The 50,394-nt window shown below is 64.2% G+C and carries 46 protein-coding genes; 12 read left to right on the top strand and 34 right to left on the bottom strand.

Going from position 1 to position 50,394, the window contains the following annotated elements; all coding sequences use genetic code 11:
- Nucleotides 1–185 precede the first annotated feature (185 nt).
- Nucleotides 186–455: a 30S ribosomal protein S15 gene (gene rpsO / locus ACW5CM_RS05115; RefSeq protein ID WP_439254758.1), complete on the bottom strand. Its 270-nt coding sequence runs from the start codon at nt 453–455 to the stop codon at nt 186–188.
- A 210-nt stretch (nt 456–665) separates the two neighbouring features.
- Between rpsO and ACW5CM_RS05110 the strand changes: the two genes are divergently transcribed.
- Nucleotides 666–1,892: an MFS transporter gene (locus tag ACW5CM_RS05110; RefSeq protein WP_439255041.1), complete on the top strand. Its 1,227-nt coding sequence runs from the start codon at nt 666–668 to the stop codon at nt 1,890–1,892.
- 26 nt (nt 1,893–1,918) lie between these two features.
- Here ACW5CM_RS05110 and ACW5CM_RS05105 read toward each other — a convergent pair whose 3' ends face one another.
- From ACW5CM_RS05105 to ACW5CM_RS05095, 3 genes are all read right to left on the bottom strand, one after another.
- Nucleotides 1,919–2,473, bottom strand: a complete 555-nt coding sequence (locus tag ACW5CM_RS05105; protein WP_438253683.1) for a YceI family protein — start codon at nt 2,471–2,473, stop codon at nt 1,919–1,921.
- 141 nt (nt 2,474–2,614) lie between these two features.
- Nucleotides 2,615–2,983 (bottom strand): FKBP-type peptidyl-prolyl cis-trans isomerase, encoded by a 369-nt coding sequence (locus ACW5CM_RS05100; protein WP_438253682.1) that lies wholly within the window; start codon nt 2,981–2,983, stop codon nt 2,615–2,617.
- A 230-nt stretch (nt 2,984–3,213) separates the two neighbouring features.
- Nucleotides 3,214–4,425 carry a PrsW family intramembrane metalloprotease gene (locus ACW5CM_RS05095; RefSeq protein ID WP_438253681.1) on the bottom strand — a complete coding sequence of 404 codons (1,212 nt, stop codon included), beginning with the start codon at nt 4,423–4,425 and terminating at the stop codon, nt 3,214–3,216.
- 61 nt (nt 4,426–4,486) lie between these two features.
- On the opposite strand from ACW5CM_RS05095, the gene ACW5CM_RS05090 reads away from it, so the two are divergent.
- Nucleotides 4,487–5,356, top strand: coding sequence for a fumarylacetoacetate hydrolase family protein (locus ACW5CM_RS05090; RefSeq protein WP_457124350.1), 870 nt, complete (start codon nt 4,487–4,489; stop codon nt 5,354–5,356).
- 42 nt (nt 5,357–5,398) lie between these two features.
- Here ACW5CM_RS05090 and ACW5CM_RS05085 read toward each other — a convergent pair whose 3' ends face one another.
- The 3 genes from ACW5CM_RS05085 to ACW5CM_RS05075 all read right to left on the bottom strand — a co-directional run bounded on the left by ACW5CM_RS05085 (nt 5,399) and on the right by ACW5CM_RS05075 (nt 8,616).
- Entirely contained in the window at nt 5,399–6,859 is a 1,461-nt protein-coding gene (locus ACW5CM_RS05085) for an aspartate ammonia-lyase (RefSeq protein ID WP_457124349.1), read from the bottom strand.
- Between the two features lie 81 nt (nt 6,860–6,940).
- Nucleotides 6,941–7,276, bottom strand: a complete 336-nt coding sequence (locus ACW5CM_RS05080) for a peptidase (RefSeq protein ID WP_457124348.1) — start codon at nt 7,274–7,276, stop codon at nt 6,941–6,943.
- Entirely contained in the window at nt 7,273–8,616 is a 1,344-nt protein-coding gene (locus ACW5CM_RS05075; protein WP_457124347.1) for an inorganic phosphate transporter, read from the bottom strand. Before ACW5CM_RS05075 ends, ACW5CM_RS05080 begins: the two co-directional genes overlap by 4 nt.
- A 152-nt stretch (nt 8,617–8,768) precedes the next feature.
- Here ACW5CM_RS05075 and ACW5CM_RS05070 point away from each other — a divergent pair, with 152 nt between their 5' ends.
- Both ACW5CM_RS05070 and ACW5CM_RS05065 read left to right on the top strand, forming a co-directional pair.
- Nucleotides 8,769–10,865, top strand: a complete 2,097-nt coding sequence (locus ACW5CM_RS05070; protein WP_457124346.1) for a S9 family peptidase — start codon at nt 8,769–8,771, stop codon at nt 10,863–10,865.
- A gap of 242 nt (nt 10,866–11,107) precedes the next feature.
- The gene (locus ACW5CM_RS05065) at nt 11,108–12,076 is read left to right on the top strand and encodes a putative endonuclease domain-containing protein (protein WP_438253675.1); all 969 of its coding nucleotides are present in this window, start codon (nt 11,108–11,110) and stop codon (nt 12,074–12,076) included.
- A gap of 121 nt (nt 12,077–12,197) precedes the next feature.
- Here ACW5CM_RS05065 and ACW5CM_RS05060 read toward each other — a convergent pair whose 3' ends face one another.
- From ACW5CM_RS05060 to ACW5CM_RS05030, 7 genes are all read right to left on the bottom strand, one after another.
- Nucleotides 12,198–13,226: a 6-phosphofructokinase gene (locus ACW5CM_RS05060; RefSeq protein ID WP_438253674.1), complete on the bottom strand. Its 1,029-nt coding sequence runs from the start codon at nt 13,224–13,226 to the stop codon at nt 12,198–12,200.
- Between the two features lie 207 nt (nt 13,227–13,433).
- Nucleotides 13,434–15,575, bottom strand: coding sequence for a DEAD/DEAH box helicase (locus tag ACW5CM_RS05055; RefSeq protein WP_438253673.1), 2,142 nt, complete (start codon nt 15,573–15,575; stop codon nt 13,434–13,436).
- Nucleotides 15,576–15,759: 184 nt separating this feature from the next.
- On the bottom strand, nt 15,760–16,716 hold the full coding sequence (locus ACW5CM_RS05050) for a bifunctional riboflavin kinase/FAD synthetase (protein WP_439254766.1): 957 nt from the start codon (nt 16,714–16,716) through the stop codon (nt 15,760–15,762).
- Nucleotides 16,713–17,105, bottom strand: coding sequence for a hypothetical protein (locus tag ACW5CM_RS05045; protein WP_438253715.1), 393 nt, complete (start codon nt 17,103–17,105; stop codon nt 16,713–16,715). Before ACW5CM_RS05045 ends, ACW5CM_RS05050 begins: the two co-directional genes overlap by 4 nt.
- A 73-nt stretch (nt 17,106–17,178) precedes the next feature.
- The gene (locus tag ACW5CM_RS05040) at nt 17,179–17,547 is read right to left on the bottom strand and encodes a hypothetical protein (protein ID WP_438253671.1); all 369 of its coding nucleotides are present in this window, start codon (nt 17,545–17,547) and stop codon (nt 17,179–17,181) included.
- Nucleotides 17,544–18,437 carry a tRNA pseudouridine(55) synthase TruB gene (gene truB / locus ACW5CM_RS05035; RefSeq protein WP_438253670.1) on the bottom strand — a complete coding sequence of 298 codons (894 nt, stop codon included), beginning with the start codon at nt 18,435–18,437 and terminating at the stop codon, nt 17,544–17,546. The genes ACW5CM_RS05040 and truB overlap by 4 nt, the downstream gene beginning before the upstream one ends.
- 44 nt (nt 18,438–18,481) lie before the next feature.
- Nucleotides 18,482–18,934, bottom strand: coding sequence for a hypothetical protein (locus ACW5CM_RS05030; protein ID WP_457124345.1), 453 nt, complete (start codon nt 18,932–18,934; stop codon nt 18,482–18,484).
- Between ACW5CM_RS05030 and ACW5CM_RS05025 the strand changes: the two genes are divergently transcribed.
- Both ACW5CM_RS05025 and ACW5CM_RS05020 read left to right on the top strand, forming a co-directional pair.
- On the top strand, nt 18,915–19,148 hold the full coding sequence (locus ACW5CM_RS05025; protein ID WP_439254768.1) for a hypothetical protein: 234 nt from the start codon (nt 18,915–18,917) through the stop codon (nt 19,146–19,148). The genes ACW5CM_RS05030 and ACW5CM_RS05025 overlap by 20 nt on opposite strands.
- Before the next feature lie 57 nt (nt 19,149–19,205).
- Complete coding sequence (locus ACW5CM_RS05020; RefSeq protein WP_457124344.1) at nt 19,206–20,105, top strand: HhH-GPD family protein; 900 nt, start codon at nt 19,206–19,208, stop codon at nt 20,103–20,105.
- Between the two features lie 7 nt (nt 20,106–20,112).
- On the opposite strand, the gene ACW5CM_RS05015 is transcribed toward ACW5CM_RS05020, so the two are convergent.
- The 11 genes from ACW5CM_RS05015 to ACW5CM_RS04965 form a co-directional block, all read right to left on the bottom strand.
- Nucleotides 20,113–22,323 carry a helix-turn-helix transcriptional regulator gene (locus ACW5CM_RS05015; protein ID WP_457124343.1) on the bottom strand — a complete coding sequence of 737 codons (2,211 nt, stop codon included), beginning with the start codon at nt 22,321–22,323 and terminating at the stop codon, nt 20,113–20,115.
- Nucleotides 22,324–22,407: 84 nt separating this feature from the next.
- On the bottom strand, nt 22,408–22,836 hold the full coding sequence (rbfA, locus tag ACW5CM_RS05010; protein WP_438253665.1) for a 30S ribosome-binding factor RbfA: 429 nt from the start codon (nt 22,834–22,836) through the stop codon (nt 22,408–22,410).
- A gap of 60 nt (nt 22,837–22,896) precedes the next feature.
- Nucleotides 22,897–25,635, bottom strand: coding sequence for a translation initiation factor IF-2 (gene infB, locus ACW5CM_RS05005; RefSeq protein WP_457124342.1), 2,739 nt, complete (start codon nt 25,633–25,635; stop codon nt 22,897–22,899).
- 59 nt (nt 25,636–25,694) lie between these two features.
- The gene (locus tag ACW5CM_RS05000; RefSeq protein ID WP_438253663.1) at nt 25,695–25,967 is read right to left on the bottom strand and encodes a YlxR family protein; all 273 of its coding nucleotides are present in this window, start codon (nt 25,965–25,967) and stop codon (nt 25,695–25,697) included.
- A 38-nt stretch (nt 25,968–26,005) separates the two neighbouring features.
- On the bottom strand, nt 26,006–26,992 hold the full coding sequence (nusA, locus tag ACW5CM_RS04995) for a transcription termination factor NusA (protein ID WP_438253662.1): 987 nt from the start codon (nt 26,990–26,992) through the stop codon (nt 26,006–26,008).
- Nucleotides 26,993–27,076: 84 nt separating this feature from the next.
- The gene (locus ACW5CM_RS04990) at nt 27,077–28,114 is read right to left on the bottom strand and encodes an LOG family protein (protein ID WP_457124341.1); all 1,038 of its coding nucleotides are present in this window, start codon (nt 28,112–28,114) and stop codon (nt 27,077–27,079) included.
- 2 nt (nt 28,115–28,116) lie between these two features.
- Entirely contained in the window at nt 28,117–29,871 is a 1,755-nt protein-coding gene (locus ACW5CM_RS04985) for a proline--tRNA ligase (protein WP_457124340.1), read from the bottom strand.
- 28 nt (nt 29,872–29,899) lie between these two features.
- Nucleotides 29,900–30,670 carry an isocitrate lyase/PEP mutase family protein gene (locus tag ACW5CM_RS04980; RefSeq protein ID WP_457124339.1) on the bottom strand — a complete coding sequence of 257 codons (771 nt, stop codon included), beginning with the start codon at nt 30,668–30,670 and terminating at the stop codon, nt 29,900–29,902.
- 42 nt (nt 30,671–30,712) lie between these two features.
- Nucleotides 30,713–33,376, bottom strand: coding sequence for a multicopper oxidase domain-containing protein (locus tag ACW5CM_RS04975; protein ID WP_457124338.1), 2,664 nt, complete (start codon nt 33,374–33,376; stop codon nt 30,713–30,715).
- Nucleotides 33,373–34,476 carry a DUF8744 domain-containing protein gene (locus ACW5CM_RS04970; RefSeq protein ID WP_457124337.1) on the bottom strand — a complete coding sequence of 368 codons (1,104 nt, stop codon included), beginning with the start codon at nt 34,474–34,476 and terminating at the stop codon, nt 33,373–33,375. The genes ACW5CM_RS04975 and ACW5CM_RS04970 overlap by 4 nt, the downstream gene beginning before the upstream one ends.
- Complete coding sequence (locus ACW5CM_RS04965; RefSeq protein WP_438253714.1) at nt 34,473–35,135, bottom strand: helix-turn-helix transcriptional regulator; 663 nt, start codon at nt 35,133–35,135, stop codon at nt 34,473–34,475. The genes ACW5CM_RS04970 and ACW5CM_RS04965 overlap by 4 nt, the downstream gene beginning before the upstream one ends.
- 64 nt (nt 35,136–35,199) lie before the next feature.
- Between ACW5CM_RS04965 and ACW5CM_RS04960 the strand changes: the two genes are divergently transcribed.
- Nucleotides 35,200–35,514, top strand: coding sequence for a DUF2249 domain-containing protein (locus tag ACW5CM_RS04960; RefSeq protein ID WP_438253656.1), 315 nt, complete (start codon nt 35,200–35,202; stop codon nt 35,512–35,514).
- Between the two features lie 20 nt (nt 35,515–35,534).
- Here the strand turns inward: ACW5CM_RS04960 and ACW5CM_RS04955 are convergent, their stop codons facing one another.
- Nucleotides 35,535–35,912, bottom strand: coding sequence for a cupredoxin domain-containing protein (locus ACW5CM_RS04955; RefSeq protein WP_438253655.1), 378 nt, complete (start codon nt 35,910–35,912; stop codon nt 35,535–35,537).
- Between the two features lie 74 nt (nt 35,913–35,986).
- Here ACW5CM_RS04955 and ACW5CM_RS04950 point away from each other — a divergent pair, with 74 nt between their 5' ends.
- Nucleotides 35,987–37,414, top strand: a complete 1,428-nt coding sequence (locus tag ACW5CM_RS04950; protein WP_457124336.1) for an RNB domain-containing ribonuclease — start codon at nt 35,987–35,989, stop codon at nt 37,412–37,414.
- Between the two features lie 5 nt (nt 37,415–37,419).
- On the opposite strand, the gene ACW5CM_RS04945 is transcribed toward ACW5CM_RS04950, so the two are convergent.
- From ACW5CM_RS04945 to folE, 4 genes are read right to left on the bottom strand one after another with little or no spacing between them, the layout of a single operon-like run.
- Nucleotides 37,420–38,172: a dihydrofolate reductase family protein gene (locus tag ACW5CM_RS04945; RefSeq protein ID WP_457124335.1), complete on the bottom strand. Its 753-nt coding sequence runs from the start codon at nt 38,170–38,172 to the stop codon at nt 37,420–37,422.
- Entirely contained in the window at nt 38,169–39,080 is a 912-nt protein-coding gene (gene folP / locus ACW5CM_RS04940) for a dihydropteroate synthase (RefSeq protein WP_438253652.1), read from the bottom strand. Before folP ends, ACW5CM_RS04945 begins: the two co-directional genes overlap by 4 nt.
- Nucleotides 39,067–40,296: an NAD(P)/FAD-dependent oxidoreductase gene (locus tag ACW5CM_RS04935; RefSeq protein WP_457124334.1), complete on the bottom strand. Its 1,230-nt coding sequence runs from the start codon at nt 40,294–40,296 to the stop codon at nt 39,067–39,069. Before ACW5CM_RS04935 ends, folP begins: the two co-directional genes overlap by 14 nt.
- Before the next feature lie 29 nt (nt 40,297–40,325).
- Nucleotides 40,326–40,889: a GTP cyclohydrolase I gene (folE, locus tag ACW5CM_RS04930; RefSeq protein ID WP_438253650.1), complete on the bottom strand. Its 564-nt coding sequence runs from the start codon at nt 40,887–40,889 to the stop codon at nt 40,326–40,328.
- A gap of 151 nt (nt 40,890–41,040) precedes the next feature.
- Here folE and ACW5CM_RS04925 point away from each other — a divergent pair, with 151 nt between their 5' ends.
- The gene (locus ACW5CM_RS04925; RefSeq protein WP_457124333.1) at nt 41,041–41,706 is read left to right on the top strand and encodes a helix-turn-helix transcriptional regulator; all 666 of its coding nucleotides are present in this window, start codon (nt 41,041–41,043) and stop codon (nt 41,704–41,706) included.
- Between the two features lie 24 nt (nt 41,707–41,730).
- Here the strand turns inward: ACW5CM_RS04925 and ACW5CM_RS04920 are convergent, their stop codons facing one another.
- The gene (locus ACW5CM_RS04920; RefSeq protein WP_457124332.1) at nt 41,731–42,603 is read right to left on the bottom strand and encodes an alanyl-tRNA editing protein; all 873 of its coding nucleotides are present in this window, start codon (nt 42,601–42,603) and stop codon (nt 41,731–41,733) included.
- A gap of 19 nt (nt 42,604–42,622) precedes the next feature.
- Nucleotides 42,623–43,753: a flavodoxin-dependent (E)-4-hydroxy-3-methylbut-2-enyl-diphosphate synthase gene (gene ispG, locus ACW5CM_RS04915; RefSeq protein WP_457124362.1), complete on the bottom strand. Its 1,131-nt coding sequence runs from the start codon at nt 43,751–43,753 to the stop codon at nt 42,623–42,625.
- 214 nt (nt 43,754–43,967) lie between these two features.
- On the opposite strand from ispG, the gene ACW5CM_RS04910 reads away from it, so the two are divergent.
- A complete protein-coding gene (locus ACW5CM_RS04910; protein WP_457124331.1) occupies nt 43,968–45,857 on the top strand; it encodes an anthranilate synthase family protein in 1,890 nt (629 codons plus the stop codon).
- 25 nt (nt 45,858–45,882) lie between these two features.
- On the opposite strand, the gene ACW5CM_RS04905 is transcribed toward ACW5CM_RS04910, so the two are convergent.
- Both ACW5CM_RS04905 and ACW5CM_RS04900 read right to left on the bottom strand, forming a co-directional pair.
- The gene (locus ACW5CM_RS04905; protein WP_457124330.1) at nt 45,883–47,451 is read right to left on the bottom strand and encodes an HNH endonuclease signature motif containing protein; all 1,569 of its coding nucleotides are present in this window, start codon (nt 47,449–47,451) and stop codon (nt 45,883–45,885) included.
- Nucleotides 47,452–47,593: 142 nt separating this feature from the next.
- Nucleotides 47,594–48,904, bottom strand: a complete 1,311-nt coding sequence (locus ACW5CM_RS04900) for a M50 family metallopeptidase (protein ID WP_439254783.1) — start codon at nt 48,902–48,904, stop codon at nt 47,594–47,596.
- 52 nt (nt 48,905–48,956) lie between these two features.
- Here ACW5CM_RS04900 and ACW5CM_RS04895 point away from each other — a divergent pair, with 52 nt between their 5' ends.
- Together ACW5CM_RS04895 and ACW5CM_RS04890 are read left to right on the top strand one after the other, a co-directional pair.
- Entirely contained in the window at nt 48,957–49,577 is a 621-nt protein-coding gene (locus tag ACW5CM_RS04895; protein ID WP_457124329.1) for a hypothetical protein, read from the top strand.
- A 74-nt stretch (nt 49,578–49,651) separates the two neighbouring features.
- On the top strand, nt 49,652–50,293 hold the full coding sequence (locus ACW5CM_RS04890; RefSeq protein ID WP_457124328.1) for a YcnI family copper-binding membrane protein: 642 nt from the start codon (nt 49,652–49,654) through the stop codon (nt 50,291–50,293).
- The last annotated feature ends 101 nt before the right edge of the window (nt 50,294–50,394 follow it).

The following is a 50,394-nucleotide window of genomic DNA, read 5'->3' as shown; positions in this document are numbered from 1 at the left end:
AGTGTCACCACCAAATCAGCAAGAAGCGTTACCGATGTCCTGAGACACAACCGTCACCAATGTCCTGAGACATCACAACCCAAGTTTCATGCGGCAAGACGTTTCTCGTGGCCCGAGGATGAACGACGAAGGCCGCCCCACACCTGGGGCGGCCTTCGGAAGAAGTGCGATTGAACGCTGGTGCGTTATCGGCGCAGTCCAAGCTTCTCGATCAGCGCACGGTAACGTGCGATTTCGGTGTCCTGGAGATAGCCGAGCAGACGACGGCGCTGACCCACCATAAGGAACAGGCCACGACGCGAGTGGTGGTCGTGCTTGTGGTCCTTGAGGTGTTCGGTGAGGTCCTTGATGCGCTGCGTCAGCATTGCAACCTGCACCTCGGGGGATCCGGTGTCACCGGGGTGCGTCGCGTACTCTTCCATGATCGCCTTCTTAGCGTCAGATTCGAGTGCCATAGATGGGATCCCCTTTCAGTTCACTGCGCGGCGCCCGACGCCTGATGCGTGGGCTCTCTTTATCCGCGGCCGATCAAACGGCAACCTGTACAGCTTACCAGCCCGAAGAACACTCCCCCGACACCGGCGATCATTCCCGGATAGCCTCATCTGGTGCACAACGCCTTGATCGATCTGCGACCGTTTCGCGCAAGCGGCGCCTTTACCAGGATGTGGGCCGGGTCCACCCTTGCCGGGCTCGGCGGCCAGCTCACCCTCGTCACGATCATGCTGCACGTATTCGAGCTCACCGGAAGCACTTTCGCCGTCTCCATGGTCGCGGTGACCGGCCTTGTGCCGATGATCTTTGCGGGGCTGTACGGCGGAATGCTCGCCGACGCATTCGATCGCCGCCGCGTCGCACTGGTCGCAGCCACCATCACGTTCGCCTCCACGGTCCTGCTCGCAGCGTTGACCTGGACGGAACTGGAGACCATCTGGTGGCTGTACGCGCTCAGCGCCATCAACGCGGCAGCAAACTCCGTCGGTATGGCCACTCGGATGGCAATCATCCCGCGCCTGATTCCCCGCGAACTGCTGGCTTCAGCATCCGCACTCAACGGCATCACCATCGGTGTCATGGTGATGGCTGGTCCCGCGCTCGCTGGGGTTCTTGTCGCTACAACCGGCTACGGGTGGACGTACACAATCGACGTGGTTCTCATGCTCGCCATGTTCATGGGCCTGTGGACTCTGCCAGCATTGCGGCCGGAGGGCACGATCGTTCGACCGGGCCTTGCCTCTCTCGTCGACGGATGGCGATTCCTCCAGCGCGCCAAGAACATCCGGATGCAGTACATCCTCGACATCGTTGCGATGACGTTCGGCCAACCCCTCGCGCTGTTCCCCGCCCTCGGAACCCTTCTCCTGGGAGGCGGCCCCGTGACAACCGGCACGTTAACCGCTGCTGTTGCAGCCGGAACGTTCCTGTCGAGTCTGTTCTCCGGCCGCATCGTGCGGTACCGCTGGCACGGCCGCGGCATCCAGCGCGCGATTCAGGCCTACGGAGCTTCCATCCTCGCGTTCGGCGCGGTCCTGCTCATCGGAGTGTGGATGCCCGCGGCCAGTGAGACCACGGTCAACGTCGGGCTGCTCATCGCCGCGTGCATCGCGCTGGCAGCATCCGGCGCCTGCGATAACGTCAGTTCGATCTATCGCAGCACGATGATGCAATCGTCGGTTCCGGACAGCATCCGGGGCCGTCTTCAGGGCATCTTCATCATCGTCGTGGCTGGCGGGCCGCGCGTCGGTGCCCTGTACGCTGGCACGCTCGCAACGCTCACGAGCCTGTGGTTTCCGCCGCTGCTGGGCGGATTCATCGTGATCGTACTGGTGGCGATGCTCGTTCGCCTGGCGCCACGATTCCGCGACTACGACGCAGAGAACCCCGAGCCGTAAATCAGGCCCGGGGTTCTGAATCGTGATCAGTCCTGCTGCAGTGCGCCCTGAAGGTCGAGAGTGATGGTGACGTCCTTGCCGACGAGCACGCCACCCGTTTCAAGAGCGGCGTTCCAGGTCAGGCCGAACTCTTCGCGGTTGATCGTGGTCGTGGCGGATGCGCCGGCCTTGTAGTTGCCGTACGGGTCCTGACCGAAGCCGCCGAAGTCAAACGCGAAGCTGACCGGCCTGGTGACGTTGCGGATCGTCAGGTCACCGTCGATGAAGAAGTCGCCGTTATCGGCCCGGGCACCGGTGGAAACGAACTCCATCGTCGGGTAGGCATCGGTGTCGAAGAAGTCGGCTGAGCGGAGGTGACCATCACGCCCCTCGTCGTTGGTGTCAATCGAGGTGACATCCACGCTCGCGGTGACCTGAGCCTCAAGCGGGTTCTCCGGCGCAACCAGCGTTGCACTCTTCATGCCGAAGCTGCCGCGCACCTTCGAGATCATCATGTGCCGAACGCTGAAGGTGACCTCACTGTGCGAGGGGTCAAGGATCCAGGTGCCTGCGCGGTAGCCGGGGATGTCGATGCTGCTCATGTGGTTCTCCTCAAGAATCGGGTCCGTCTCGTGACGTTCACAAAGCGACAACTCCTATGCAGTCGCATATATTCCGAATCTCTCAAAAAAAGTAATGCCCCCGTCCGGCGAACCAGACGGGGGCATATCTCAGCGGGTGCGTCAGCCGACGGCAACCAGGTCGATGATGAAGATCAGTGTCTTGCCGGCGAGGAAGTGACCGGATCCGGCCGGGCCGTAGGCCAGGTGCGACGGAATGACCAGCTCGCGCCGTCCGCCGACCTTCATACCCGGGATACCGTCCTGCCAGCCCTGGATAAGACCGCGCAGAGGGAACTGGATCGTTTCGCCACGACCCCAGGACGAGTCGAATTCTTCACCGGAGTCGAACTCGACTCCGGCGTAATGGACGGTCACGGTATCGCCGGGCTTCGCCTCGGCACCATCCCCCTCGATCAGGTCACGGATTGCGAGCTCTGCCGGGGCGGGGCCGCTAGGGGCGTCAAACTCGGGCTTTGTGCGATCAGTCATGGTTCCATCAAACCGGAGCGCCCCTGCTCGGTCAACGCGAAGACACCAGCTGAGAGCGAACATCTGGCGACGCCACAGTGTCGAATCGGCGCCCCAGAGTCTCTTGACTTTCCTGAGGGCTCGGCGCATGCTGGTTTCAGATCAACTCAGCGCCCGGGAGACTCGCAGGCATCGCCGCAGCACCGGGCGTTGAGTGTTGCTCGGGGTCAAATTCTCACCCCGTCGATCTCTCAGTACTCCAGTAACGCGGCACGCGTCGCACGCATGCGCATCAGTAGCGCACGCTCATCGTCCGCGGCCAAGGCATCTCGCCCGGTCAGCGCACGCTGACGAACAGCCGCCAGCGCCGTGGAGTCTTTGATGAACCGCTTCATCAACGGACGTCGATCACCATTCAGCGAAGCCGCCCAGTGGAGTCCGACCTTGCGTCCGGCAGGTGTTGCCAGCATCGTCACCTCTTCGGGGGTGAACCAGCCCGCTGCGGCGTATTCGCCGAGTCGTTCCCGTGTCAGACGAGCCTCTTCCTTGCGCAGCGCGACGACAACCAGGATGAAGCCGATGAAAAGCGGTACCTGCAGCAGGATGTACAGCAGGAAGAAGTCTGCGTACATCGCCGAACCGTTCCAGAACGCGTGCAGAACCATGGCCCCGACGATCCCCAGAAGCCCCGCGCTCAGCACCGCCCCCGTCGACGCGTGCCGGCGCGCAGCAAGCCCCATCGCGAAACCGGTCAGAGCGGTGAACATCGCATGCGCGAACGGCGACATCAGCCCCCGCATCACGAACGACACTGTGAGATCCGCTCCACCGCCCTCGATCAGACTGATCGCGAAGTACTGAATGTTCTCGGTGAAGGCGAATCCACCGCCGACCAGCGCCCCGTACACGACACCGTCCACCGGACCGTCGAAAGCCCGCCTGCCGATCACGAACACGAGGAAGACCCCGAGGCCCTTGGCGAGCTCCTCAACAATCGGCGCCTGCACCACCGCAGAGAATCCTGCGGAGTTCAGCCCGAGCAACAGGGTGATACCGATATCGACGAGCAGTGTGATGCCGACGGCCGCGATCGCACCCCAGGCGATGGAAAAGGCGATGAGCGACTTCGGCTCCGGTTCCCACCGATCGATGATGCGAACGCCGAGAAATACGATGGTGAGCGGAATGACAGCGAGGATGAGGCCGACTCCGGATGCCGCCGCCCCCAGCGCCCACACGAAGTAGCCGACCAGCACCACCAGCACGAAGCCGAGCACGCCGAACAACCAGATCGAAACGCTGCGCCCGTGCTTGGTCGGCACAGGCAGCTCTGGCAGCGCCGGTGCTGCCGGTGCCACCGGGGCCGGCGGCGCGTATGCTGTGGGCTGCGCAAGTGCGGAGGCATACGGCGATTGCTGAGCCGGCGGTGTGTACTGCGGCTGTGCCGGTCCTCCGAATGTCATAGCAAAAGCCTAAGGGAACTGTTCAGCCCTGCCCGCATCGCTGACCGGTAGCGTAGTGACCATGCGCTTCGCCCATCTGCGTCGTTCCGACAGCACCGACGTCCAACTCGCAGTCGTTGAGGACTCCGAGGCCATTCTGGTCGCCGATCTTCTCTCCTCCGCCCCTCGCACACTGCAGGAGCTCATCGAGGGCGGAAATGACCTGCTGAGCGAACTTCGCGCAGCGCTCGGCCGCGGCAGCGCCCCACGTCATCCACTCGCCGAGCATTCTTTCGCATCCGCCGTGCTGAATCCGCCCGTGGTGATTGCAATCGGACTGAACTACGCCGCGCACTCCAGCGAACTCGGCTTGAAGACAGACACCGCGCCGACGGTGTTCACGCTGTGGCCGAACTCGCTCACCGGGCACGACGCCACCACCCAGTGGCCACGCAGCCTGAGCGAATCCATCGACTACGAGGCCGAACTCGGCGTGCTGATCGGTCGGCCTGCCAAGAACGTCGACCAGGCAGACGCGCTCGATCATGTCTGGGGGTACACAGTCGTAAACGACATCACCGCCCGTGACATCCAATTTGCCGAGGCCCAGTGGTCGCGATGCAAGTCATTCGACGGCTTCACCCCGACCGGCCCGTACGCCGTGACCGCGGATGAGGTCCCTGACCCGCAGAAGCTGCACATCTGGACAGTTGTGGACGGACACACCGTGCAGGACGCGTCGACCGGGCAGATGGTGCGCTCCGTCGCTGCGCTCATCGCGCACCTGTCACAGTCGATCACGCTGCTGCCGGGGGCACTCATCTCAACCGGCAGCCCCGGGGGCGCCGGATACTCGCGCAATCCGCAGATCTTCCTGCGTGATCGTTCCACTGTCACCGTCGGCATCGACGGCATCGGCGAGCTGACGACGCACTGCCGCATCACCGACTGAGCGGTCCGGTTCCGGACGGAATCGCCCGGAACCGAGCCGGCTTCAGATCTGGATCATGTCCTCGGGCAGGACGATCGGGATCGCCGAGGTCACAGCCTCAAGACCAGAAAGACGTGCCGGCGACAGCTGCTTGGTAACCTCTTCACGCGACATCAGCTCAGCCTCGACCACGAGGTCGGCAACGTTGCGGTTCGTCAGCAGGGCGGTCTTGGCCAAAGCGGCCGCTGCCGCGTAGCCGATGAACGGGGTCAGCGCGGTGATGACTCCGACCGATGCTCCGACCATGGCTCCCAGACGGTCTTCGTTCGCCGTGATTCCATCGACGCAATTGACGCGGAGCGTCCACATGGCTTGGCGCATCCAGGTGATCGATTGGAAGATCGAGTGCGCGATTACGGGCTCGAAGGCATTGAGCTGCAGCTGACCGGCCTCCACCGCCATCGTGACGGTCATATCGGCACCGACCACGGCGAAAGCGACCTGGTTGACCGCTTCCGGGATCACCGGGTTCACCTTCGCTGGCATGATGCTGGATCCGGCCTGCTTGGCGGGGAGATTGATCTCTCCCAGGCCGGCCTGCGGGCCGGAAGACAGAAGTCGCAGGTCGTTGCAGATTTTGGAGAGCTTGATCGCATTGCGCTTGAGCGACGATGAGAACGACATGAATGCGCCTGTGTCGCTCGTGGACTCCACGAGATCCGTGGCAGTGGACAGGTCCAATCCGGAGATCTCACGGAGGTGCTTGAGCACGGCCGGTGCGTAGCCCGCATGCGTGGTGATCCCGGTACCGATCGCCGTCGCACCCATGTTGATCTCGAACATGAGCTTTGCGTTCTCGGCGAGGCGTTCCTGGTCCTCCCCCAGTGTGGTGGCGAAGCCGTGGAACTCCTGACCCAGCGTCATCGGCACAGCATCCTGCAGCTGCGTGCGACCGACCTTGAGCACATTGTGGAACTCGCCCGCTTTCCCGAGGAAAGAACGCCGAAGAAGGTCGAGCTCTTCCAGGAGCGAGCGAAGGTTCAGCGATAGGCCGATCTTGATCGCCGTCGGATAGACATCGTTCGTGGACTGGCTGCGGTTGGTGTGATCGATCGGTCCGAGGAACGCGTAGTCGCCCTTGTCGCGCCCCGCCATCTCGAGCGCGATGTTGGTGATGACCTCATTGGCGTTCATGTTCGTCGAGGTGCCGGCCCCGCCCTGAATCACACCGACCGTGAACTGATCGTGGAACTCTCCGTCGATCACCCGTTGCGCTGCGGCGTCGATGAGACCGGCCCGCTCGGCGTCGAGAACACCGATCTCCTTATTCGCTCTGGCACTGGCCTGCTTGACCATCGCGAGGCCTCGCACCAGATCCGGATACACCGAGATCGGTCGCTTGGCGATCGGGAAGTTCGCGTCAGCCCGGGCGGTATGGATGCCCCAGTAAACCTCGGCGGGAATCTCCATGCTTCCGAGAGAGTCAGTCTCGGTGCGGGTTGCGGTCGGCGCGGCAGAAGCCATGTCACATCCTTGTGGGTCGTGGCGGATAGATCGGGATGTTCCCAGTCTATGCATCCCGGAGCGATCCGACCCAGGTGCGACTCAGTGTCCGATGACGATGATGAGGATGCCAGCGATCACAGCGGCTGCGCAGATGGCGAAGCACGCGTAAGCCCCGTACAGGGAAAGCCGTTTCTGCGCTTCGGTCAACGGATTCTTTTTCGCCGCCTTCGCAGCCTGCTTGGCAGCCCGCCTGGCTTCTTTCTCAGAGATCACGGTGATGGCATCGGTGAACTCGACAGGTGTCACCACCGGGGCACGTCCTGATCGAACCAGCAGCCGGAGCCCGAAGGCGTAAAAGGTGACGACGGCCGCCGCGCCGACCAGAGCAGCCGCGAAGACCTGCAGGAATGCGAGCCAGTTGATCATGACGTTCATTCGGCTGCCTCAGCCTTCGTGCTCGTTTCAGGCGTTGTCGCCGAGTTCGCAGCTTTGGACTTCTTCTTGCGCTTGGCCTTGGCCTCGGCCCGGGCCTTGTCCTTAGCCTCAGCTCGAGCCTTCGCCTCAGCCTTGGCCTGCGCCACCCGCTGCTGTCGACGCGTGGGGGGCGGCGAATCCGGAAGCTCGATCGCGTGACCGGACTCGGCCACATCGCTCATGGCGTTCTCAGACGTCACGGCGTTGCGACGCGAGCGCAGGTAGAGCCCGATGATGATCACCAGCGCGAGCACGGCGTCAATGGCCACGCCCCAGTTGCCGAGCCAAACGACCAGCAGCGCGGCAAGTCCGCCAACCGCCGCTGCGGCGGGAAGCGTCAGTAGCCAACCGATCGCAATGCGTCCCGCGGTCCGCCAGCGAACCGTCGAGCCACGCCGGCCCAGGCCAGAGCCGATGACAGAGCCCGAAGCGACCTGAGTGGTGGAAAGTGCGAAGCCCAGAGCGCTGGAGGCGAGAATCGTCGCTGCGGTCGAGCTCTCTGCGGCAAAGCCCTGAGCAGGCTTCACATCGGTGAGTCCCTTGCCGAGCGTGCGAATGATGCGCCAACCGCCCAGGTAGGTACCGAGGGCGATCGTGACAGCACAGGCGATGATCACCCAGAGATACGGATCGGCGTGGTCGGAACTCTGCCAGCCGACGGTGATGAGTGCGAGGGTGATAACACCCATTGTCTTCTGCGCATCGTTGGTGCCGTGCGCAAGCGCGACCAGGGATGATGTGAAGATCTGTCCCCAGCGGAATCCGTCGCGACCGTCAGGCTTGCCGTCGTAGCGGCGTGTGATCGAATAGGCGAGTTTCGTCGCGAGAAGCGCGATGATTCCCGCAGTCAGCGGTGCGATCAGTGCCGGAAGCACGATCTTCGACAGCACCATCCCGAAATCGATCCCACCGAAGCCGACGCCCACAAGTGTGGCACCGATCAGACCGCCGAACAGGGCGTGCGAGGAGCTGGAGGGCAGGCCCAGCAACCAGGTGAGCATGTTCCACGTGATCGCACCGATCAGGCCGGCGAAGATCACCGAGAGGAACAGCTCGGCACCAGAATCCAGGATGGCGCTCTCGTTAATGATGCCGTGCGAGACGGTCTTTGAGACCTCTGTGGAGAGGAAAGCGCCGATCAGGTTGAGGACCGCTGCCAGGAGCACTGCGGTCTTGGGCTTGAGAGCACCGGTCGCGATGGGGGTCGCCATCGCATTCGCGGTGTCATGAAAGCCGTTAGTGAAGTCGAAGAAGAGCGCCAGTACGATGACCAGCACGACAATGAGGACTGCGGTTTCCACCGTTTACTTTCGGGTTTGACGAGGAAGGGAACTGCCGACGAGATCGACGTGGTGAACGAAGAGTTCACCGTGGGTTTGTGTTCCGTTAACCGGCCCCGGTAAATCCTCGCACCCTCGTTGGTATCGGTCAACTCGACACCGACTAGCGTGGGATGGTGACCAACGCTCCAATCGCCGCCCGCCGCGCCCATATCCGCACCCATCACGGGGATCAGTTCGAGGATCCGTACGAGTGGCTGCGGGAGAAGGACTCCCCCGAAGTCATCGCGCATATCGAGGCCGAGAACGCCCACACGGATGAACAGACCGCGCATCTCGCTCCCCTGCGCGAGACGCTGTTCCAAGAGATCAAGGCCCGGGTCTTGGAGACAGACCTGTCTGTTCCAACCCGCCGCGGCGACTGGTGGTATTACGGTCGTACGGAAGAGGGTTCGCAGTACGGCATCCAGTGCCGCGCTGCGGCGACCGCCGACGATTGGACTCCCCCGAACCTCGCCCCCGGCGTGGCGGTCCCGGGCGAGCAGATCCTGTTGGACAGCAATGTCGAGGCATCCGGTCACGACTTCTTCTCGCTGGGATCGTTCGCGGTTTCGGATGACGCCACAAAATTGCTCTGGTCGACCGACTTCACCGGTGATGAGCGCTACACAGTGCACGTGCGCGATCTCAGCACCGGCACGGTGCTTTCGGATGAGATCCCGAACACCGGTGGCGCGTTCTTCACCCCGGATGGCACCGGAATTCTGTACACCACGCTGGATGATTCCTGGCGTCCGGACACGCTGTGGCTGCACCGGCTCGGAACGGCGACCGATTCGGATGTGCAGCTGTTCCATGAGCCCGACGAGCGGTTCTGGTTGGGCGCGGGAATCACTCGCAGCCGCCGGTACCTGGTGATCGGCGTCGGCTCCAGTATCACCAGCGAGGAGTATCTGGTCGACCTCGAGGGCGAGATCACCGCCCAGCCGCGGCTCGTCTGGGCACGCAACGAGGGCGTCGAGTATTCGATCGATCACGCGATCATCGACGGTGAAGACAGGCTGTTCATCCTCCACAATCAGGATGCCCTCGATTTCGAGCTCGTCTCGGTGGCGGCATCCGATCCGCAAGGAGAGCGACGCGTCGTCATCGCGCATCAGCCGGGCCGGCGCTTGCTGGGGATGGATGCTTTCCGTGACTTCGCGACCGTCGAATACCGCCGTGATGGCCTCGAGCAGGTCGGTCTGCTCGACTATGCCACGGATGCGGTCGAGGAGCTGGCCTTCGAAGAACCGCTGTACTCGGCCGGCGTCGGCGGCAACCCGGAGTGGCACGCACCATTCCTGCGCCTGGGATACACCTCGTTCGTCACGCCGGGCACGGTGTACGACCTGGATCTGACAACGCGCGACCTGCTGCTGCGCAAGCGTCAGCCCGTGCTGGGGGGCTATGACCCTGCGCACTACGACCAGGCTCGCGCGTGGGCTACGGCTTCGGACGGCACCCGAGTGCCGATCTCGATGGTGTGGAAGCGCTCATTCGGGAAGCCGGGCGACGAGCCTCGGGCCGTGCACCTGTACGGATACGGCTCATACGAGCACTCCATCGACCCCGGTTTCTCGGTGGCACGTCTTTCTGAACTCGACCGCGGGATCATCTTCGCTGTTGCGCATGTGCGCGGTGGCGGCGAGATGGGGCGCGGCTGGTACGAAGACGGCAAGATGCTGAACAAGCGCAACACCTTCACCGACTTCGTGGCATGCGCCGAGCATCTGATCGATGCCGGAGTGACTACCGCAAACAAGATGGTGGCCGAGGGCGGGAGCGCCGGTGGCCTCCTGATGGGCGCAGTGGCGAATCTTGCACCGTCGAGCTTCGCCGGGATTCTGGCATCCGTTCCCTTCGTCGACCCGCTGACATCAATCCTCGATCCGGAGCTGCCGCTCACCGTGATCGAGTGGGACGAATGGGGCAATCCGCTCCACAACGCCGACGTCTACGAGTACATGAAGTCGTACTCACCGTACGAGAACGTCCGCGACGGTGCCCCCTACCCGCGCATCCTCGCGATGACCTCGTTGAACGACACCCGCGTGCTGTACGTGGAGCCGGCCAAATGGGTGCAGCGGCTGCGGGAGGCCGGGGCATCCGACGTGCTGATGAAGTGCGAGATGGTCGCGGGCCACGGCGGAGTCAGCGGTCGCTACAACTCGTGGAAGGAACGCGCCTTCGAACTTGCTTGGCTGCTCGACACCCTCGGCGTCAGCTGAGTCGCCGCGGCGCGGCGCACGTTACACAAGTCGTCGGTGCGCGCTACGGAAGCCCGCACCTTCTGAGACGTGCGTCTTGGTCGCGTCACAGAAGGTGCGGGCACGTGCCGCAACACTCACCTCTTCTGTGACATCCACCCGCGGGAACGACATCTTCTGCACCGTCACTCAATCGCTCGAACAGTCCACAGAACGTGGAATTCTTGTGATGGAGCGTGCAGTGATTGCGGTGTGCTGATGCGATGAACAGGCGTGCTCCGCTCCCAGACCGACTTCAGAATCGGGCGTTCTCCACCGCGGATGCTCGATCCGAGGGAGTGTCCGCCTCACGACTGCGTGCGCAGGATCTCAGCACGCCTACTCGCGGTGTCCGCACGGCCCTGATCATAAAGCCGCCGGTTGCGGATGCCGAGACCACCGCGCAGCGATTGCAACGGCTCGACACGGAGATGCTCGAACGTGCAGGAAAGTTCGCTCTCGCGCTGACTCCCGATCAGTTCTTCAGCCATGAGACCGGGCTCGGTCTTATCAGCGTGCCGCTCCCCTATACAAGAGCCGAGGAACGCTCGCTCCATGTGTCAGCGCGGCGACCGGCCGGGCAACCGCGGCGACATGGCGTGATCGGGCACCGACTGCAACAGCGCGCGCCGAATCGGTGGATGGTCGATGACGTGCCCATCGAGCATCCGGCCCGGATGTGGCGCCAAGCGGCAATGAACTGGTCCGTCGACGACGTCATCGTCGCCGCAGACAACTTAATTCTGCCGCGCCGACGTCTTCTGAGCATCCACGATCTGCGCCAGGAGATCGCTGAAGCCGGCGATCTGCCTGGCGGCAGGCTTGCGCGGGCGCTCGATGCCGCCCGTGCAGGCGCAGAAACCGCGGAGGAGACCCGCCTACGGCTTCTTCTCATGCGGGCTGGATTGCCCGAACCGGAGTTGAATCTGGACATTTTCGACGCCGGGAGGTTCGTCGCTCGCCTGGATCTCGCATTTCCTCGCTACCGCGTGGCAGTGGAGCATGATGGCCGCGTTCATGCAGAGAACAACGCGCAATTCGCGAAGGATGCAGACCGCTGGGACGCGATCCGTGCATCAGGATGGGATCATGTACGCGTGCTGAGTCACCATATGCGCCCGGATCCTCAGATCGCGATAGACAAGGCCGCACGCGCCCTGTTCAACGCCGGCTGGCGCCCCGGCCGGGCATAGCCCCGTCACAGAAGTTGCGTGTGCAACGCCTCAACACCCGCAGCTTGTGTCACGCACGCAGCTGCCGCGTCACAGAAGATGTGCGTGGATGAGCGCTGCGCCCGCAGCAACTGTGACACGATCAACCGAACAGGGCGGCCGCTTCGTCGTAGCGGTACTGAGGCACGGTGTTCAGCTCGCCCAGCGCCTCTTCGAACGGCACCCGCACGATGTCGGTGCCCTTCATGGCGACCATCTGTCCCCAGGCACCGTCGACGATCGCATCCGCCGCATGCAAGCCCAGACGTGTCGCCAGGACGCGGTCGAAACCGGATGGCGACCCGCCGCGCTGGATGTGACCGAGGATCGTCGCGCGGGTTTCGATGCCGGTGATGCGCTCGATCTCGGGGGCAAGCTGGTCTCCGATGCCGCCCAGGCGCGGACGGTTGAAGGCGTCCATTCCCTTGTCGCTGAAAGCCTCGTCCATTCCTTTGAGCGTGAAGCCCTCCGAAACGACAACGAGCGGAGCCCGTCCACGATCATGAGCGCTGCTGACGAGTGCCGCGATCTCGTCGATCGACATCGGCACCTCAGGAATGCAGATGACGTGCGCACCGGCCGCCATTCCGGCGTGCAGCGCGATCCAACCGACGTGGCGACCCATGACCTCTGCGACCATACAGCGCTGGTGCGAATCCCCGGTCGTGCGCAGGCGATCCATCGCATCGGTGGCGATGTTCACCGCGGTGTCGAAGCCGAACGAGTAGTCCGTGGCGCGCAGGTCGTTGTCGATGGTCTTGGGAACGCCCAGGACGTTGATACCGTCCTTCGACAGGCGATCGGCTGCGGCCAGGGTTCCCTCGCCGCCGATCGCGATGATGCCGTCGATCTTGTGGCCGTACAGCGTCTTGGCGATGTTCTCTGCCCCGCCGCGGTCACCCTCGTAAGGGTTGGTGCGGCTGGTGCCCAGAATCGTCCCACCAACTTTGGACAAGCCTTTTACCTCATGCCGGGTGAGCGGCATGAAATCGCCTTCGACGACGCCGCGCCATCCATCCCGGATACCGACGAACTCGAGGTCGTAACTGGTGGTGCCCTTCAGCACGACGCCGCGGATGACCGCGTTGAGTCCGGGGCAGTCGCCGCCGCTGGTGAGAATACCGATCTTCATGCTGATGCCTTCAGAGGTTTCGGGAGTGGGACGGGCACCATTGCCTACTCTCGACCCTAGTGGGCATCACGGTCCGGCACCATTCCGAGCGTGATGAGAATCGCAGATCTTGAGCGACGATATCCGCTGATTAACAGTTCTTCCACACATGCGCAGAAAAATCGCAGAAACCGTTGCAAGAAACATGATTCTTGCGCACCGTCGAGGCTATGCCGCGAGGGCCTCCCTGAGCAGGTGCATGAGCGCTGCCAGCTGTACCGGCTCGCTTGCCGCCACATCGATTGCTTCGCCGTCCAGCGCTCGTGCTGCGAGCCCCTGCTTCTGATCGATCAGCTCGGCGATCTTCGTGTCGATCGTGTGCGCGGCGATGATGCGCCATGCGGTGACCGGCTCGTCCTGGCCGATGCGGTGCACCCGGTCGATTGCCTGTGTCTGCTCGGCCGAGGTCCAACTCAGCTCCGCGAGCACCACGTTCGATGCGGCCTGCAGATTCAGCCCGACGCCAGCCGCGGTGAGCGAACACACCGCAATGCCAACGCTCTCATCGCCGTTGAAGTCGTCGATCGCCTGCTGACGCGTCGACGTCGTCTGATCTCCACGGATCGAGACATAGCGGATGCCGGATGCGGCAAAGTGCGCCTCAGCCCGGTCCATAACATCGATGTGCTTGGCGAAGAACACGACTTTGCCCACCGAGCGCTGCAGCTGCGCAGCGTAGTCGGCGGCGAGCATCGCCTTGGCCTGGCCGATCTTGCGAACCATCGTGAAGACGTTGTCTCCACCGGTACCGGCAGCCTGGGAATCCTCGAGCTCGCCCTGTGCGACCAGACGGACGATGTCCTCGTCGATCTCTCCCGGCGACAGGCTCTGGGAACGATCTCCACGCGCCTCGATGATGCGCCGGTACTTGGCAGCCAGTCGCTCCCCCAGCTCACGCTCGGCCTGGCGAATGCTGCGACCGAACTCGTCGTCGAGCTGCACAGGCAGATCCGCGATGAGCTTGTCTGGCAGGTCGGCTGCGACATCCTTCTTCTTCCGCCGCACGATGCCCATCGAAATGACGGCATCCCGGGCTTCCGGATAGAACGCTTTGTCCGCCGGGGTGTGCCCCGTGTCATCCAGCTTGCTCATCAGCTCGGGTCCGGGCTTGTCTCCCGTGGTCCAACCGAGGAAGCGCCAGATAGCGTCGAAGTCTTCGACATCGTTGATCAGCGGCGTACCCGTGAGTGCCATCATCAGCGGGTCGCGCGTGCGCTCGCGCACACGCGTCGCCAGCGACAATACGTTTTGAGAACGCTGCGACGAGAGGTTCTTGATGAAATGCGCCTCATCGACAACCATGCCCTGAAGCCCGATCGAGCCCAGCCACGCCAAATGTCGATCGAGGATCTCGTAGTTCACGATGAACACATCGGCGAAGGCATCGATGTCAGTGCCGTCGCCCTGGATCACTGTCGCCCGGCGTTGCGGTGTCCACCGCTCCACCTCGCGCGCCCAGTTCATCTTCACAACGTTCGGGACGACCACCAGCAGCGGGTAAGCATTCGCGATGGATGCCGCGAGCACAGACTGCGCGGTCTTTCCAAGCCCCGGCTCATCGGCGAGCAGGAAGCTGCGGTGGCCGGCGCGGACGGATTCCAGGAATCGCGACTGGTGCACCATCACCTCGAGCCCCTTGGGCGAGATGTGGTCGTACTCCGGTACGGGCGGAAGCTCCATCGTCGCTGCCGATCCACCGGCACCCGTTTCGAATGCCTTGTAGAGCGGTCCCATGAGCTCCCAGCCATCCAGCCGGCGGCGGACGGTCGTGGTGCTGCGGGGGGTCAGATCCGGCGCGAGGAACGGGTTGGCGAGTTGCCGGGACTCGACAGCCTCCGGGATCACCTGCCGCTCGGCCAGAGCTGCCGGAACAACCGGAGCCTGCACGGGGGCGGCATCGGTGATGATCAACTCTTCCGGAGCAAGTTCGGCACCGGATTCCAGCAACCAGTCACGGCGCATCCGCTTGGCGACGGGGCTGGTGGCCTGGTCAGCTTCCAGCAGTTGGATCAACGAGGTGTCCCGAGCGGCGGTCTTCGCCAGAATCGTCGCCACGCCATCAAGTCGCTTGAGCAGCTCTGCACGTGCCGAGTCGCTGAATGCGGCATCGGTCTTCACGCGCGCACGTTCCTCGCGCACCAGGAATGCGATGACCTGGAACTTCACCCGATTGGTGGGTCCGAGCTTGCCTCGCTGAGCCTTGGCTTCGATCTCGCGCACCTTGCGCGCGAGAATCGGGATCAGCGGAGCCTCGTCGAGTTTGCGAGACGTCTTCTTGCGCCGTGTTGCGGCGGTTGCCGTAGTCGGCATGCTCCTCCTGAGCGTGAAAAACCGAATCATCGTTCGAGACGATCCGTGCCTAGTCCGCGTGTGGCGTGAGCCAGGACCGTGCGGATGCTGTCTGGTCCGTATCGGGGCGCTGTGAGCGCTCGACCGAAGAGGACCTGGCTTTAGTTTACGCCATAACTGCAAAAAAGCGCAGAGCCGCGCATCCTCAGGCGCGTACTTCCCCCGTCAGCAGCGCGCGCGCAGCGACAACGTCGGCAGCCATCTGCCCCATAAGTGCCTCAACACCGTCGAATGCGACCATCCCCCGCAGACGCTCGATGAACTCGACTGTCACATCGTGGCCGTACAGATCGAGCGAGTCCTCGTCGAGCACGTGCGCCTCGACCTGGCGGACCAGCACATCGTCGAATGTGGGGTTCGTACCGACCGACACCGCCGCGGGGTGGCGAAGTCCGGTGTCGTGATCGACGAGCCAGCCAGCGTAGATGCCGTCCGCAGGAACGAGGGCTCCCACGATCTCAGAGAGGTTCGCGGTCGGAAAACCGAGCTCTCGTCCGCGCTTGAGCCCGTGCACCACGACGCCGCGAACATCGACCGGACGCTCGAGCACATCGGATGCGGCTCTGACCTCTCCGTGAACGAGCAGCTCTCTGATCCAGCTGGAGGACACTCGACGCTCGGATTCGTCGAGGAAGACGTCTTCGACGACATCGACGGTGAAGTCGAACTTCGGCCCGAGCTCGCGCAGCAGGTCTGGCGTGCCGGCGCCGCGGTGTCCGAAGCGGAAGTCGCTGCCCACCAGCACGGTGGACACGCGCAGAGCGCCGACCAGGATCTCCTCGACGAAGTCTTCGGCCGAACGCGAGGCGAGCGCCTGATCGAAGGTCAGCATGAGTGTGGCATCCAGACCGAGTTCGCCCAGCAGCTCGAGCTTGCGTTCCGTTGTGACGACGTTCTCGGGGCACAGTTCGGGGCGCAGCAGCTCGAGCGGGTTGCGGTCGAAGGTAACAGCGACCGAACGGGCATCCGATTCCGCTGCATCCGCCTTGAGCCGCTCAATGACCGCACGGTGACCGGCGTGGACCCCGTCGAATTTGCCGATAGCTACGGCTGAACGTCCGAAATCGCTGGGAACCTCATGCGGGTCGCGGAAGATGATCATGCGGACACCGTCGCCGGCTTGTGGGTGCGCAGCCACCAGATGCCGAAGAGCGGAAGAACAAGCGGGATGAACAGGTATCCGCGCCCGAACACCGACCACACCGAATCGTGCTGGAACAGCTCGGGCAGTGCGATGCTGAGGCTGCCCACGACGAGGACGCCGACGAGCTCGAAGACGATAGCAATCCACGCGACTGCATACCATCCGCGCCGGCCCGCAAGAATGAGCGCAAGTGTCGCCAGGATGTACACGACAGCCGCAAGCGCCGAGAGCGAGTACGCCAACGGTGCCTCTGCGAAGCTGCGCACGATCTGGACAAAACTGCGACCGGTGGCGGCAAGCGCCATCACGGCGTAGACGATGACGAGGACTCGACCGATGCCGGTCATCTGTGTGCGAGTTTCGGTGATGCTCATAGCATCGTCCATCTTATCCGCGCGAATCCGTGCCCAGCGCCGCCGCCTACCCGATCTGAATCGTCCAGATCACTTCCATCCGCCAGAGCATGATGGCAACAGCGAATGCTGCGACCCCCAGGATGACCGTGCTCCACCGACTCCGGTCCAGCAGCGCCCACAGCACTCCCCCGATCGGCACCAGTGCCGCGGACACGAGATACACCCAGAACTCGAGCAGATCGCCGGTGGGCGGGTTGCCTGCCAACGGCGCGACTATCCCGACCACAATCTGGGCGATCAGCAGCACCTCGATCAGAGCGAGCGCCCCGACCGTGTAATCGCTCGGTCGGCGCCCTGCCATCCCCGCCACGACACAGAACAGTCCGGCGGCGACGGCGACGATGATCTGAACGATCGTGAACCACAGGATCATCGGATCTCCTCCGGCATGTTCATTGCGCTTTTCAGGTCTTTCCCCCGCTTTTCGACGATGCCGACCAGGTGACCGTCAGGATCGATCGCCGCAGCAAAGGTTCCCGCCAGTCGGGATGCCTCATCCGCCAGACGCTTGCCGTGCTTGAGATCTCGCGCCTGCTCAGCCGAGACATCCAGCGGCTGCAGAATCTGTGCGGCCGCAGCCGCCGGCGTCAGCGGCTCAGCATCTGCAAGGTCATCCAGCAGCGCAGCATCCGTCACGTCGAACGGTCCGATTCGGGTGCGGCGCAGTGCGGTGAGGTGTCCGCCCACTCCGAGCGTCTCCCCCAGATCCCGCGCGAGCGCGCGAATGTAGGTGCCCGATGTGCAGTCCACCACCACATCGAGGTCGATGACACCGTCGCCGGCACGCTGCGCGAGGATCTCGAAGCGCGATACGGTCACCGCCCGCGCTTTGAGCTGGACGTCTTCACCGGCCCGAACTCGGTCGTAGGCGCGTCGGCCATCGACTTTGATGGCCGAGACGGTGCTGGGTACCTGCGAGATATCGCCGGAGAGCGCTGCGATGCCGGCGGTGAGCTGCACCTCGGTGATGGCAGCAACGGACGCCGGATCAGCAGTGGCGGTGACCTCGCCCTCTGCATCATCGGTTGTCGTGCTCTGCCCGAGCCGGATCGTCGCGAAATAGGTCTTGTCCGCCCCCACGATGTAGGTGAGCAGACGGGTTGCGCCCTCGATACCGATCACGAGCAACCCCGTGGCCATCGGGTCCAGGGTTCCGGCGTGCCCGACCTTGCGGGTTCCGAAAGCACGACGCGTGCGAGCGACGACGTCATGACTGGTGAGCCCACCGGGCTTATCAACGAGAAGAATGCCCGACGAGACCATCCCTCAAGCCTATCGATGGTTGGTGCACGCGCGCGGACGCTCCCTCAGCCGCACACCTCGTACGGCGGTGTTTCCAGCGTGGTCACCGTAACCGCATTCGCCTGGTCGGTCGCGGTGTAGTACTCGAAGAAGATCGTCGCACCTGCGGTCGGCACGCCCAGCCAGGTCCCTTCACCGATCTGCGCTTGCCCGGCGACGGCATCCGGATGCTGGGACAGCACCTCATCCTTGCTCGAGCCGATCCCCAGCCCCTCTCCGGTGCGCGGCCCCACACCCGGGGTGATCGGGTCGGCCGCGGATGTCGACACGAGCACGATGGGTTCCTGCTCCGACTCTGTCCGCCGAACGAAGTCCACGCTGTACGAGCTGTCGGAGGCGTTCCACCACGCAGCCCAGGAGCAGTGGTCATCATTGGTCCAGGTCGCCGGCAGCTCGCTCAGTGTGGCGGCGAAGTCCGCGCCGGTGTCGATGGGGCCGATGCCCAGCTCGCTGATCAACCAGGTGGACGGGTCCTCTGGATCGATCGCCGGTGTCTCCGGCGCCGGCGAAGGATTGGGTGAGGACGAGGTCGGAGGTGCTGACGAGGGCGGAGGTAACGGCGGCGGAGACGACGGGGCTGGTGCTTCCGGAGGCGCCGAGGCGCATCCGCTGAGAATGAGCGCCGATAGCATGCCGATCGCCATCAGTGCAGTCGATCTGCGCGGCATGTGAACCTCCCGGAAGCCGACGGTTGCGTCCGCGTCGGAACGCTCCGCCTAGGCTAACGAGGTGGCTGCAATCTCGACACCCCCCTTGACCGTGGCGCCGGTACTTGCACACTGGTACCGCGACAATGCTCGAGATCTGCCCTGGCGCCGCCCTCAGTTTCATGAGCAGTTCGGTGCCTGGGGCACGCTGGTCAGCGAGTTCATGCTGCAGCAGACACCGGTTTCTCGGGTGATTCCGCACCTCGAGGCGTGGTTGGAACGCTGGCCGACGCCTGCTCGGATGGCCCAGGCCACGCCGGCAGAGGTTGTCCAGCAGTGGTCGAATCTCGGTTATCCTCGACGCGCGCTTTGGCTGCATCGTGCGGCGATCGAGATCACCGAACGCCATGACTGTGTGGTTCCGCGCGATGTGGATGCTCTTCTCGCTCTGTCCGGAATCGGCGACTACACCGCTCGCGCAGTCGCGGTCTTCGCCTATGGCGATCATCATCCGGTCGTCGACACGAATACCCGGCGCGTCATGGCGCGCGCGCTCGAGGGCAAGTCGCAGCCCGGCGCTGCCGCGCGCCGCGACCTCACCGCGATGTCAGAGTTGTTGCCGACAGATCGAGAACATTCGGCGATCTTCAACGCCGCAATGATGGAACTCGGCGCGACCGTGTGCACTTCTCGGACACCGAAATGCGCACAGTGCCCGATTTTGGCCCAGTGCGCTTGGGCGGCGTCCGGGTATCCCGACACCGGTGACGATCGGCCGCGCCAGGCCCGATACGAGGGCTCGGACCGTCAGGCCCGCGGCGCTGTGCTCAAGTCGCTGCGAGCAGCACACGACAATACCCTGCTCCTGGATTCGGTGATCCACGACTGGGGCGAGCCCGCACAGCGCGACCGGGCGATCGACTCCCTGATCGCGGACGGCCTGGTCGAGGCCGTGGACGGGATGCTGCGGCTCCCGCGTTGAACCCCGATCAGAAGTGCCGCGCCGTCCGGTGCGCGAGCAGGGTCAGCTCGACGCGCTTGCGCACGCCGAGCTTGCTGAATACGCGTCCGGCGTGCACCTCGACGGTACGCACCGAAACGTCGAGTTCATCGGCGATCTCTCTGTTGGTCGCTCCCTGAACCACGCGCATCGCCACCTCGAGCTCTCGTTCTGTCAGCAGCGGCTCCCATGCCGTCCGGCTCGCATCGAGCGGATCGATGTGGTCGATGATCGCCAGTGGCGCTGTCTCGATGTGCCCTGCGACCTCACCGGAGGTATGCGCGCGGCGCAGCCGCTCCCGGGTAGCCGCAAGCCAGGCATCGGCGCCGGCATCATCGAACAGCTGACAGGCGGTGCGGAGAAACCGGGTGCCCGCGCGCGTATCGCCGCGCGTGATGTTTGCCGAACCCAGCATCGCTTCGACGCGCGCACGCGCGAACGGCGACTGCAGCTCCCGCGCTGCTGCGGCAATCTCTGCGCATTCACGTCGCCATCCCGATTCCGGCAGCAAGCGGATGCGTCGGCGCAGCCCACGAGCGGCGGCCAAGTCTGGGGGCTCTACATGCGATCGCTCCGTCACGGGGCCGACCTCATCAAGACCAGGAAGTGCCAATGGATGCTCCGGCGCGCCACGGTCGTGCCAGAGGGTGGCCTGCATCGCTGCGACGGCAGTTTCGCCAGCCAGATACGCCTCCAGACCGGCACTGATCAGCCCGTCGATGCGATTTCCGACCGGAAGGGTGTGCACGAGCGACTGCGTCAGCGGTTCCGGGGTTCCGAGCACCGCGATATCGAGCCGCTGCGCCAATGCGGGGCCGAGCCCGGCGAAGGCGATTCCCACCGGTGCCTGCACCGCTGCCGCGGCGAACCGCTCCAGCGCGGTGGTGATGTCGCCGCGCCAGAAGAGCAGCAGCACTTCTGTGACGGCCAGGTAGGCATCCACGACCGGACTGTGCTCGAGCCCAGCCAGCAGCGGATCCACCTCATCATCAAGACGCGTTCTCGCTCTCGCGATGAACTGCAATCCGCGATCGATGTCGCCGTCCAATGCCGCACGCAGCGCTTCGACCATGCAACGGGAGAATGCGCCCGCCGGAGCTGACTGCTTGGATTCAGCCTCGCCGCTGAGCATCCAGCACAGCGAAACAGCGCAGTCACGAATCTCCCCGCCCGCGTCGGCTCGGGCATCGGCGTCTCGTAGCTCTGCGAGCCATCCGCGCATCGCTGAGATCTCACGGCGTTCCGCGCAGAAAATGGCTGCCACTCCCGCCGCACGCGCCCATTGCTGCCACTGCTGCGCATCATCGGTGCGCGGCCGGTACTCGGCCGGTTCGAGCACGGGCATCACACCGTGGGCGCCCAACTCAGCGATCAGCAGTGGCGCCAGCGCTCCGGTCGGGTAGTCAGCAGCTCCTGTGGGGAAAACGCTTCCGAGCCAATCGGCCGCCTCGTGCATGCATCCGGCGCCCAAAGCCGCGCTTCCCGCGACCAGCCGCGCGGCGTCAGCCTGTGCTCCCACGGCATGATCCGCAGCTTCCGCCGCCAGCCGAAACCCACGCTCGACCTGCCCGGAATCGGCTTCCCGTCGCGCAGCACTCAGCAGGATCTCGACGACGGCAGGTGTGCGCTCGATCGCACCACGTGCGATGTGCCAATTGGCCTGCAGCTCCTCGCCAAGCTGTTGATGAACCCGGCCGAGCAGTTCATGCGCGTGAGCACGATCCGCTTGAGAGGCGGTGGCCTCTATCCAGAGCGCAAAGCGATCGTCGGCGAATGCGAATCGACCGGAGGTTATGGTCAGATGCTGCGCCAGCACACCGGTGAGCACCTCGTCGGCATTGCTGTCACCAGCAGCGAGTACGAGGTCGAGTCGATCATCGGTGCACAGTGCCGCGAGCAGCAGCGAACGGAAGTTCGTGGCAGCCAGATCCAGCGAAGCGAACAGCTCCTCCACGAGGGGCACGAGCGGGAGCGGCTGCGGAAGCATCCGTTGACCGGTGCGCTGTTCCGGCGTCAGCTGCTGCGCGACCGCGATCACGGTAGCCGGATCGCCGTTCAGCTGGTTGAGCAGGTGCGCTGTGACGTGCGGTGCTACCGCGAGTCCATGCGAGAGTAACTGTGCAGAAACGCCATTGACCAGCGCACGGAGGTCGTTGCTCGCCGCGGGCGCGCTGATCGCCACCACCGCGAGTTCGGGCATCGGCTCTCCCCACTGAACACCGATCTTCTGTTTGACGCTGGAGCGCCAGTAACCGGGATCAGGGTAGCAGAGAGCCGAAAATGACTACCTGTTGTCGTCTTCGTCGTTCATATACGGGTCAGCTTCACCGGCGTGCTTTGCGCCGGCGGCGAGCTTGGCCACCTCGGCATCGCGTTCCCGCGCCTCGCGCAGCAGAGCGGAGATGTTGTCGGCGTTCTCCGGCAGAGCATCCGCGATGAACTCCAGCGTCGGCACGAGACGAGTGTTGAGATGCTTGCCAACTTCGCTGCGCAGCATGCCTGTGGCAGAAGCCAAGGCTGCACCACTGGAAACGCGCTCTTCCTCTGTTCCGAGCACCGTGTAGAAGACCGATGCGTGTTGCAGGTCACCCGAGACGCGAACATCCGTGATCGTGACGAAACCCAACCGCGGATCACGCAGCCCCTTGTCAAGGCGTTCCGCGAGGATGACGCGGATGCGGTCCGCGAGACGCGCCTGTCGTTCTCCAGCCATTTCCTTCTCCTTGGTGAGCAATGAGGGGCGCCCGCAGGCGCCCCTCATCAATCGATCAGATCAGCCGCGAGGCTTCTCGACCAGTTCTGTGGTCTCGATCTCGTCGCCGATCTGGATGTCGTTGAACTTACCCAGACCGATACCGGCTTCGTAGTCGGTACGAACCTCGGTGACGTCGTCCTTGAAGCGACGCAGCGACTCGATGGCCAAGCCGTCGGCGAGTACGACACCGTCACGGATGACACGAGCCTTGGCGTTACGCGTGATCGTACCGGAGCGGACGATGACACCGGCGATGTTGCCGACCTTCGAGGAGCGGAACACCTCGCGGATCTCGGCGACACCCGACTTGACCTCTTCGAACTCCGGCTTGAGCATGCCCTTGAGGGAGCTCTCGATCTCGTCGATCGCGGAGTAGATGACCGAGTAGAACCGGACATCCACACCTTCACGCGCCGCAGCTTCACGAGCCTTGGGGTCAGGGCGAACGTTGAATCCAACGATGATCGCGTTATCGATCGTCGCCAGGTTCACGTCGGACTCGGTCACTGCACCAACACCACGGTGGATGATGCGCAGCTGGACCGTGTCGTCGACCTCGATCTTGAGCAGCGACTCCTCCAGCGCTTCAACAGCACCAGAAACGTCACCCTTGATGATGAGGTTGAGCGTTTCGACCTTGCCCTCTTCGAGTGCACGGGTGAAGTCCTCAAGCGAGATGCGCTTGCGCGCCTTCGCCAGCAGAGCGTTGCGCTCAACGGCTTCACGCTTCTCAGCGATCTGACGTGCCATGCGGTCTTCCTCAGTGACGATGAAGACGTCGCCGGCACGAGGCACGGAGTTCAGACCCTGCACCTGCACCGGGCGCGACGGTGCAGCCTCTTCGACTGCATCGCCGTTTTCGTCGAGCATGGCGCGGACGCGGCCATAAGCGGTTCCCGCCACGATCGAGTCACCGATGCGCAGGGTTCCCGACTGGATGAGCACTGTTGCGATCGATCCACGGCCCTTGTCGAGCTTCGCCTCAATGGCGACACCACGAGCAGACTTGTTCGGGTTCGCCGTCAGGTCAAGACCTGCGTCAGCGACGAGCAGCACAGCGTCCAGGAGCTCCTGGATACCGGTGCCCTGGCGTGCCGAGACGTCGACGAACATGACGTCTCCACCGAACTCCTCTGCGACCAGACCGTACTCGGTGAGCTGCTGACGCACCTTGGCAGGGTTCGCTGCCGGCTTGTCAACCTTGTTCACCGCGACAACGATCGGGACGCCGGCGGCCTGGGCGTGGTTCAACGCCTCAACCGTCTGCGGCATGATGCCGTCGTCTGCTGCAACCACCAGGATTGCGAGGTCGGTGACCTGCGCACCACGAGCACGCATGGCGGTGAACGCCTCGTGACCCGGGGTGTCAATGAAGGTGATCGCGCGCTCGATGTTCTCGTGCTCGGTCCAGACCTGGTACGCACCGATGTGCTGGGTGATGCCACCGGCCTCACCCTCGATGACGTTCGTCTTGCGAATCGCGTCAAGAAGGCGGGTCTTACCGTGGTCGACGTGACCCATGACCGTGACCACTGGCGGGCGGATCTCGAGGTCGTCCTCGCTCTCCTCCTCCAGCTCCTTGTCCAGGTCGAGACCGAAGCCCTCCAGGAGCTCCTTGTCTTCATCCTCGGGCGAGACCATCTGGATCTTGTAGCCCAGCTCGACACCGAGAACCTCGAACGTCGCCTCATCCAGCGACTCGGTGGCCGTAGCCATCTCGCCGAGGTTGAAGAGGATCGTCACCAGGGTTCCTGGCTGAACCGTGTAGCCGGTCAGCGTCTCGATCTTGTCAGCGAAGTCTGCGATCGAAGCGCCGCGGCGCATGCGGATGATCTCACCGTTGCCGCGGGTGACGTTGACGCCACCGACGATCGGTGCAGACCGCATTTCAAACTCTTGCCGCTTCGCCCTACGCGACTTGCGCTGCTTGGACTTGCCGCCACCCTTACCGAAGGCACCTGCGGTTCCGCCGCCAGGTCCACGGCCACGGCCACCGCCGCCACCGGGGCGACCTGCGAAGCCGCCGCCTGGACGTGCGCCGGGCCCAGCTGCGGGACCTGCACCACCGGGACGACCGGGACCGCCAGGACGCTGCTGGAACGGTGCACCACCGGGACGACCGCCCTGACCGCCACGAGGGGCGCCGGGACGGGGAGAGCCGGGACGAGGTGCTCCCGGGCGCGGAGCGCCAGGACGCGGAGCCTGCGGGCGAGGAATGTTGCCCGGAGTCGGGCGCTGTCCCATGCCCTGCGCTGAGGCGAAGGGGTTGTTTCCGGGGCGTGGGCCGGCCGGACGCTGTCCCATACCCTGCGACGAGGAGAACGGGTTGTTGCCCGGTCGCGGTGCGCCGGGCTTGGGTGCTGCATCGCCGTCAGCAGGGTTGTCTGCTGCAGGCGCGGGAGCCGCGGCAGGCTTTTCTGCTTCCGGTGCCGCGGGTGCGGGCTCCGCAGGAGCAGGCTCAGGTACGGGCTTCGGCTTCGGGCCGGGCTTGGGCCCAGGGGTCGGAGCCTTCGGGCCGGGCTTGGCCGCACCGGACTTGGCGTCAGTCGCCTTTGCCGCAGCGGGCTTTTCTTCAGCCTTGGGCTTCGCTGCCGCGTCTGCCTCAATGGCAGCACGGAGCTTACGAGCCACGGGCGGCTCGATGGTGGAAGAAGGACTCTTGACGAATTCGCCGATTTCCTTCAATTTCGCGAGTGCGAACTTACTGTCGACGCCGAGTTCAGCGGCAATCTCGTGTACGCGTGGTTTGGCAGCCACAATTCTCCTGTCTGGGTTGGTCTACCCAGGCAGGGCAGACCACTAGTTGCGGACGGGTCTCATTTTGAGCCGTTCACTTTTTTTCCATAGCCATTTAGCCGTTTCTCGATGGTCTGCGTATCCAAAGAACTGGACACACGGAGTGCTCGCGCAAATGCGCGACGCCGCAATGCGGCTTCTGCACAATCTTGCGTCGGATGCAGCCACGCGCCTCTCCCGGGCATCACAGCGTCGTCATCAATAATGAGGATTTCGTTGTGAACCACCACTCTCAACAGAGCGGCTCGGGAAGCACGCACGCGACAGCCAACGCATGTTCGTACGGGTTCCATCTTACACCTCTGGGCGGCGAGCGATTTCGACTCGCCCGCTACTCGTCGAGGATGCTGTCAGGTTGGATGTCGATCTTCGCGCCGGTGAGCTTGGCGGCCAGACGAGCGTTTTGACCTTCCTTGCCGATCGCCAACGACAGCTGGTAGTCGGGAACCAGTGCGCGAACGGCCTTCGTGTTGGCATCCAACACGAAGGAGCTTGTCACCTTGGCCGGCGAAAGCGCATGGGCGACGAACGTGGCAAGGTCGACGTCGTGATCGACGATGTCGATCTTCTCCCCCGCGAGTTCTTCGGTGACGGCACGCACACGGCGTCCCATCTCTCCGATGCAGGCGCCCTTGGCGTTGATCGCCGGGTCATTCGCCTTCACCGCGATCTTGGTGCGGTGCCCTGCTTCACGTGCGAGCGACACGATCTCGACGAGACCGGCAGCGATCTCCGGAACCTCCAGCGCGAACAGCTTGCGCACCAGGCCCGGGTGAGTGCGGGACACCGTGATCTGCGGGCCCTTGAGCCCCTTAGCGACAGCGGTGACGTAGACGCGCAGGCGAGACCCATGCGTGTACTCCTCGCCCGGCACCTGCTCCTCGGGCGGAAGAATCGCCTCGACCGAACCCAGGTCGACGTGGATCATGCGCGGGTTGGGCCCCTGCTGGACGACACCAGCGACGATGTCGCCTTCCTTGTCCTTGAAATCGCCGAGCACGACGTCGTCGGCGATGTCGCGCAGCCGCTGGCTGATGACCTGCTTCGCGGCGAATGCTCCGATGCGCCCGAAGTCGCTCGGAGTCGCATCCTCCTCGCCGATGATGGCGCCTTCTTCGTCGGTGACCGGCTGAAGCACGGCGACGTGGCCGGTCTTGCGGTCGAGTTCGACGCGAACGCCTGCGGGAACGGCGCCGTCTTCAGAGACATGCTTTCCGTACGCCGTCAGGACGGCCTGCTCGATGATCGCGACGAGTTCGTCGAAGGGGATAGCCTTCTCCTTCTCGATTCCGCGCAGCAGCCCCAGTTCGATCTCCATAACGGCCTCCCTATTCAGCTCTCGCCGCAGCATCCTGCACGCGCGGCACCGTACTACGATACCCGCTCTGGCGCGAGGTGTCAGTCAGCCGTCGGTGTGCGCGGTGCCGAGTGCGTTGATCGCGGCGATGAGCCGGTAGAGCCCGCCGACCTCGCGCTGGCGCAGACGCAGCGCCAATCGCGGCAGGTCGATGCGATCGTTGTCTTCGACTTCTGCCGGTACTGCGGCGGTCACGGTGATGCCGCCATCGACGATGAGATGCCCGAACTCGGCGTTGAGCGCTTCGACTTCGGCATCGGTCGGCGTGTTCTTCAACCGCAGCAGCAGCACGTCATCGACCCAGCGCAGCGAGTCATAGTTGCGCCAGAACCCCGTGATTTCAGCGACAGCAGCTTCAGCAGAATCTGTGACGAGCACGCGGTCGAAGTCGTCTGCTGAGATGACACCAGCAGGGATGAGCGACTCGTTCACGAATCGCTCGAGTCCCTTCCAGAAGGAACCACCAGCCTGATCCAGAAGAACGATCGGCATTGGCTCTGCTTTGCCGGTCTGCTGCAGCGTGAGCAACTCGAACATCTCGTCCATCGTGCCGAAACCGCCAGGAAGACAGATGAAGCCGGTGGATTCCTTGACGAGCATGAGCTTGCGTGTGAAGAAATACTTCATCTCCACCGAATGCGTGTCTTTGGCGACAACCGCGTTCGGCTTCTCTTCGAACGGCAGCTGGATAGACACTCCGAGCGCCATCTTCTCACCGGCGCCCTCTGCGGCAGCCTGCATGATGCCAGGCCCTGCCCCGGTGACGACCATCCAGCCTCGTTCGGCGAGCACGGCGGTGACGTCACGAGCCTGTTTGTAGAGCGGGTCGTCCTGCTGCGTGCGCGCCGAACCGAACACAGTCACCTTCGGCACGTCCGCGTAGGGCTGGAACAGGCGGAACGCATCGTGCATCTCGACGATCGCCGCGGAGGCGATCTTCAGATCGAGACGATCGGTGCCTTCTTGCCCGAGCCGGATGCCGGTCGTGACGATCCGGCGGATCAACGCACGGTTGCGCGTGATGCCGGATTCGGTCAGGAGCGCATCGACCGCCACGGTGAGGTCGGACTGCTCAGGGGTCATGATCAGCCCTTCAGCTTCGCGATCGCCTCGTCGACCGAGAGCGCCTCGCGCTCCCCCGTGCTGCGGTTCCACAGCTCGACCTGGCTCTCTGCGGCACCGCGCCCCACGACGAGGACGCGGGGAATTCCCACCAGTTCCGCGTCGCCGAACTTCACACCCGGTGAGACCTTGGGTCGGTCATCGTAGAGCACGTCCAGACGCGCCTGTTCCAGCTGCTTGGCGATGTCTTCGGCGACGTCGTAGGCGATCTGGTCGCGACCGGCGGCGACGAGGTGCACGTCGAAGGGCGAAACGGATGTCGGCCAGATCAGGCCCTTATCGTCGTTGTTCAGCTCAGCGATGATCGCGAGGATGCGGGTCACCCCGATGCCGTAAGAGCCCATGGTGACGGTGACGAGCTTGCCGTTTTCGTTGAGCACCTTGAGCCCGAGAGCTTCGGCGTACTTGCGGCCGAGCTGGAAGACATGGCCGATTTCCATTCCGCGCGCGAGCGAAACGGGTCCCGAGCCGTCGGGTGCCGGGTCGCCATCGCGGACATTCGCGATCTCAACGATGCCGTCGGCTTCGAAGTCACGACCAGCGATGACCGAGTAGGCATGCTTCTGATCGATGTTCGCCCCGGTGATCCAGCGGGTTCCTTCAGAGACACGAGGGTCGACGAGGTAGCGAATCCCGGTGGCGGACTCTTCGCCGAGCACCGCTCCTGTGGGCGACCAGGGCCCGATGTATCCCTTGACCAGCAGCGGGTTGTTCTCGAAGTCTTCATCTGTTGCTGTCGACACCTCTGCTGGCGCGAAGGCTACCTCGGCACGCTTCTGGTCGACCTCGCGGTCACCGGGAATGCCGACGATGACGAGCTCACGCGTGCCGTCGAGGTGCGTCAAAGCGAGTACGACGTTCTTGAGTGTGTCTGCTGCGGTGTACTCGCCATCAAGGACAGCGTTGGAGTGCTCGACCAGCGTCTCGATCGTCGGGGTATTCGGCGAGTCGAAGATCGTAGCGGCTTCGGCGTCGTCGAACGGCACAGCATCCGGCACCGCGGTTGTGAACGCTTCAACGTTCGCTGCATACCCGCCCGCGCTGCGGACGAATGTGTCTTCACCGACAGGTGTGGGGTGCAGGAACTCCTCGCTGCGAGACCCACCCATCGCGCCGGCATCCGCCTGCACGATCACGTACTCCAGGCCGAGACGCTGAAAAATACGCTCATAGGCGTCGCGCTGCGCCATATAGGAAACTTCCAGGCCCTCATCGGAAGCATCGAAGGAGTAGGCGTCCTTCATCGTGAACTCGCGTCCGCGCAGCAGCCCGGCGCGCGGCCGTGCCTCATCGCGGTACTTGTCCTGAATCTGGAAGAGCGTCAGCGGCAGATCCTTGTACGAGGAGTACAGATCCTTGACGAGGAGAGTGAAAGCCTCTTCATGCGTCGGTGCGAGCAGGTAGTCGCCGCCCTTGCGGTCCTGAAGACGGAACAGGAGATCACCGTACTCATCCCAGCGACCGGTCGCCTCATATGCTTCACGCGGCATCAGCGCCGGGAAGTGGACTTCCTGGGCGCCCGCGTTCGCCATCTCCTCGCGGACGACCGTCTCGATCTTCGCCTTTACCCGAAGGCCGAGCGGAAGCCAGGCGAAGATACCGGCAGCCTGCCGCCGGATGTAGCCGGCACGGAGCAGCAGCCTGTGACTGGTGACCTCCGCTTCGGCGGGGTCTTCACGGAGCGTACGGAGGAAGAATTTCGAGAGACGAGTGACCACGCGTCAAGTCTAGTGACCCGGGGCGGTGTCAGTTGAGTGCGCGCGTGTTCTCCGGGATCACGCCGTCGAGATACAGGCTGGATGCCACGTCCTGAAGTGCGGTGAGCGCGACGCGCTGAGTCGTCGGACCGTAGGAGATCCGTGCGACGCCGAGAGCCTCGTACTCAGCGGCAGTGAGGGCGCCAGGCAGGCCGATGACGCTGATTTTTCGCTGGCCGATTCCCTCCACGAGCTGGCGGGTGACATCGGCGTTGAGAACGCCGGGGACGAAGACGCTTGCAGCTCCTGCATCCAGGAACGCGCGTCCGCGTTCGATCGCGTCAGCGATGCTCTCCTCGACCGGACGGCCACCCGCGCGGACGAACGCATCGGTACGTGCGTTGAGAACGAACGGCACTCCCTCGGCTTCACCAGCCTTGACGATCGCCTCGACAACTGCGACGGATTCTGCCAGCGGCTTGAGGCGATCTTCGACGTTCGCGCCGACGATTCCGGCGGCGATCGCCAACCTGGTGGTCTCCCCCGCATCGTCGTAGCCGTCGTCGAGATCTGCGCTGACCGGAAGCTCGGTGGATGCTGCGATCCGCCCGACCATGTCGATCATCAGCTCGCGGGGAATCTGCCCATCCGGGTAGCCGAAGGTTGCGGCGATCGAGTGACCGGCGGTGGCGAGCGCTGTCGTCTCGGGCAGAGCCGTGATGGCTTTGGCAGAGATCACATCCCACACATTCACCACACGGAGGATCTCCGGTGCGTCATACAGAGCGAGGAGGGTCTGGGCTTTGGCTGCGGCGGTCATATCTCCACGCTAGCGTCCCCGCGCTCCGGGTGGGCCGATCTTTCACCGTGTGACTTCGAAGACGCCATGAGCGCCACGCTCGGCATCGATCATGATGTGCGAGACGAAGGGGTAGTGCCCGGCCTCGGGAAAGGCGAGCTCAACGAATCCGCCCTGAGCGGGCAGCAGCGACAGCGCCTGGGATCCGGTGTCAACCGCATGATCGATGAGATAGCGCCCCTCTGACCAGACGGTATCGAACTGACCGCCGACGACGTGGAAGCTCGACGCACGGTTGGGCCCGGCATCCAGAACCCATATCCGCACACGCTCGCCGACCTTCGCCGGCAGCGGCGCGTGATCGTACTGGTTCGCATAACCATTGAAGACGACCAGATCGGGCTTCTCCTCCGCCAGAGCCTCGACGTCGACCTCTCCGCCAGTGTGGTCGCCGAGGTAGAACTCGTTCTGGATCAGCACGTAGCTGCGACCGACAGATGCCAGATCTGCGGGCTCGATCACGACGGCGCCGAACATTCCGTTGGCGATGTGCGCCGTCATCGGCTTTGTGGAGCAGTGATACATCCAGATCCCTGAGCGGGTCGCGGTGAAGGTGTAGGTGAGCCTCTCCCCTGGCGCGATCGTGCGCATCGGTTCATCGGGAGCGAGCGCGCCGGCATGGAAATCGATCGAATGCCCCATCGACCCATCGTTCACGAGAGTCACCTCGAACGTGTCGCCCACTCTGCCGTGCAGCGTGGGGCCAGGTGCGGTGCCGTTGTACGTCCACAGCGTCTGCGTGATTCCTGGCGCGACTTCCGTGACGGCGTCTTGCACCGTCAGCGTGACCTGGTGCGTGGTCGGGCTGTCGGCTGCGGGTAATGCCGGCAGGAGCGCGTCATACGGCCGGAAGCCTTCTGCCGGTGTGGCATCCATGCCCATACGGCCGGCGTCATCCATCGCCGCGTGATCATGCGCGTTGTCGCCTGCGGGGTCCGATTCGCCTGCGGAGTCCGATTCGCCCGCACCGACAGCGATGATCAAGAGCGTCATGCCCATCTGCCGGTGCCCGATGATCGAGCACCACCCATCGATGTCCTCGGTGATCACACCGACATCGATCTGCTCCGATTCACCGGGTGCGAGACGCGTGCCGCCGGTACCGTTCTCGAGGAGAAGATCATGCACCTGCGCCTCATCGGTGTTGGTCATCTCGATCACCAGTCGCGTACCCACCGGCACCTCGATGACATCCGGCGTGAAGCGCATATCCGCGGCCTCCACCTGCACCACCTGAACCGGCGCATCCGCATCACCGGAAGCCTGAGCGCCCCAGCCGATCGCCAACGGATCGATCACCGCACACACCGCGACGGTGAGCACGACAGCGATCAGCCCGGCGATGGCCTGCCCAGCCCGGTGTCCTGGCTGCTGGGCACCTTCCGGAACGATCGGACCCCGGCGGGCCTTGCCCAATCGCTGATGCGCGGCTTTGGCGCGCCGCTGAGCACGCATCGCGATCAGCATGATCACGAGGAACGATGCCATCGCCACGAGGTACAGGATGGATGCTGCCACCCGCATCAGAGAAGATACCGGCAGCGCGCACACCACCAGCGCAGCATTCGCCGTCGCCACCCGCAGCGCTCCGAACCGGTCGAACGCCGCTGTCCCCACCCGCACCGGGGTCGGGCCGCCCCCGAGGACCACGGGGATCAGATAGCTGAGGGCGCCCGGGAGCACCTGTGCCGCAAACCCGGCAACGAGGAAGGGCACGGTCTGGGAAACGATCGGTGACAGTCCAGCGATGCCACTGCCGCTGCTGCTGACCGCAGCCGTGCCGATGATGAGGACCGCAATACATCCTGCCCACCAGAGCAGGGCCATTCCCACCGACAGTGCGGCGAAGGTTCGCGGCGGCGCCTGCCGTGCTGCGCGCCAGAGCGACACCCCGATGACGACGAGACCGGCGAAGTATGCCAGCAGTCCGAGTGCGAGCATCGGCAACCAGGCGAGCGCCGCTCCAGCCGCGGCGACAAGCACCCCCAGCGCAAGCAGCGGGAGCGCACGGGCCGCGCCGATCGCGGCGTGTTCATCAGCGCGGGTGCGAAGAATCGTCGGCCACAGTGTGACAACGGTGCCTGCGACGACGAGCCCGATCCAGCCGAGCACGTTCAGCAGTGCATGGGCCAGGACGAGGTTCGGTGTGGCCCCTCCCCGAGCGAGCCATCCGCCCAGTGCTGCCCCGGCCACGAGCAGGGCCGCAGCCACGATGTAGAACCGGATGGTGCGCCCGAAGCGTCCCGGCATGCTCCGCTTGGCTCGACGGTACAGACTCACGCCATGCCAGGAGACTGCAGTGATCAGCAGGGCCGCACCGAGCAACGAAAGCGGCCACACTCCCAGCGGAACGCCGAGGAGGATCAGCGCCGCACCGGCATTTGAAAGCGCCAACCGCACGGTCTGTGTGCGGCGCTCGGCGATCGTCGCGGCACTGCGAAGCAGCGCAAAGGAGAAGTACTGGCTCCACACCAGGATCGCGTGCGTGACGGCGCCCAACAGCAGCAGGTGAATCATGAGCCAGTTCGGGATGGGAAGCGAACGGTGCATGAGCACTGCTGCCACCGTGAGCAGCAGCCAGATCACCGTCGGCAGATCGCGGGCCGCCCAGAAGCCGCGGGCCGGGGCCTTTGCCATGTCATCCGACGACGCCGTCGCGATCTTCATCGGACTTCTGCTTTCCGAGCGGTACCCATGATCGCGCTCACCAACGCGGTGAGCACGAACAGCACGAGTGCGAGCACGCCCAACGCGCCGCCCAGCTGCCAGCCGAGCGGAATGCCCAGTCCGTCTCCGATCCAGATACGCACGACCAGCGCGGCATGAAGCAGCACCGCTGGCACCCAGAACGCCGACCGATACGGCAGTGAGATTCCGAGGACAGCGGGAAGGATCGTCGTGGCGTGCGCCATGATCATCGAGAAGGTATAGCCGAGGAACACCGCGTGTATGACGGCGTCGTATCGCGGCTGAGAATCGGGCTGTCCGAGCAGCAACACAGCGCCGGCGAGTGCCAGCCACAGGTACCCGCCCAGGATGCAGGCGGCCATGTACCGTGTCACCCCGGTAGAGCGGATCGTTCGCCTCGCGACATCATGAATCACCAGCCATCCGGTCAACGACAGCAGAGCAAGGCCGAGCAGAATCGCTCCGGCATCCGGCAGCACCACACTCACCGTCAGCGCGGCCGTGACCACCCAACCGTGCACGAGCAGGCGCACTCCGGCATGCGGCCCCATCGTGATGCGCGCGAGCTCGACGCGCTCCGCGGCAATGGTGAGCACGATGAACCCGATCATCCAGACCAGCACACGTGACATGTCTTCCTGGACGAGCCACAGCAGCGTTCCCACCAGCGCGAGAGCTGCGCCCAGCAGTTGCGTCAGCAGCGCGGCATCATATTGGCGGCGCCACAGCGGGATGTAGAGCAGGACGAATGCCGCGGCTCCCGCGACAAGCACTGCCTTGGCTGCCATCAGGGGCACGATCGGCATGAGAAGGGCAATACCGCCGAGCCCGAGCAGCGCCGGGGCGATGAACCCGTACCACCGGCGGAGGGCAGTGGCACGCTCCAGCGCGATCAGCGTTCCGACGAATCCGATCGTCAGCAGCATCCCGTGCACCTGAGGCAGTCGCGATCCGCTGATCGGCGCAGGCAGGCCGATCAACTGCAGTCCGGCATTCAGGCCCGCAAGCAGCGCGACACCGGCGGGCAGCATCCAGATCAGGCGCCACGATGGTGCACGGCGACGGATGCCGGCGCTCATGCCCGAGCACGCAGTCGCAGAACGCAGGCTCCGTCGTCCGCGAACGGGGTCAGACTGCTTTCCAGGTCAGCGCCGTTCGCCCGAGCGATGCCTTCGACCATTCCCTCATGCACCGCGCAGACGACCGCGGTGTTGCCTGCAGCTGCTGCAAGCAGCGGACAGGTGTGCAGACGCACGATTGCACCGTCATCTTCCGGCCCGAAGCCCTGTTCGCGCATGACATCGACGACGAGTGCGCGGGCTGCGGCATCATGCGAGTCGCGGCCCGCAGCGGACGTCGAGCGATCTGCGACGAGCTGTGACCCCCAGGTGATGCCGGCCTTCCTCGCAGCTGCGGAGGGCGTCGACGAGGCCTGCCCGAGCGCACCGGCCAGTGTTGCGGCGAGCCCCGCATAAGCACTCAGACCGGTGGGTTCGACCGCTCGCCAACGCCAGGCCGGACGCCCACGCCCCGCGGCCCTGTCCTGTTCGCGCCGGATGTATCCATCGGCCCGCAGCCGCTCGAGGTGACCGCGCACGGTGTTCTCATGGAGGCCGGTCGCTTCCACGAGCTCTGCGGTCAGCGCATCAGGCAGACGCTCGATTGCTCGCAGGAGTCGCTCGCGCGTCGGCGAGTGCCGTCGACCGGCTGCCGTGCGCCGGCGATCTTCAGCGGCCATGTTTTCCACGGGATTAAGTATAGTTAAATACGGGCATCCGCACGGCATACCAAGGGGAGAGATCATGGGACACATCGAGATTCAGCGTTCGCGCGCAGAAGCCGTCGATCAGAATCCGACCGCGGGATGCACCTGCGGCGAGGTCGATGAAGAACTCCCCGAACTGGATGTGCAGACGATTCCGCATGCTGTCCGCCACGCGGCGATCTTCGGGGCCATCGAATCGCTACGGCCCGGTGCGGGCATGATCGTGTCCGCCACGCATGACCCCGTGCCGCTGCTCGACCAGCTGACCGCTCGCCACGGCGATGCCTACAACACGCGATACCTGGATCGCGGGCCGAAGCGCTGGCGCATTCTGATCCGTAACGCCGGCTGAGGCCCCGCTTCAATAGCCGATCAGTCGGATGCCGGATCCACAGCGATCACTGTGAGCGTCATGCCCATGGCTCGGTGGTTGGATATCGAGCACCATCCATCGATGTCTTCTGTGATGACGCCGACGTCGATCGTCTCAGATTCGCCGGGAGCGAGGTGAGTTCCGGCGACGCCATTGGCGAGGACAAGGTCGTGCATCTGCAGTTCGTCGGTGTTCGTCAGCTCGATCACCAGCCGAGTACCCACCGGCACCTCGATGACATCCGAGGTGAAGCGCATGTTGGCTGCGTCGATCTCGACGACCTGAACCGGCGCATCCGCGTCAGCAGCTGACCCCGCGCCCGCACAACCCGTAAGGGTCAGCATGATCGCGAGCAGGGCAACAACAACGATCCTCATCAACGTCCTGCTTTCCTCTGACCTAGTTTGATGCACTCTCCAGTATCCGCGATTGACGCGCATAAGCTGAAGTCATGCCTCAGCGCCGATCGCACATAGCCCCTTCCGCCGTCCAGAGTGAGCTCGCCGCCGCGCTTGCTGCTCTGAGGGAAGAGCTGGATGCGCCCACCGAATTCTCACCCGAAACGCTGACCGAGGCATCCCTAGCGGCGCCTGCGGAGCCGGGTCTCGACCTGCGAGACGTTGAGTTCGCCACGCTCGACCCCGCCGGGTCGATGGATCTCGACCAAGCGTTCCATCTGGCTCGCGCGGGTTCCGGATTCGTGGTTCGGTACGCGATCGCAGATGTGCCGGCTTTTGTGAAGCCCGGCGGAGCGGTTGACGCCGCAGCGCGCGAACGCGGACAGACACTCTACGCGGCAGACGGGCGCATTCCGTTGCATCCGGCGGTGCTCAGCGAGGATCATGCGTCGCTGCTGCCCGATGTCGACCGCCCGGCGCTGGTGTGGACATTCGACCTCGCATCCGACGGAGCAGTCTCGACGTTCCGCCTGGAGCGCGCGCTGATTCGATCACGGGCAAAGCTCGACTACGTCACGACCCAGCAGGCGCTCGATCGCGGCGACGACTCCCCGGCGTCTCTGCTGCAGGAGATCGGTGAGCTTCGCATCGCGATCGAGCAGGCGCGCGGCGGTGCGAGCCTGAACATGCCCGATGAAGAGGTCATCCAGAACGACGATGGAACCTACTCGATCGAGCGTGCGCACGCGCTTCCGATCGAAGAGTGGAATGCGCAGCTCTCGCTGATGACCGGCATGGCGGCCGCCGAGCTGATGGTCACAGCCCAGGTGGGAGTGCTGCGAACGATGCCCGCGCCGGACGAGAAGTCGTTCGACGCGTTCCGACACCAGACGGAGGCGCTTGGGCGTCCGTGGACAACGGGTGAGTACGGCGAGTATCTGCGAAGCCTCGACCGGGAGGATCCGCTGACGCTTCCGGTTCTCGAGGCCGCGGCCTCGCTGTTCCGCGGTGCTGGTTACGTGAGCTTCGACGGATCTGTTCCGGACGACATCGAGCAGGCAGCCATCGCGGCGCCGTACGCGCACGCCACAGCTCCCCTGCGCCGCCTCGTCGACCGCTGGTCGCTCGCGATCTGCCTCGCCATCGCACAGGGGGAAGAACCGCCAGCCTGGGCGCGTGAGTCGTTGCACGAGTTGCCCGAGCTCATGCAGACCTCATCGCAGCGAGCATCGCGACTGAACGCCGAGACCATCAATCGGGTGGAGGCGGCTCTGCTGACTCCCCTGGTCGGCTCCACGATCGAGGCGACTGTGATTGAACTGCGCAACAGCGGCGAGCGCGCCGCGATCCAGATCGCCGCGCCCGCAGTGACCGCAACCGCACCGGTACCCGTCGGCACGAAACCCGGAGAGGTCATCTCGGTGACACTCGTGCGCACCGACATCGCTACGGGCGAGATGGAGTTCGCGCTGAAAGAGTGACGGTCTCAGATGTCTGTGGCGGTGTGCATGCACCGCAGGAACAGCTCATCCTCGCATTTGAGGACAGCAGCGATGCGCATCCCGGTTGGTAGTGCCTGCGCAGAGTTCGCGATCCTGCGTGCGTCGCCGGCTTCCAGGGTGGCGGCGACAGTCAGGCAGATCTCATCCACGGCACCGGCGACGATGAACGACCCAAACAAGCTCGGCCCTCCCTCGGAATGGATGTGAACCAGGCCACGCGCTGCGAGATCTTCGCGGACCCGCCACGGGTCGAGGTGTTCTGTGCCCGCGGGCACGATGTCGGCCACGGCGCTGAGCGCCTCGCGGCGTTCGGTAGGCGCCGTGCTCACGGTATAGATGATCGGACGCACCGGCGCCTCGGTGAAGACGTCGGACTTGGGGTCCAGATCGAGGCTGCCGGAGACCAGTGCGAAGACAGGTTGCTCTTCTATGCCGTGATCACGACGCCAGGCGACCGCGTCGTTGGCGAGCCACATCGCGCCGTAGCCCTCTGTACGCACAGTACCGGCGCCGACGAGAATGACGTCCGCCTGTCTGCGCAGCAGTTCGAACAGCCGCCCATCACCGTCTCCACCGAGACCGCCCGATCGACCGTCGCGTGTGGCCGCCCCATCGATGCTCGAGACGAAGTTCATCCGCAACCAGGGTCCCTCCGGGAACTCGTACGTCGCCAGAAGGCTGTCGTCATCGATCTGTGCCAGGGGCTCTGGCCAGAGACGAATGATGTCAGCGTTCATACGTTTCCCGTCGGGTGCATGTTGTGTGCGAGACGCGCGGGTTGCCGCATCCCGAGGATGCTCTCCACCATACGCACTGCGTCAACCGTGGCTTCGACGTCATGCATCCTGACAATTCGTGCGCCTCTCTCAATGCACGCCACCATGGCTGCAAGGGATCCGGCGAGGCGATGGCCCTGTTCGCGGTCGATCGATTCGCCGATGAAATCCTTGTTCGACACCGCCGCGAGCACGGGCAGGTTCAGGGCGGTGAGCTCATCGAAGCGCCGAGTCAGCTCGAGGGAGTGCAGTGTGTTCTTATCGAGGTCATGGCCCGGATCGATGATGATCCGGCTGCGCGGTACCCCGGCGGCTTCTGCGCGGGCGACACGCTGCTGGAGGAAAGCCCGCACCGCGCCCACGACGTCATCGAACTGCGCGGCAGGCTTCTCGACTCGCGGCGGGCCGACGCTGTGGGTGATGACGATCTGTGCATCAGTGGAGGAGATCACCTCAGCCATCTCGGGGTCGCCGAGTCCGCTGGTGTCATTGATGACGGCGGCTCCCGCTGTGATTGCGGCGCGCGCGACGACGGCACGGTTGGTGTCGACCGAGACGACCACATCGCTCACCCGAGTGATCGCCTCGACCACCGGAACGATGCGGTCGATCTCCTCGGAAATCGACACCGGCGCACCTCGCCCGAACGGCACACCTCCGATATCGACCCAGTCCGCTCCCAGGCGGGCTGCGGTCAATGCCGCATCTACGGCGCGGTCGAGCGCGAATGTGGCTCCGTGGTCGTAGAACGAATCGGGCGTGCGGTTGACAACCGCCATCACTGCGATCTGACGATTGAAATCGAAGCGCCGCCGACCGATTATCCGCTCTGCTGCGGTCGTCTCTTCGCGAAACTCAGAGCCGAGCATAGGGGATCTCCGGATCGATCAGTCTTTCCGGGTCGACCGGAGAATGCGAGACGATGAGCGGTTTGATCTCTTCGAGCACATCCCAGACGTTCACGGCCATCGCCGCGAGGATGCAGCAGTCACTGTCCAACCAGAAGGCGACGAACTCACGATCGGCGAGGCTCCCTCGAACCACCACGTGATGGTCGGCCCCGGGTGCGACGAAGCCGATGTATTCACAACCGAGGTCATACTGATCACTGTAGAAATAGGGTAGCTCCGAGTAAGTGGCGTCGTTGCCGAGAACAGCTGAGACGGCAGCCGCGGGCTGGTTCAAGGCGGTGGCCCAATGCTCGACCCGCACTCGATGACTGAGAATCGGATGCTGCTGATTCGCGATGTCGCCGACGGCGAAGACATCCGGATCACTGCTTCGAAGTGAGGCGTCCACCAGCACGCCGTTATCGACGTCTAACCCAGCGGCGAGGGCGAGACCAACTTCGGGCACAACACCGATACCGACCACGATCGCATCTGCAGACACGATCTCGCCTCCTGCCAGGCGCACCCCGGTGGCACGTCCGTCCGCTGTCGTGATCGCTTCGACTTTGACGTCGACGCGCACATCTACCTGGTGAGCGGTGTGCAGATCAGTGAACACCTGTGCGACCTGCGCACCGAGAACCTTGAGGAGAGGAAGTTTCCCGCCTTCGAGGATCGTCACCGTCGTCGAAGCCGCACGTGCAGCTGCTGCGACCTCGAGTCCGATCCACCCGCCACCGATGATGACGAGTTTCTTACCGGCACCGAATGTCTTTCGAATCGCGTCAGATTCCTCGAGCGTTCGCAGATAGAGGATGCCGTCAGCATCCGCCCCTTCTATGGAGAGATGCCGCGCGGTGGATCCGGTTGCAAGGACGAGCTTGTCGTACGGGAGCGAGGAGTCATCATCGAGCCTGACGACATGTCCAACGGTATCGATCGAGGTGGCTGTGGTCCCTTCCCGCACAACCACGTCATTGTCGCGGTACCAGTCAGCAGAGTGCACAAGGGCGTCGTCGAACGAGGACTTGCCTGCCAGATAGTCCTTCGACAACGAAGGACGCTCGTACGGCAGGTGTCGCTCTGCGGCGATCAGAGTTATTGCCCCCTGGTATCCGTCATCACGCAACGCTTGGGCCGTCTTGCCTGCGGCGAGGCCACCCCCGATGACGATGACGCGGTGAATGCTATTCATCAGTTCTCCCTTCGCAAATACCCACTGCGCTATGCGCGGCTGCGGTCGGCGAGTGACAGGAACTCCTGCCTCGAGACCGGGTTCTCTCGCAACTGCCCGAGCATCGTCGATGTGAGAGTGCTGGACCCGGTCGCATGCGCCCCGCGAAGCGTCATGCACGAATGCTCGGCCTCAATGATGACGCCGACGCCCTGCGGGGCCAGGTGATCTTGCAGCCACTGTGCGACCTGTGTGGTCAGGCGTTCCTGGGTCTGCGGACGGCAGGCAAAGTGCTCCACGACGCGTGCCAGCTTCGACAGACCGACGATGCGCTCGCCGGGGAGGTAGCCGACGCTCGCGCGTCCGATGAACGGCAGCATGTGGTGCTCGCAGATCGAGCGCAGCGGGATGTCACGCACGATCACCATCTCGTCGTAGCCCTCATCATTCGGAAAGGTCGTCAGATCGAACTCCCGTGGTGCGAGCATCTCGGCCCACGCTCGCGCCATCCGCTGTGGTGTCGCTGCGAGGTGCGGCGAGTCCAATGACACACCCAGTGCGCGCAAAAAGTCACCAGCGGCTAGTTCCGCACGGGCAAGATCTGGCTTATCCATCGCGCCACTGACATGCAGAGGCGTGATTTGACGGCTGAGAACTGATTCGGACATCTTTGCCCACCGATCTACAAATAATTTGAATTAGTTTTAGAGTGGCACTCTGATCGGGTTTCGTCAAGGTAGCCTGGTTTTAGAAAGGATCTCTACGATGAACCCGACCGATCACCAGGGCAATCTGGACGAACTCGCCCTGCTCGCGGACGAGATCCGACGACGGCTGTACGAGTTCATCGCTGCACGCGGTGACAGCGTCACACGCGAAGAGGTCGCGACCGCCATCGGTATCAGCCGCAGTCTGGCCGCTTACCACCTCGACCGGCTTGCCCATGCCGGCCTGTTGGAAGTCACCTTCGCGCGCTCGAACGGCAAAACCGGCCCGGGCTCCGGTCGTCCCGCCAAACGCTATTCGCGCAGCCAGCGGGAGCTCACGATCAACGTTCCTCCTCGCAACTACAGCCTGCTGGCAAAGCTCTTGGCCACGGCCGCCGATGCTGCGCCCTCGGGCGAGTTCCGCGCGGCTCTTTCTTCAGCTTCCGCCCAAGAGGGCGCCGCGCTGGGCGCGCAGACCGGAGACATCTCGACCGCCCTCACCACCGCTGGGTTCGAGCCGATCCTCACGGAAAATCAGGATCTCATCCTGCGCAACTGCCCCTTCCACAGCGTGGCGCAGGAACACAGCGATCTTGCCTGCAACCTCAACCACGCGTTCATCCGAGGCGCTCTCGAGGGCGTTCGTGCTGATCCTGACCGCGCCGAACTCTCCCCCGGCTGCGGCCGTTGCTGCGTCGTCATCCACGCGGATGCGCCGGTGTGAGCGCGCTGTTCTGGATGCCCTCCATCAACCGCCGACCGCAGGCACGACCGTGGTCGTCATGATGAGCAGCTGAGGATCAGCAAGATCCAGCGTGACAACAATGGCGGAGTACTCCTGCAGTGATCGCACGTGCGTACCGCCGCAGAGGATCACGGCATCTCCCTCGGGAAGAGCGCATCGCCAGCGACGCCGATCGATGATCGCCGCGCCGTCCGATTGGATCTCGCTCATCGCTCCAAAGGCCACCCATGCCGCCAGTTGCGCGTTGATGTGCCCCTCGCGCGACGTCAGCGTCGCCGAGAAGGTCTCGGAGTCGAAGCCTGCTTTGCGCAGACTCTTACCGAGCCGGTACTCATCGATGCTGCCGTCTTCATGAATGCGGCTCGATTGATTCGCGCGACCCTCGAAATCCGGATTTCCCAGAGCATCAGAACCCGGATCCTTGCGCCACAGATCAGCAACGGCGAGGTCCAGCGCCATCGAGGCCAAGTGGCATGCTGTGTGCCCGCGACTCAGGGCGGCGCGGCGGGCACGATCCACCTCCAGCACCACTCCCGCTCCCGGCGACAACCAGGCCGGAGCATCCGGTAATTCGATGCGATGTCCGACCAGCCACGTCCACCCCTCGGCACCGCGCTTGACGGGAATATCCTCGCCGACGGCAAGAGTCCCGTCGTCGCTCGCAGCCGCCATCATCGATCCGATGACGGGCACCGACTCTTCACCGACTCGAATCACTCCGATATCGCCCGGCTGATCGGGCCAGGTGTGATCGACGGGATGAAAGGGCGTCTCGTCCACGACAATCACCGCTCCGTGCGGCGAAGGCGCGATTCGCACCACCGTTCCGACCCCACTGGTGGCGCCTATCGGAAAGGTGACGATCGTGGAAGACATGAATGTGGCCGATCGTTGACTACGCGGTGATCACCTGAGCGGTACCGGGCTTGGCGTCCGGTCCCATTTCATCGGCGATGCGCTTGGCCTCTTCGATCAGCGTCTTGACGATGTCCGCCTCCGGGACGGTCTTGATGACCTCACCCTTGACGAAGATCTGGCCCTTGCCGTTGCCCGAAGCCACGCCCAGGTCTGCGTCACGCGCTTCACCCGGCCCGTTCACAACACAGCCCATCACCGCGACGCGCAGCGGCACGGTCATGTCTTTGAGCCCCTCGGTCACGCTGTCAGCGAGAGTGTAAACATCGACCTGCGCCCGTCCGCACGACGGGCAGGAGACGATCTCCAGTTTGCGCTCACGCAAATTGAGCGACTGCAGAATCTGGTGTCCGACCTTCACTTCTTCCGCTGGCGGCGCAGACAGCGAGACACGGATCGTGTCGCCGATACCCTCTGACAGCAGAATGCCAAACGCCGTCGCCGACTTGATCGTGCCTTGGAAAGCAGGTCCTGCCTCGGTCACCCCCAGGTGGAGTGGCCAGTCGCCTTGCTCGGCGAGCTGGCGGTAGGCCTTCACCATCACGATGGGATCGTTGTGCTTCACCGAGATCTTGAAGTCATGGAAGTCATGCTCTTCGAAAAGCGAGGCTTCCCAAACCGCGCTCTCCACGAGCGCTTCGGCCGTCGCCCGTCCGTGCTTCTGCAGAATCCGCTTGTCCAGCGAGCCAGCATTCACACCGATGCGAAGTGACACACCAGCAGCCTTGGCGGCAGCCGCGATCTGACCGACGTTGCCGTCGAACTCCCGAATGTTGCCGGGGTTCACTCGCACCGCACCGCAGCCGGCATCGATTGCCGAGTAGATGTAGCGCGGCTGGAAGTGAATATCGGCAATCACCGGAATCTGACTCTTCATCGCGATGATCTTCAGTGCGTCCGCGTCATCCTGGTGCGGCACAGCCACGCGTACGATCTCGCAGCCAGAGGCGGTCAGCTCCGCGATCTGCTGAAGGGTTCCGTTGATGTCAGTCGTCTTCGTCGTCGTCATCGACTGGACGCTGATCGGCGCATCACCGCCGACCAGAACCTTGCCGACCCGAATCTGACGGGTCTTACGACGAGGGCTCAACAGTTCGGGGAGACGCGGCATCCCAAGATTCACGGCAGGCACACCTCCAGATTACGCGCACCTGATCAACACTGGCTGGAAGCGACGCGCGCTGCGCTGTGGTAGTTTCAGCCCATGCGTACAACCACCTGGTGGCCCGCCTTCTAGGCGGTGTGTTCGCGTTCCCTCGAATCCAGACCGCCTCCGGGGCGGTCTTTTTAGTGGCCCGAGCCGGAGCCCTGCACAGGAGACCTCGATGACTGACCCCGCAGCCCTGCTCTCTGCCCTGGCGCGAGACGCCGAGGCATCCTTCGTGCTCATCGCCCGCGACGGAGTACAGAGCGTCGAACTGCTCACCGGCGAGATCGACGATGTCGACCTCCTCGCCGACATCCCCCTTCTCATCGACGGCACACCGCGTGAAGTGTTCGCGATGGTCCCCTACCGCCAAGTGCGTGAACGCGGATTCGAAGCAGAGGATGACGGCACACCACTGCGCTGCCTGCTCGTCGATGAGCACCGGCACCTTCCGCTCGGCGATGTGCTCTCCGCACTTCCCGACGCACCGGTCCCCCTGCGCAACTCCGGGTTCGACATCGCCGACGAAGACTACGCCGAGGTCGTCGAGCGCGTCATCGCCGATGAGATCGGACGCGGAGAAGGCGCAAACTTCGTCATCCGCCGCGACTACACCGCAACGGTCGACGCCGATGAGCGCATCGCCGCCCTCACGTGGTTCCGCGCTCTGCTCGAGCATGAGCGCGGCGCCTACTGGACATTCGCCGTCATCACTCCCGGCCACATCGCGGTCGGAGCGAGCCCAGAAGCTCACGTCGTCGCGCGCGACGGCATCGTCACGATGAATCCGATCTCCGGCACGTTCCGTCACCCCGCTGGCGGTGCTACGAAAGAGACGCTCATTGACTTCCTCTCCTCCACGAAGGAGACCGAGGAGCTGTTCATGGTGGTCGATGAAGAGTTGAAGATGATGAGCGCGGTCTGCTCGGACGGCGGGCGGATCACGGGGCCGCACCTCAAGCAGATGTCGCGTCTGACGCACACCGAATACATGCTGCGGGGGCGCAGCCGCCTCGACCCGCGCGACATCCTCCGCGAGACGATGTTTGCTCCGACCGTTACCGGATCCCCCATGCAGAACGCGTGCGCTGTGATCCGCCGACATGAGACGAAGCCGCGCGGCTACTACTCCGGCGTCGCTGCCCTCTTCACTCCCAACGACGACGGCGGCCATGACGTCGACGCGCCGATCCTCATCCGCACCGTATACCTGGAGAATGGGCAGCTGCGCGTGCCGGTCGGTGCAACGCTCGTGCGCCACTCTGATCCCTATGGCGAGGTCAGCGAGACCCACGGCAAGGCGGCAGGCGTGCTCGGGGCGATCGGAGCGATACCCCGTGACACGGTCGCGGCAGCGAAGGCTGATCCGGACGAGCCGTCGCCCGAAGCTTCTCTCGCCGACGACCCTGAGGTCGCCGAGCTGCTCGCTTCCCGTAATTCACGCCTTGCGGAGTTCTGGCTGAACCCGCAGGAAGACGGATCAACAGGGCCGTTCGCCGGCCGCAGCGCCCTCGTCGTCGATGCGGAAGACCGCTTCACGACGATGCTCGCCCACCAGCTGCACCACCTCGGGCTGGATGCGAGGATCGTCGCGTGGGACCAGATAACTGATGCCGACATCGATGGTGCCGATCTCCTCGTCGCAGGCCCCGGCCCCGGTGACCCACGAGACGCGTCAACGCCGCGGATCGCCCGCATGCGCGAGGCCGTGGCACAGCGGCTCGAGCACCACAAGCCGCTGCTTGCCGTTTGCCTGAGCCATCAGATCCTCGCCGACAGCCTCGGCATCGACCTGACCCCGCTGGACGCACCGCACCAGGGCCTGCAGAAGGTCGTACCGGTGTTCGGCGAGGATGCGTCGATCGGGTTCTACAACACCTTCACTGCTCGGGTATCCCCCGGTACGACCACGGCAGGTTCGGCCGAGGTGTCGGCGGATCCGAGTAGCGGCGACGTCTACGCGCTGCGGGGCGAAGGCTTCGCCAGCGTGCAGGGACACCTGGAGTCGATCCTCTCGCGTGACGGCATCCGCACGCTGGAACGACTCATCACCGCGGCATTCGCCTGAAATCTCCCCCGCACGGCAAGGACGGTCACCAGCTACTCCACGCGGCATCGCGTTGTCGTTCGCGTTCGTTGTCAAGAGTTTCGTCGACGGCTTCGTAGTTCAGGTGTGGAGATCGCCATTTGCCGAACGGATCCCACCAGTGCGGTCCGCGAATCTCGGGACGACCGGCGCGCATGCGAACCTCCCAGATGTTCTCATCGAGGGTGCGATGGTGATGCCAACACAGGGGTACCCCGTTGTCGGTGTGCGTCGGCCCGCCTTGGGCATGGTCGATCACATGATGAATTTCACACCATTCCGCGCGGATCGCGCACCCGGGGATCAAACATTTGCGGTCGCGGAGCACGATCGCGCGCCTCTGCCGAACGTTGAAGAGTCGGGCGGACGTGCCAATCCCGACGATTGCCCCGTTCTCATCGAACAGCACCCGCTGCACCCCGCCCGCGCACGCGGCATGGTCAGCGGCGCCGAGGGGAACGGTGTAGCCGGCGCCTTCGATCGTGGCGCGCCCGGTGCGGTTCACGAAATCTTCCGCTCGGACGGACACAACCAGCGTCGGCGCCGCGCCACCGGAAGCCGGCATGCCACCTGAGGCCGCAGTGACCATCAGAATCGTCGCGAATGCGTCATGGCGTCGCTGTGCATGAGTACGAAGATCGGCGGATTCCACCGGTGGACACGTCGCCCGATGCGCAGGTAGCCCGTCAGCCCGCATATCGGCACCATCGTTAGCGGCCGGCGCAGTGTCCGCGCCGGCATCCGGCCTATCATCCGAGGGGCGGAAGTGCACACGACCCCCGGCGTTTGGTTCGCCGTCGATCTTGGGGTTCATCTGGGCATCGAGAAGCTTCTGCAACTGTGCGGCGACCTCTGGCAGCAGCTCCCCCCGCACCGGGACAGATCCACCGCGCAGCTTGCCGATCGTGAAGTGCCGGCGTCGTTTACCCGCCCGATCGTCGTCTGGCTCAGGCCCGTCTGGATCGAGACGGGCAATGATGTGCGCGGTCAGTCCGGCGAGCTCCTCCGTCGTTGGCGCCGGAGCACGCTCCCCCGCAGCATCCGCCCGATCGCCTGCGCCTTCCACGTCGATTCCGCGTGCGAATCGTGCGAGTAAGGCGTCTGCGGCCAGCCGGTCTGCGGTCTCGATCCGCGCTGCATTCTGCAGCGGAACCACACATGCCAGGTACCCGATCAGTGACAGCTCACCGTCGGCGAGTGCTGCCGATAGCTCGGGGAACGCACCAGGCAGCAGCTCCCCCGAAGTGATGCTCAGATCCCGGTGCATCGCGGTTGCCGCCGTCACATAGCGGCGCGCGGCATATCCGTCTACGCGCAACGCCCTCCGTAGCAGCTCGACCGCGTCTCGGCATCCGGCTCGCGTCGACAGCCTCGTCACTCGCTCGCCCTGGTCCCGCTGCACCACCCGATCGGTGGCCGAGACGATCGCACCGTCGATGCGGCGTTGAATCCGCCCCAGCATCTGCAGCACCGCCACCAGCTCGCCATCAGTGACCAGCCGCACATCCTCGCCCGCAGCGAGAGAATCGGCAAGGTGCCGATCGATCTGCTGGAGCTGTTCAGCAAGGAATGTCATACCCCCATTCAACAGGGGGCCACCGACATTGATGCGACATAAAACCACCTGATCAGGAGCTATTCACGAACTGTGGATAACTCCCCCAAATCAGGAACCTGTGGAGAAGGAGTGCGCCGGCGGTTGCATCGAACCACGGGAATTATTGGAACAGGTTGATCGGATTCACGACGTCGGCGATCATCAGCAGCGCCCCCATGCCGATCAGCACCACCGCGACGACCACAGTCAGCGGCACGAGCTGTGTCGCATCGACCGGCGCCGGTGGTGGACGACGCCACAGCTTCGCCCACGCACGACGGATGCCATCCCACAGAGCGACCGCGATATGTCCGCCATCCAGCGGCAGCAGCGGGATGAGGTTGAAGACAAACAGGGCGATGTTCAATGAGCCCAGCAGACTCAGCAGAACCACGAAGCGGTCCAGCACCGGTGCATCTGTCGCCGCGACCTCACCGGCAAGACGACCAACGCCAACCACGCTGAGTGGTCCGTTGGGATCACGCTCGGTGCCCGTGACCAGCGACACACCGACATCCCACAGCTTCACCGGCAGTGCGACCACCAGGTTCGCCACGCGCGCCACATTCTCGCCAGCCATTACCGCGCCCGCGCCGATCGGCTGCGGCACCAACCCCATCTGGGCCCCCATGCCGACGTAACCGACCCGCGCCACAATCGGCTGCCCGTCTGCGTCGAGTCGCGGCTGACCCGAAGCGTTCGTCAGCGTGCGCTCAGCGGCGATCGGAGTCAGCGCCAAGGACACATCCGCCCCATCCCGCGAGACGACGAGATCCAGCGTCTCACCCGGAGCCGCCTGCACGATCTGGGTCGCCTCGTCGAACGTGGAGACGGGGGTTCCGTCCAACGACACCAGTACGTCTCCGGGCAGGATGCCAGCATCCGCTGCCGGCGATGCCGGGTCGCCGGGCTGGCATTCCGTCTGAGATGTCCCCGCCGGAAGCACGCATTCCGTAACCGAGGCAATGGTCGTGGTGCCCTGTTGCAGGCCAATTCCGGATGCCAGCACGGTGAAGATCACGACGGCGAGGATCAGGTTCATCAGCGGTCCGCCGAGCATGATGATGATTCGCTTGTACATCGGCAGCCGGTAGAAGACGCGCTCCTCCGCGCCTTCGGCGATCGTCTCGTCGTTCGCTGCGCGCGCGTCCTGCACGAGTGCACGGAAGAGGCCGCGCGCCGGCTTTCCCTCGGATGCCGGATACATGCCCGACATCGAGATGAATCCGCCCACCGGCAGAGCTTTGAACCCGTACTCGGTCTCGCCGATCCGCTTCGACCAGAGCCTGGGACCGAAGCCGATCATGTACTGTCCCACGCGCACGCCGAACAGCTTCGCGGGGACGAGGTGACCGACCTCGTGCAGCCCGATCGATAGGCCGAGTCCGACCAGCATGAATAGAATGCCGGCGACATAGAGCAGGATTTCCACATGCCAACGGTACTGTGCGCGAACTAGGAATCCGCCGCATAGGCTAAGAGATGTGACCCCTCGGCAGCTGCGTCTCCTCCGCGGAGCTGCCGCATCGTCGATGTCGACCATCATCGCCGCGGTCTCGCACACGATCGGCGGAGGATCACCCCCTCAGCCGTTGCTCGTCCTCGCCCTCAGCATCCTGCTGACACCTCTCGCGGCGTTCCTCGTGGGGCGAACCCTCAACGTGACGAAGCTGAGCGCGACAGTGGCACTCGCGCAGGCGGCATTCCACGTGCTGTTCGTCGCACTCGGCGCGGCGCTTCGACCGGGAACGAACACAGGCCAGAACAGCCAGCACGCTCACCATGGCCATCACCTGGTGCTGGGATCGATCACTTCATCCATCGCCCCCGATGACTCGATGCTCGGCGCACACGTCCTCGCGGCCGCCCTTACCGTCGTCCTGCTGTGGCGGGGCGAGCGAATCCTCGGCTTCATCGCACGCTGGGTGCGCGCCGCGCTTGTCCGGCGGTTACCTCGGCTGCACGGCGAGTGGTCAGCCCCGTGCGCGCACGCTGCCGCGGCGCCGCGTCCCAACCACCAACTCTGGGCCAGCGACCTCTCGTTGCGAGGACCACCTGTCTGTCTCCGCGGCCCTTCGCCCGCAGATGTGATCATCGCCGTCTGACGGCACCCTCGCGGCGTCGCGCTCATCGGCGCGCCCGCATGCAGAGACGACTCTGCAGATCCATTGGAGAAACCATGCTTGAAACCACTCGACCCCGCACCGCCCGCCGCGCCGCCATCGTGACGGCCCTCGCCGCCGGAATCGTTCTACTCGCCCCCACCGCAGCCCACGCACACGTCGGAGTAATGCCCGATGCAATCGACGAGGGTGGCTCAGCGGTACTGACGTTCTCTTTCACGCACGGCTGTGAGAATTCGCCTACGACCGCCCTGCGGATCACGATGCCGGAGGGACTCGCATCCGTTGCTCCCACGGTCGACCCGAACTGGGACATCGCGGTGGAGCGCGCCGACGACGGTCTGGTCTCTGCCGTCACATACACGGCGCTCTCGCCGATTCCCGGCGAGATGCGGGGAGCCGCCAGCATGGCTGTGCAGCTGATGCAGGAAGCGCCGGAGTCGCTCGCGTTTCCCGTAGAACAGCAGTGTGAGAGCGGAGTCAACGAATGGGTTGAGATCGCGGACGCGGGCATCGACCCGCACGACCTCGATTCGCCAGCACCCGTGGTCGCTGTCGTATCCGTCGAAGCAGCGGCAGAAGCACCGGCCGAGTCACCGGCCGAGTCACCGCTGCCTATCGCGTTCGGTGTCGGGGGCCTGGTGGCTGCTCTCGCAGCACTGACGGTCGCTGTGCTCGCGTACCGGCGTTCATCCTGACGCCTCTTCTGCGCGTCTGACAGCGCCCCGAAGGGACGTGCCGACGCTTGTGCGTCGGCACACCCCCCCAAAGGGGGAGTGGGAGAGTCGAAAAGGCACGT

The sequence above is a fragment of the Microbacterium wangyouchuni genome (assembly GCF_054072595.1).
This window is presented reverse-complemented; position numbering and strand designations above follow the sequence as displayed.

What these genes read in the sequence shown, in the direction of transcription:
- rpsO (WP_439254758.1), bottom strand. Translation starts at nt 455, where the DNA reads ATGGCACTCGAATCTGACGCTAAGAAGGCGATCATGGAAGAGTACGCG.
- ACW5CM_RS05110 (WP_439255041.1), top strand. Translation starts at nt 666, where the DNA reads ATGTGGGCCGGGTCCACCCTTGCCGGGCTCGGCGGCCAGCTCACCCTC.
- ACW5CM_RS05105 (WP_438253683.1), bottom strand. Translation starts at nt 2,473, where the DNA reads ATGAGCAGCATCGACATCCCCGGCTACCGCGCAGGCACCTGGATCCTT.
- ACW5CM_RS05100 (WP_438253682.1), bottom strand. Translation starts at nt 2,983, where the DNA reads ATGACTGATCGCACAAAGCCCGAGTTTGACGCCCCTAGCGGCCCCGCC.
- ACW5CM_RS05095 (WP_438253681.1), bottom strand. Translation starts at nt 4,425, where the DNA reads ATGACATTCGGAGGACCGGCACAGCCGCAGTACACACCGCCGGCTCAG.
- ACW5CM_RS05090 (WP_457124350.1), top strand. Translation starts at nt 4,487, where the DNA reads ATGCGCTTCGCCCATCTGCGTCGTTCCGACAGCACCGACGTCCAACTC.
- ACW5CM_RS05085 (WP_457124349.1), bottom strand. Translation starts at nt 6,859, where the DNA reads ATGGCTTCTGCCGCGCCGACCGCAACCCGCACCGAGACTGACTCTCTC.
- ACW5CM_RS05080 (WP_457124348.1), bottom strand. Translation starts at nt 7,276, where the DNA reads ATGAACGTCATGATCAACTGGCTCGCATTCCTGCAGGTCTTCGCGGCT.
- ACW5CM_RS05070 (WP_457124346.1), top strand. Translation starts at nt 8,769, where the DNA reads ATGGTGACCAACGCTCCAATCGCCGCCCGCCGCGCCCATATCCGCACC.
- ACW5CM_RS05065 (WP_438253675.1), top strand. Translation starts at nt 11,108, where the DNA reads ATGAACAGGCGTGCTCCGCTCCCAGACCGACTTCAGAATCGGGCGTTC.
- ACW5CM_RS05060 (WP_438253674.1), bottom strand. Translation starts at nt 13,226, where the DNA reads ATGAAGATCGGTATTCTCACCAGCGGCGGCGACTGCCCCGGACTCAAC.
- ACW5CM_RS05055 (WP_438253673.1), bottom strand. Translation starts at nt 15,575, where the DNA reads ATGCCGACTACGGCAACCGCCGCAACACGGCGCAAGAAGACGTCTCGC.
- ACW5CM_RS05050 (WP_439254766.1), bottom strand. Translation starts at nt 16,716, where the DNA reads ATGATCATCTTCCGCGACCCGCATGAGGTTCCCAGCGATTTCGGACGT.
- ACW5CM_RS05045 (WP_438253715.1), bottom strand. Translation starts at nt 17,105, where the DNA reads ATGACCGGCATCGGTCGAGTCCTCGTCATCGTCTACGCCGTGATGGCG.
- ACW5CM_RS05040 (WP_438253671.1), bottom strand. Translation starts at nt 17,547, where the DNA reads ATGATCCTGTGGTTCACGATCGTTCAGATCATCGTCGCCGTCGCCGCC.
- truB (WP_438253670.1), bottom strand. Translation starts at nt 18,437, where the DNA reads ATGGTCTCGTCGGGCATTCTTCTCGTTGATAAGCCCGGTGGGCTCACC.
- ACW5CM_RS05025 (WP_439254768.1), top strand. Translation starts at nt 18,915, where the DNA reads ATGCCCAGCTCGCTGATCAACCAGGTGGACGGGTCCTCTGGATCGATC.
- ACW5CM_RS05015 (WP_457124343.1), bottom strand. Translation starts at nt 22,323, where the DNA reads ATGCCCGAACTCGCGGTGGTGGCGATCAGCGCGCCCGCGGCGAGCAAC.
- rbfA (WP_438253665.1), bottom strand. Translation starts at nt 22,836, where the DNA reads ATGGCTGGAGAACGACAGGCGCGTCTCGCGGACCGCATCCGCGTCATC.
- ACW5CM_RS05000 (WP_438253663.1), bottom strand. Translation starts at nt 25,967, where the DNA reads ATGGAACCCGTACGAACATGCGTTGGCTGTCGCGTGCGTGCTTCCCGA.
- nusA (WP_438253662.1), bottom strand. Translation starts at nt 26,992, where the DNA reads ATGGAGATCGAACTGGGGCTGCTGCGCGGAATCGAGAAGGAGAAGGCT.
- ACW5CM_RS04990 (WP_457124341.1), bottom strand. Translation starts at nt 28,114, where the DNA reads ATGACCCCTGAGCAGTCCGACCTCACCGTGGCGGTCGATGCGCTCCTG.
- ACW5CM_RS04980 (WP_457124339.1), bottom strand. Translation starts at nt 30,670, where the DNA reads ATGACCGCCGCAGCCAAAGCCCAGACCCTCCTCGCTCTGTATGACGCA.
- ACW5CM_RS04975 (WP_457124338.1), bottom strand. Translation starts at nt 33,376, where the DNA reads ATGAAGATCGCGACGGCGTCGTCGGATGACATGGCAAAGGCCCCGGCC.
- ACW5CM_RS04970 (WP_457124337.1), bottom strand. Translation starts at nt 34,476, where the DNA reads ATGAGCGCCGGCATCCGTCGCCGTGCACCATCGTGGCGCCTGATCTGG.
- ACW5CM_RS04965 (WP_438253714.1), bottom strand. Translation starts at nt 35,135, where the DNA reads ATGGCCGCTGAAGATCGCCGGCGCACGGCAGCCGGTCGACGGCACTCG.
- ACW5CM_RS04960 (WP_438253656.1), top strand. Translation starts at nt 35,200, where the DNA reads ATGGGACACATCGAGATTCAGCGTTCGCGCGCAGAAGCCGTCGATCAG.
- ACW5CM_RS04955 (WP_438253655.1), bottom strand. Translation starts at nt 35,912, where the DNA reads ATGAGGATCGTTGTTGTTGCCCTGCTCGCGATCATGCTGACCCTTACG.
- ACW5CM_RS04950 (WP_457124336.1), top strand. Translation starts at nt 35,987, where the DNA reads ATGCCTCAGCGCCGATCGCACATAGCCCCTTCCGCCGTCCAGAGTGAG.
- ACW5CM_RS04945 (WP_457124335.1), bottom strand. Translation starts at nt 38,172, where the DNA reads ATGAACGCTGACATCATTCGTCTCTGGCCAGAGCCCCTGGCACAGATC.
- folP (WP_438253652.1), bottom strand. Translation starts at nt 39,080, where the DNA reads ATGCTCGGCTCTGAGTTTCGCGAAGAGACGACCGCAGCAGAGCGGATA.
- ACW5CM_RS04935 (WP_457124334.1), bottom strand. Translation starts at nt 40,296, where the DNA reads ATGAATAGCATTCACCGCGTCATCGTCATCGGGGGTGGCCTCGCCGCA.
- folE (WP_438253650.1), bottom strand. Translation starts at nt 40,889, where the DNA reads ATGGATAAGCCAGATCTTGCCCGTGCGGAACTAGCCGCTGGTGACTTT.
- ACW5CM_RS04925 (WP_457124333.1), top strand. Translation starts at nt 41,041, where the DNA reads ATGAACCCGACCGATCACCAGGGCAATCTGGACGAACTCGCCCTGCTC.
- ACW5CM_RS04920 (WP_457124332.1), bottom strand. Translation starts at nt 42,603, where the DNA reads ATGTCTTCCACGATCGTCACCTTTCCGATAGGCGCCACCAGTGGGGTC.
- ispG (WP_457124362.1), bottom strand. Translation starts at nt 43,753, where the DNA reads ATGCCGCGTCTCCCCGAACTGTTGAGCCCTCGTCGTAAGACCCGTCAG.
- ACW5CM_RS04910 (WP_457124331.1), top strand. Translation starts at nt 43,968, where the DNA reads ATGACTGACCCCGCAGCCCTGCTCTCTGCCCTGGCGCGAGACGCCGAG.
- ACW5CM_RS04905 (WP_457124330.1), bottom strand. Translation starts at nt 47,451, where the DNA reads ATGACATTCCTTGCTGAACAGCTCCAGCAGATCGATCGGCACCTTGCC.
- ACW5CM_RS04890 (WP_457124328.1), top strand. Translation starts at nt 49,652, where the DNA reads ATGCTTGAAACCACTCGACCCCGCACCGCCCGCCGCGCCGCCATCGTG.